The 57671-nt window shown below is 41.3% G+C and carries 52 protein-coding genes, 1 tRNA gene and 1 other RNA gene (2 of these 54 cut by a window edge); 29 read left to right on the forward strand and 25 right to left on the reverse strand.

The features are described from left to right. Window positions 1-439, reverse strand: the 5' end (the start) of a protein-coding gene (locus HUS62_RS06780) for a methyl-accepting chemotaxis protein (RefSeq protein ID WP_175078965.1). The gene continues 1475 nt to the left of window position 1, outside the view; only the first 439 of its 1914 coding nucleotides appear in the window; it begins with the start codon at window positions 437-439; the stop codon falls past the left edge of the window. 143 nt (window positions 440-582) lie between these two features. Next, entirely contained in the window at window positions 583-2055 is a 1473-nt protein-coding gene (gene ilvC / locus HUS62_RS06785) for a ketol-acid reductoisomerase (RefSeq protein ID WP_062564305.1), read from the reverse strand. Between the two features lie 146 nt (window positions 2056-2201). Between ilvC and ilvY the strand changes: the two genes are divergently transcribed. The 6 genes from ilvY to HUS62_RS06815 all read left to right on the forward strand — a co-directional run bounded on the left by ilvY (window position 2202) and on the right by HUS62_RS06815 (window position 7710). Further along, a complete protein-coding gene (gene ilvY, locus HUS62_RS06790) occupies window positions 2202-3104 on the forward strand; it encodes an HTH-type transcriptional activator IlvY (protein ID WP_175078966.1) in 903 nt (300 codons plus the stop codon). A gap of 206 nt (window positions 3105-3310) precedes the next feature. Continuing rightward, window positions 3311-4360: a GGDEF domain-containing protein gene (locus HUS62_RS06795; protein ID WP_175078967.1), complete on the forward strand. Its 1050-nt coding sequence runs from the start codon at window positions 3311-3313 to the stop codon at window positions 4358-4360. 167 nt (window positions 4361-4527) lie between these two features. Then, the gene (locus HUS62_RS06800; RefSeq protein ID WP_175079019.1) at window positions 4528-5361 is read left to right on the forward strand and encodes a MipA/OmpV family protein; all 834 of its coding nucleotides are present in this window, start codon (window positions 4528-4530) and stop codon (window positions 5359-5361) included. A gap of 1 nt (window position 5362) precedes the next feature. Continuing rightward, on the forward strand, window positions 5363-5749 hold the full coding sequence (locus HUS62_RS06805; protein WP_054561875.1) for a DUF3019 domain-containing protein: 387 nt from the start codon (window positions 5363-5365) through the stop codon (window positions 5747-5749). 14 nt (window positions 5750-5763) lie between these two features. Then, window positions 5764-6456 carry a response regulator gene (locus HUS62_RS06810; protein WP_054562019.1) on the forward strand — a complete coding sequence of 231 codons (693 nt, stop codon included), beginning with the start codon at window positions 5764-5766 and terminating at the stop codon, window positions 6454-6456. Between the two features lie 6 nt (window positions 6457-6462). Continuing rightward, on the forward strand, window positions 6463-7710 hold the full coding sequence (locus HUS62_RS06815; RefSeq protein WP_175078968.1) for an ATP-binding protein: 1248 nt from the start codon (window positions 6463-6465) through the stop codon (window positions 7708-7710). A 112-nt stretch (window positions 7711-7822) separates the two neighbouring features. Here HUS62_RS06815 and HUS62_RS06820 read toward each other — a convergent pair whose 3' ends face one another. From HUS62_RS06820 to HUS62_RS06830, 3 genes are all read right to left on the reverse strand, one after another. Beyond that, on the reverse strand, window positions 7823-8038 hold the full coding sequence (locus HUS62_RS06820; RefSeq protein WP_062564309.1) for a DUF3820 family protein: 216 nt from the start codon (window positions 8036-8038) through the stop codon (window positions 7823-7825). Between the two features lie 137 nt (window positions 8039-8175). Then, window positions 8176-8457, reverse strand: coding sequence for a hypothetical protein (locus tag HUS62_RS06825; protein ID WP_175078969.1), 282 nt, complete (start codon window positions 8455-8457; stop codon window positions 8176-8178). A 286-nt stretch (window positions 8458-8743) separates the two neighbouring features. Further along, window positions 8744-10315, reverse strand: a complete 1572-nt coding sequence (locus HUS62_RS06830) for a cation:proton antiporter family protein (protein WP_175078970.1) — start codon at window positions 10313-10315, stop codon at window positions 8744-8746. 221 nt (window positions 10316-10536) lie between these two features. Here HUS62_RS06830 and HUS62_RS06835 point away from each other — a divergent pair, with 221 nt between their 5' ends. Together HUS62_RS06835 and HUS62_RS06840 are read left to right on the forward strand one after the other, a co-directional pair. Further along, the gene (locus HUS62_RS06835; protein ID WP_054561870.1) at window positions 10537-11280 is read left to right on the forward strand and encodes a sporulation protein; all 744 of its coding nucleotides are present in this window, start codon (window positions 10537-10539) and stop codon (window positions 11278-11280) included. A 69-nt stretch (window positions 11281-11349) separates the two neighbouring features. Continuing rightward, on the forward strand, window positions 11350-11787 hold the full coding sequence (locus HUS62_RS06840; protein ID WP_175078971.1) for a GNAT family N-acetyltransferase: 438 nt from the start codon (window positions 11350-11352) through the stop codon (window positions 11785-11787). A 31-nt stretch (window positions 11788-11818) separates the two neighbouring features. On the opposite strand, the gene HUS62_RS06845 is transcribed toward HUS62_RS06840, so the two are convergent. From HUS62_RS06845 to HUS62_RS06870, 6 genes are all read right to left on the reverse strand, one after another. Then, window positions 11819-13171 carry a sodium-dependent transporter gene (locus HUS62_RS06845; RefSeq protein WP_063529127.1) on the reverse strand — a complete coding sequence of 451 codons (1353 nt, stop codon included), beginning with the start codon at window positions 13169-13171 and terminating at the stop codon, window positions 11819-11821. Between the two features lie 173 nt (window positions 13172-13344). Next, window positions 13345-14634, reverse strand: a complete 1290-nt coding sequence (locus HUS62_RS06850) for an ATP-binding protein (RefSeq protein ID WP_175078972.1) — start codon at window positions 14632-14634, stop codon at window positions 13345-13347. A gap of 12 nt (window positions 14635-14646) precedes the next feature. Next, window positions 14647-15354, reverse strand: a complete 708-nt coding sequence (locus HUS62_RS06855; RefSeq protein ID WP_175078973.1) for a response regulator transcription factor — start codon at window positions 15352-15354, stop codon at window positions 14647-14649. 13 nt (window positions 15355-15367) lie between these two features. After that, complete coding sequence (locus HUS62_RS06860) at window positions 15368-15769, reverse strand: DUF3019 domain-containing protein (protein ID WP_175078974.1); 402 nt, start codon at window positions 15767-15769, stop codon at window positions 15368-15370. Continuing rightward, window positions 15759-16598 carry a MipA/OmpV family protein gene (locus HUS62_RS06865; RefSeq protein ID WP_175078975.1) on the reverse strand — a complete coding sequence of 280 codons (840 nt, stop codon included), beginning with the start codon at window positions 16596-16598 and terminating at the stop codon, window positions 15759-15761. Before HUS62_RS06865 ends, HUS62_RS06860 begins: the two co-directional genes overlap by 11 nt. A 166-nt stretch (window positions 16599-16764) precedes the next feature. Then, window positions 16765-17571 (reverse strand): hypothetical protein, encoded by an 807-nt coding sequence (locus HUS62_RS06870; protein ID WP_175078976.1) that lies wholly within the window; start codon window positions 17569-17571, stop codon window positions 16765-16767. Window positions 17572-17686: 115 nt separating this feature from the next. Between HUS62_RS06870 and HUS62_RS06875 the strand changes: the two genes are divergently transcribed. Further along, window positions 17687-18835, forward strand: coding sequence for a serine hydrolase (locus HUS62_RS06875; RefSeq protein ID WP_175078977.1), 1149 nt, complete (start codon window positions 17687-17689; stop codon window positions 18833-18835). 105 nt (window positions 18836-18940) lie between these two features. Here the strand turns inward: HUS62_RS06875 and yhbY are convergent, their stop codons facing one another. Further along, window positions 18941-19237, reverse strand: coding sequence for a ribosome assembly RNA-binding protein YhbY (yhbY, locus tag HUS62_RS06880; RefSeq protein WP_062564320.1), 297 nt, complete (start codon window positions 19235-19237; stop codon window positions 18941-18943). A gap of 89 nt (window positions 19238-19326) precedes the next feature. Between yhbY and rlmE the strand changes: the two genes are divergently transcribed. From rlmE to HUS62_RS06920, 8 genes are all read left to right on the forward strand, one after another. Then, window positions 19327-19956 (forward strand): 23S rRNA (uridine(2552)-2'-O)-methyltransferase RlmE, encoded by a 630-nt coding sequence (rlmE, locus tag HUS62_RS06885; RefSeq protein WP_054551703.1) that lies wholly within the window; start codon window positions 19327-19329, stop codon window positions 19954-19956. 66 nt (window positions 19957-20022) lie between these two features. Further along, the gene (ftsH, locus tag HUS62_RS06890; RefSeq protein ID WP_055196998.1) at window positions 20023-21960 is read left to right on the forward strand and encodes an ATP-dependent zinc metalloprotease FtsH; all 1938 of its coding nucleotides are present in this window, start codon (window positions 20023-20025) and stop codon (window positions 21958-21960) included. A gap of 106 nt (window positions 21961-22066) precedes the next feature. Next, the gene (folP, locus tag HUS62_RS06895; protein ID WP_175078978.1) at window positions 22067-22915 is read left to right on the forward strand and encodes a dihydropteroate synthase; all 849 of its coding nucleotides are present in this window, start codon (window positions 22067-22069) and stop codon (window positions 22913-22915) included. Continuing rightward, a complete protein-coding gene (gene glmM, locus HUS62_RS06900) occupies window positions 22908-24263 on the forward strand; it encodes a phosphoglucosamine mutase (protein ID WP_055196995.1) in 1356 nt (451 codons plus the stop codon). Before folP ends, glmM begins: the two co-directional genes overlap by 8 nt. 69 nt (window positions 24264-24332) lie before the next feature. Beyond that, entirely contained in the window at window positions 24333-25082 is a 750-nt protein-coding gene (gene tpiA, locus HUS62_RS06905) for a triose-phosphate isomerase (RefSeq protein ID WP_175078979.1), read from the forward strand. Between the two features lies 1 nt (window position 25083). After that, window positions 25084-25431, forward strand: coding sequence for a preprotein translocase subunit SecG (secG, locus tag HUS62_RS06910; RefSeq protein WP_054551698.1), 348 nt, complete (start codon window positions 25084-25086; stop codon window positions 25429-25431). A 76-nt stretch (window positions 25432-25507) separates the two neighbouring features. Then, window positions 25508-25592: transfer RNA gene (locus HUS62_RS06915), tRNA-Leu, on the forward strand. A 200-nt stretch (window positions 25593-25792) separates the two neighbouring features. Beyond that, on the forward strand, window positions 25793-26737 hold the full coding sequence (locus HUS62_RS06920) for a general glycosylation pathway protein (RefSeq protein WP_175078980.1): 945 nt from the start codon (window positions 25793-25795) through the stop codon (window positions 26735-26737). 42 nt (window positions 26738-26779) lie between these two features. Here HUS62_RS06920 and HUS62_RS06925 read toward each other — a convergent pair whose 3' ends face one another. From HUS62_RS06925 to HUS62_RS06935, 3 genes are all read right to left on the reverse strand, one after another. Next, window positions 26780-26932 carry a hypothetical protein gene (locus HUS62_RS06925; protein WP_167350228.1) on the reverse strand — a complete coding sequence of 51 codons (153 nt, stop codon included), beginning with the start codon at window positions 26930-26932 and terminating at the stop codon, window positions 26780-26782. Further along, window positions 26932-27774, reverse strand: a complete 843-nt coding sequence (locus HUS62_RS06930) for a VOC family protein (protein ID WP_258536730.1) — start codon at window positions 27772-27774, stop codon at window positions 26932-26934. Before HUS62_RS06930 ends, HUS62_RS06925 begins: the two co-directional genes overlap by 1 nt. A 211-nt stretch (window positions 27775-27985) precedes the next feature. Beyond that, window positions 27986-28579 carry a LuxR C-terminal-related transcriptional regulator gene (locus HUS62_RS06935; RefSeq protein WP_175078981.1) on the reverse strand — a complete coding sequence of 198 codons (594 nt, stop codon included), beginning with the start codon at window positions 28577-28579 and terminating at the stop codon, window positions 27986-27988. Between the two features lie 525 nt (window positions 28580-29104). Here HUS62_RS06935 and HUS62_RS06940 point away from each other — a divergent pair. Then, a complete protein-coding gene (locus tag HUS62_RS06940; RefSeq protein WP_175078982.1) occupies window positions 29105-31327 on the forward strand; it encodes a TonB-dependent receptor in 2223 nt (740 codons plus the stop codon). A gap of 41 nt (window positions 31328-31368) precedes the next feature. On the opposite strand, the gene HUS62_RS06945 is transcribed toward HUS62_RS06940, so the two are convergent. Further along, the gene (locus HUS62_RS06945; RefSeq protein ID WP_175078983.1) at window positions 31369-31737 is read right to left on the reverse strand and encodes a hypothetical protein; all 369 of its coding nucleotides are present in this window, start codon (window positions 31735-31737) and stop codon (window positions 31369-31371) included. A gap of 49 nt (window positions 31738-31786) precedes the next feature. On the opposite strand from HUS62_RS06945, the gene HUS62_RS06950 reads away from it, so the two are divergent. Together HUS62_RS06950 and ggt are read left to right on the forward strand one after the other, a co-directional pair. Next, on the forward strand, window positions 31787-32332 hold the full coding sequence (locus tag HUS62_RS06950) for a GNAT family N-acetyltransferase (protein WP_175078984.1): 546 nt from the start codon (window positions 31787-31789) through the stop codon (window positions 32330-32332). Window positions 32333-32408: 76 nt separating this feature from the next. Further along, entirely contained in the window at window positions 32409-34067 is a 1659-nt protein-coding gene (gene ggt / locus HUS62_RS06955) for a gamma-glutamyltransferase (protein WP_175078985.1), read from the forward strand. Window positions 34068-34125: 58 nt separating this feature from the next. On the opposite strand, the gene HUS62_RS06960 is transcribed toward ggt, so the two are convergent. After that, complete coding sequence (locus tag HUS62_RS06960; RefSeq protein ID WP_082710851.1) at window positions 34126-35328, reverse strand: aromatic amino acid transport family protein; 1203 nt, start codon at window positions 35326-35328, stop codon at window positions 34126-34128. A gap of 406 nt (window positions 35329-35734) precedes the next feature. Between HUS62_RS06960 and HUS62_RS06965 the strand changes: the two genes are divergently transcribed. Continuing rightward, a complete protein-coding gene (locus tag HUS62_RS06965; protein WP_175078986.1) occupies window positions 35735-36640 on the forward strand; it encodes a DMT family transporter in 906 nt (301 codons plus the stop codon). A gap of 21 nt (window positions 36641-36661) precedes the next feature. Here the strand turns inward: HUS62_RS06965 and HUS62_RS06970 are convergent, their stop codons facing one another. After that, window positions 36662-37540 carry an OmpA family protein gene (locus HUS62_RS06970; RefSeq protein ID WP_054561850.1) on the reverse strand — a complete coding sequence of 293 codons (879 nt, stop codon included), beginning with the start codon at window positions 37538-37540 and terminating at the stop codon, window positions 36662-36664. 216 nt (window positions 37541-37756) lie between these two features. Between HUS62_RS06970 and rnt the strand changes: the two genes are divergently transcribed. Continuing rightward, the gene (rnt, locus tag HUS62_RS06975; RefSeq protein ID WP_175078987.1) at window positions 37757-38437 is read left to right on the forward strand and encodes a ribonuclease T; all 681 of its coding nucleotides are present in this window, start codon (window positions 37757-37759) and stop codon (window positions 38435-38437) included. Here rnt and HUS62_RS06980 read toward each other — a convergent pair. Next, the gene (locus HUS62_RS06980) at window positions 38421-40046 is read right to left on the reverse strand and encodes a FapA family protein (protein WP_175078988.1); all 1626 of its coding nucleotides are present in this window, start codon (window positions 40044-40046) and stop codon (window positions 38421-38423) included. The two genes, rnt and HUS62_RS06980, sit on opposite strands and share 17 nt — an antisense overlap. 277 nt (window positions 40047-40323) lie before the next feature. Between HUS62_RS06980 and ssrA the strand changes: the two genes are divergently transcribed. Next, window positions 40324-40682: a transfer-messenger RNA gene (gene ssrA, locus HUS62_RS06985) on the forward strand. Between the two features lie 86 nt (window positions 40683-40768). Here the strand turns inward: ssrA and HUS62_RS06990 are convergent. Beyond that, entirely contained in the window at window positions 40769-41485 is a 717-nt protein-coding gene (locus tag HUS62_RS06990) for an enoyl-CoA hydratase/isomerase family protein (RefSeq protein ID WP_175078989.1), read from the reverse strand. 205 nt (window positions 41486-41690) lie between these two features. Here HUS62_RS06990 and HUS62_RS06995 point away from each other — a divergent pair, with 205 nt between their 5' ends. Next, window positions 41691-42464 carry a sulfite exporter TauE/SafE family protein gene (locus HUS62_RS06995; RefSeq protein ID WP_055020932.1) on the forward strand — a complete coding sequence of 258 codons (774 nt, stop codon included), beginning with the start codon at window positions 41691-41693 and terminating at the stop codon, window positions 42462-42464. Here the strand turns inward: HUS62_RS06995 and HUS62_RS07000 are convergent. The 3 genes from HUS62_RS07000 to HUS62_RS07010 all read right to left on the reverse strand — a co-directional run bounded on the left by HUS62_RS07000 (window position 42454) and on the right by HUS62_RS07010 (window position 45495). Then, window positions 42454-43932, reverse strand: a complete 1479-nt coding sequence (locus HUS62_RS07000; protein ID WP_054561842.1) for a methyl-accepting chemotaxis protein — start codon at window positions 43930-43932, stop codon at window positions 42454-42456. The genes HUS62_RS06995 and HUS62_RS07000 overlap by 11 nt on opposite strands. 7 nt (window positions 43933-43939) lie before the next feature. After that, the gene (locus tag HUS62_RS07005) at window positions 43940-44776 is read right to left on the reverse strand and encodes an ABC transporter substrate-binding protein (RefSeq protein ID WP_175078990.1); all 837 of its coding nucleotides are present in this window, start codon (window positions 44774-44776) and stop codon (window positions 43940-43942) included. 83 nt (window positions 44777-44859) lie between these two features. Beyond that, a complete protein-coding gene (locus HUS62_RS07010; protein ID WP_175078991.1) occupies window positions 44860-45495 on the reverse strand; it encodes an SDR family oxidoreductase in 636 nt (211 codons plus the stop codon). Between the two features lie 142 nt (window positions 45496-45637). On the opposite strand from HUS62_RS07010, the gene HUS62_RS07015 reads away from it, so the two are divergent. Beyond that, a complete protein-coding gene (locus tag HUS62_RS07015) occupies window positions 45638-47095 on the forward strand; it encodes an OmpA family protein (protein ID WP_282658455.1) in 1458 nt (485 codons plus the stop codon). Window positions 47096-47121: 26 nt separating this feature from the next. Here HUS62_RS07015 and mnmC read toward each other — a convergent pair whose 3' ends face one another. After that, entirely contained in the window at window positions 47122-49170 is a 2049-nt protein-coding gene (gene mnmC, locus HUS62_RS07020) for a bifunctional tRNA (5-methylaminomethyl-2-thiouridine)(34)-methyltransferase MnmD/FAD-dependent 5-carboxymethylaminomethyl-2-thiouridine(34) oxidoreductase MnmC (RefSeq protein WP_175078993.1), read from the reverse strand. A gap of 179 nt (window positions 49171-49349) precedes the next feature. On the opposite strand from mnmC, the gene fabB reads away from it, so the two are divergent. The 4 genes from fabB (at window position 49350) to HUS62_RS07040 (ending at window position 57006) form a co-directional block, all read left to right on the forward strand. Continuing rightward, the gene (fabB, locus tag HUS62_RS07025) at window positions 49350-50564 is read left to right on the forward strand and encodes a beta-ketoacyl-ACP synthase I (protein WP_175078994.1); all 1215 of its coding nucleotides are present in this window, start codon (window positions 49350-49352) and stop codon (window positions 50562-50564) included. Window positions 50565-50696: 132 nt separating this feature from the next. Beyond that, complete coding sequence (locus HUS62_RS07030; RefSeq protein ID WP_175078995.1) at window positions 50697-51818, forward strand: 4-phosphoerythronate dehydrogenase; 1122 nt, start codon at window positions 50697-50699, stop codon at window positions 51816-51818. Window positions 51819-51850: 32 nt separating this feature from the next. Next, a complete protein-coding gene (locus HUS62_RS07035; protein ID WP_175078996.1) occupies window positions 51851-52867 on the forward strand; it encodes an aspartate-semialdehyde dehydrogenase in 1017 nt (338 codons plus the stop codon). Window positions 52868-53187: 320 nt separating this feature from the next. Next, entirely contained in the window at window positions 53188-57006 is a 3819-nt protein-coding gene (locus tag HUS62_RS07040) for a FimV/HubP family polar landmark protein (protein ID WP_175078997.1), read from the forward strand. Between the two features lie 69 nt (window positions 57007-57075). On the opposite strand, the gene HUS62_RS07045 is transcribed toward HUS62_RS07040, so the two are convergent. Continuing rightward, window positions 57076-57671 carry the end of a M28 family metallopeptidase gene (locus HUS62_RS07045; protein ID WP_175078998.1) on the reverse strand. The gene runs 1030 nt beyond the window's last position, so 596 of the gene's 1626 nt are visible here — the last part of the coding sequence; the start codon falls outside the window, past its right edge; it ends in the stop codon at window positions 57076-57078.

Below are 57671 nucleotides of genomic sequence, written 5' to 3' on the forward strand. Positions count from 1 at the left end.
AAGGTTGTGCGGTGTTTGTAAACGCAAAAAACCAACCATCTTGTTCTTTAGTTAAAACGCGCAAGAAGCCGTCTTGGTTCCAATATTGTGCGGTCTCACGATTAGCCCACGAAGCTGTTGCTAAATCGTATTGCTTAACAAGGCGGTTAAGTTCTTTTAGTAGTGTTTTATCATCAGTATTGCCTGAACGCGCCCACTCTAATACAAATTCGTTACTAGAGAGTTGCTCAGCTGCACTGATCATTTGATTTATATCGTGAGTAATATAGTTATCAATAGCTTGAAGTTTGCTAGGTAGCTCAGATTCAATCATTCGTTGTTCGATGATTTGTTTTGCACTGTATATCGCTGTTGCGCCGATTAACGCAGCAACAATGAGGGCAATTGAACTGCCAAGCAGTGTAATTTTTTTAGTAATGGTGAGTTGATTTAACGCCATGAAAGTGTCTTAGTTTACAACATTTAAGTCAGTAAATTTAGCATACACATTACAGATGACGAATCAATGTAGGGACAAAAAAAAGCCCAAAGCATATAAGCAATTGGGCTTGGTTTCTAACAAGCGAAACTTACTTTCCAGGGTTAAACAATTTTCTTCATTGCTGACATGTAACCACGTAGCTTGCTACCAATGATTTCAACCGGGTGCTCGCGTAGTGCTTTATTCACGGCAATCAAGGTTTGGTTATCAACTTGGTTGCTAGCACTATCAAGTCCTTTACCAATCACATCAGTGTCGATGTCTTTCATAAAGTCTTGTAGAAGCGGTAAACACGCGTGGTTGTATAAGTAACAGCCATACTCTGCAGTATCTGAAATAGTTCGGTTCATTTCGAAAAGCTTCTTACGAGCAATGGTGTTTGCGATAAGCGGCGTTTCGTGTAGTGATTCATAGTAAGCAGATTCAGCGATGATACCTGCGGCAGTCATGGTTTCGAAAGCAAGCTCAACACCTGCTTTAACCATTGCAACCATTAAAATACCTTGGTCGAAGAATGCTTGCTCGCTGATCTCTTGGTCGGTATTTTGTTGCTTTTCGAATGCAGTTTCGGCAGTTTCTGCGCGCCATGCTAGTAATTTTGCGTCATCTTCAGCCCAGTCAGCCATCATACCACGAGAGAATTCGCCGCTGATGATATCGTCCATATGCTTGTTATAAAGCGGGCGCATAATTGTTTTAAGTTCTTCACTTAATTCAAATGCTTTCACTTTTGCTGGGTTTGATAAGCGGTCAAGCATGTTAGTCACACCACCATACTTAAGTGCTTCAGTGATCACTTCCCAACCGTATTGGATTAGCTTTGACGCGTAGCTTGCATCAATGCCTTTTTCCACCATTTTATCGAAGCAAAGTAGTGAACCTGTTTGCAACATGCCACATAGTATCGTTTGCTCACCCATTAAGTCTGATTTAACTTCTGCAATGAATGATGATTTTAGTACACCCGCACGATGACCACCGGTACCTGCTGCATATGCTTTAGCTTGCGCTAAACCATGGCCTTGAGGGTCGTTTTCTGGGTGAACCGCAATTAATGTTGGTACACCAAAGCCACGTTTGTACTCTTCACGTACTTCTGAACCAGGGCACTTAGGTGCAACCATGATTACTGTTAAGTCTTCACGGATTTGCATGCCTTCTTCAACAATGTTGAAGCCGTGTGAATAAGCAAGTGTTGCACCTTGTTTCATTAGCGGCATGATGGCAGTTACAACAGCCGTATGTTGTTTATCAGGCGTTAGGTTTAATACAACATCTGCTGTTGGAATAAGTTCTTCATAAGTACCTACAGTAAAACCATTTTCAGATGCGTTTAAGAAAGATTGACGACGCTCAGCAATCGCTGATTCACGAAGTGTATAAGAAACATCTAAACCTGAATCACGTAAATTTAAACCTTGGTTAAGGCCTTGTGCGCCACAACCGACAATAACGAGTTTTTTCCCTTTTAAAGCGTCTACACCATCAGCAAACTCTGCTGGGTCCATAAATTCACACTGCGCTAATTGCGCTAACTGCTCTCTTAAAGGAAGAGTATTAAAATAATTCGCCATTGTTAGTGTCCTATAAATACAATTTTGTTAGAAAATCAAAGAACCGACGTGGTGTTCTTTGTATGTATTAACACTATGCAATTTTTCACCTTGCGTAAAATGATATATTTGAATTAAAGTATTTCATAAAATGAAATGGTGGCGATATGGATCACAAACATCTTAATTACTTTTTGGCGTTAGCTAAGACGCTGCACTTTGCCAGAGCCAGTGAGCTTTGCCATATCAGTGCGCCAACTTTGAGCCGCAACATCAAGCAACTTGAAGAAGAAGTTGGGGTAGTGCTGTTTAATCGGGATAATCGCACTGTCAAATTAACCCGCGAAGGTGAGTCATTTATTGAGTACGCTAATGCAACGCTTGCTAACTGGCACCGTTTTAAGGCTAACGTACAAGAGCCGCAACAGCATGTTTATGGCAATGTCAGTATTTATTGCTCAGTAACCGCCTCTTATAGCTTTTTACACCAAATACTTGAGCAACTGCGAATGCAACATCCATATATTGAAATTACCCTCAATACAGGTGATCCCGCTCTTGCAATTAATCGTGTTTTAGACGGCCATGAAGATATGGCAATTGCTGCAAAACCTATGAAGTTACCGGGGCAAATAGCCTTTACCAGCGTTGGTTACTCACCATTAGTATTGATAGCACCAAAAATAGCATGCCCGATCAGCGAAAAGCTATCTGCTAATGAACAAATTGATTGGTCAGATTTAGAATTTATTGTTGCTGAGCAGGGTTTATCTAGGCAGCGACTTGAGCAGTGGTGGCGTAAAAAAAATATCCATGGCCGAATTTATGCGCAGGTTGCTGGCCACGAAGCCATGGTTTCTATGGTGAGCTTAGGTTTAGGCATTGCCATGGTGCCCAAAATTGTACTGGATAACAGCCCACTTAAAGATAAAGTACAAATAGTGAGTGATGCGGAGCAGACTATTGCAGGATTTGAAATTGGTCTAGCTGTTTTAAATAAAGAGCGACATGATCCGGCACTTAACGCAATTTGGAGTATTGCTCAATCACTTACTCAGCAAGCAATCTAGCTTAAGAGCTAATCACTAACACTTTATTGCTAACTATATTATGTTGATACAAATGGCTTAATTTAAATTAATTATTTAGTATTGGTTTTTGTAAAAAATATTCGTGGTTTTTGCTGGTTTTACGTTTGTAAAATCCTTTTTCATTGATTTTTTTAATGGGGTTGATACCGTATTTTAAAATAATAAAACTTTCATGGCCTAGCCTCATGATACTTTCAGCGCAAGCCGAACACTCTTTAAGCTACTCGAGCCATTGTTTGAAGCTCGCAATTCCTTTAATGGTAAAATACAAAATGCCAATTACACCGCTTAATTATGCGCTTTGGTATTGCTATGTTAGCGAAAAGAATCAAGACTTAAACAAAGAGCTTGATAGTATTATTAAAAAATACAATACCTGCAGTCATGAGCAGGCAAAGCACCTTTTCAACAAGTACTTATCTCGGGACGACTTGGCACTATTTTATCAGCTATCTGGCGGCTTTAATGATGTTGTTGGTAAAGTGCATCAAGATATCAATGAAGCACTTAGTTACTCAGCTGAATTCAACCAAGCTTTGCAAGAATGCCGTGACACACTAACTAGTGCAGATATAAGTCAGGAAAGGGGCTTTGATGATGTACTTGATTGTGTCGAGCGCTTAAGTGATGAGTCGGCAGCTTTGCAAAGTCGTGCACAAGATTTTCAAAATCAGCTTGCGCTGGCTTACTCAGAAATTACAGAATTAAAACAAGAGCTTGTCAGGTCTAGAAGTAAAGCCGAAAAAGACCCGCTTACAGGGCTTTATAACCGCGGTAAGTTTGATGAAGATATCACGCGGTTTTGTCAAACCAATGACTTAGCTGAAGTAACTGTTCTTACTATGGTTGATATCGATCACTTTAAACAATTTAACGACACTTTTGGTCATCAAAAAGGAGACCAAGTTTTGCGTGCAGTTTCAGCAAAACTACTTAAACATGTATCTAGTGTTGGTCAGGCCTATCGTTATGGTGGTGAAGAGTTTTGTTTCACCGCACAGTTTGCAAGTATAAGTGACATGACTAATTTTACTCAGCAGCTGCGTCATGCTGTCGCTAAATTACAGATTAAAGAGCCTAAATCTAATAAGGTGTTAAGCCAAGTCACTGCTAGCTTTGGTATTGCTATAAAAGCTAAAAATAGTAATCCAGAACAACTCATAGCAAAAGCCGATAAAGCACTCTATTTAGCCAAAGAGCATGGCCGAAATCGTATCGAAATCGTCGAAGAGTAACAAACTTAACCGATATATGTATCAAATTTGTGAATAGTTGTAACCTTGCAACGACAGTTTGTTCACATCTTGATATTATGCTCTTATTGCAAAACCCCTTTGGTCGTAAAATAACAATGAAATCTCAAACGATCAGGATGTGCGCAGCGGTTTATGTCTTGATAGGCATGCTAGTAAGTCAAGCAAGCGCCGATGACTCAACGCGCACTGAACGTGAAAGCCGTGTGGCAAATCAACAGATCGATACCCAGCAGTGGCACCTAAGTATTAATACGGGAGCTGGGGTGATCACGAACCCACTTCATGGTGGTAATAACTTACCATTAATTGTGCTGCCTGAAATCGCTTTTTATGGTGAAAAATGGTTCTTTGATAATGGCCGTTTAGGTTATTCATTCCAAGAAAGCGATACTCATGTTGTTAATTTCGTAACCGAGTTCAACCCTGAGACTCGTTTCTTTATAGATTTTCACCCTAGCAATGTTTTCGCACTGCAAACATCGAATAGCTTTATTGTTGAATCGACCACCAGTAATGAACTGGCAGAAAAGTCAGTATCTACGAACGATATTAAAAAAAGACGATGGGCATTAGATGCTGGCTTAAGCTATCACTATATTCATAATAATCATGTTATTTCTTTACAGGCACTAGCCGATGTTTCGGGCGTTTATAAAGGCCTTCGTAGTGCTTTACAATGGCAATCACATCACCGAATAGGAAACCTATCTGTCGCACCTAGCCTTGGGGTTTGGTACAAATCAGCCAGACTAAATGATTATTTTTATGGTTTATCGGCTAAAGAGTCCTCATATGGGGAAATAGATGTTGGCAGTAGTTGGCAACCTTATGCTAAAATCGACGCCCGTTGGCCCCTGAGTGAGGCTAACTCTCTTCGTTTTCATTTAGCATATTATGACTACTCAGCCGTGGATGACAGTCCGCTTTTTGAACACACGTACTCGATGACTGCATTTATAGGATTCAATCATATTTTTTAATATGAAGTATTTTGTTTTTAGTCTGTGTGTGTTTGTTGCTGTTATTTGGGTTACCCCAAGCCATGCGCAAGCGACTCAGTTTGATATCACGCCAAAAGTGTGTGTTGTATTACAACAGCACGAATTTTGTGATCTTGAGTTAAAAATCAGCTGGCAAACACAGCTGCCTCAAGATCTGTGTTTGTTTCAAAATAACCAACAAATTCAATGCTGGAACGACAGCAAAAAAGGGCTTTACAGCCATAAAGCGCGGGTTCAGGTTGAAACAATATACTCCTTAGTCAATCCGCACACGGGGAGCAAAATTGCGACCGCAAAAGTCGAAGTGCAAAGCACCGAAGCAAAAACAACGAGGCGTAGATTACGCTCACCGTGGAGCTTTTTTTAATTCAGGAGCAACCAATGGCAAAGATTTTACTTGTTGAAGATGATCTCGGCTTACAGCAGTTAACACGTGATTACCTTCAACATAATGGGTTGGATGTTGCGGTCCTTGAACGCGGCGACGAAGTATTTGAATACCTTGAAAACAACCCAGTTGATTTAATGATTTTAGATGTCATGTTACCGGGTAAAGATGGCTTTAGCGTTTGCCGTCAGGTACGTGATAAATTTAGCTTACCTATCTTAATGCTGACAGCTAAAGGTGAGGACTTTGACCAAGTGATTGGCCTTGAGCTTGGCGCAGATGATTATGTAATTAAGCCTGCAGAACCTCGTGTATTGTTAGCACGTATCAATGCATTGTTACGTCGCGGTCAAGCTACAAACAAAGCGCCAGAAGAGCTTAGCTTTGGCGATTTAACCATTGATAAAACTAGCCGCATTGTTACACTTAAAGGCAGTGAAATTACACTGACTTCTCATGAATTTGAGCTGCTTTGGTTGCTTGCGTCAAATGCTGGTGAAGTGTTAAGTCGTGAGCATGTTCATCAACACATGATTGGTCGTCAATATGATGGTTTAGACCGAACCGTTGACGTACGTGTATCGCGTATCCGTAAGAAATTAGGTGATAACAGTGATAAACCATACCGAATTAAAACAGTTTGGGGACAGGGTTACCTTTTTGTATCTGACGCATGGGATATGTAATTTTTAATGGGGAAACTATTTGCTAGCTTATATCTTTATATAATAGTTTCTCTGTTTCTAGTTAGTGGGGTCATAGAGCAGTTATGGCCCTACGAAGAAACCCAACAACAAATAGCCCTTGACCAAGAATTTGGTAAATCTCTGTGGTTATTAAGCCAAACTGAAAATGGTTTAGCGACACTCCAGCAAGAATTCGAAAGCGAGATAATTAATCTCACCGACCTTGCTTTACCAAGTGACCTAAAAACGCAGTTGCAAACTGAGCACTACCTATATTTGTTTAACCAAGAGCAAAAAGTCGTTTGGTACATAGCCCTCAATAACACTCAGCTTTTGCAAGTAGGCCCACTTTCTATTGAGAACCCCAACTTTAGCTCCGTTTGGCCTTACTTTTTATTATTGACCGTAATTGGCTTGCCAATTGGACTTTGGAGCCTGTTACTTTGGCGTGACTTTAATAAATTGACGCTCGCCTGTGAAGCTGTAGGAGGATCGCAAGACTTTGAGCTTCACGATGCTTCAAAATCATTTTTTCTGCCGATTACTGATACCCTAAACGCGATGCAAGAGCGTATTCAGTATCTACTGGCTGCGCAGCAAGAACTAACTTCTTCCGTTTCTCATGAGTTTAGAACGCCCCTTGCGCGTTTAAAGTTTGCTGTTGCCATGCTCGAAGAGCAAATCGAGAATGAAAAATCCTACACTTACATTGATAACATGCAGGCTGATATTACAGAGCTTGAAGCACTGGTGTCAGAAATGCTTGAATACGCACGACTTGATTCACACCAACCAAGCTTAAAGCCCCGTTCCTGTGACCTAACAGCGCTTATCAATAGTGTGGTGAATAAACTCGAGTTTGCTACAGATATAGAGGTAGCATTGACTGCACCCAAGCAGCTTTACTACGAGTGTGACGAGCATTTTATGGCGCGTTGTATTCAAAACCTATTGGGCAATGCACAAAAATACGCAAACCATAAAATTCATGTAAGTGTTGAAGAATTAGGGGATTCAATACAAATAAGTGTTGAAGACGACGGCCCAGGGATCGCTAAATCTGAGTGGCAAAGTATTTTTAAGCCATTTACTCGTTTAGATAAAAGTCGTGACAAGAAAACTGGCGGCTTTGGGTTAGGGCTTGCCATTGTTGCTAAAATTGTTAGTTGGCATCAAGGGCAGTCTGAGGTGTGTGACTCACCATTAGGTGGAGCTAAATTTACTATTCATTTGTTTAAAAGTAACTCGCTTTAAATTGCAGACATAAAAAAAGCGCCTGGGGCGCTTTTTAAATATTAAAACCAAAAATAAACAAGTAGCAAAGTAATAGACCGCACTTAATTATAAAAGTTCGAAAAAAGTTTAATTATTTTTCATCTAATAATGGCATTAGCATTTTTTCAAGGCCATTGAGCTTCACTTCATACATCATTGCTAGCTGTGCACCTAACTGGGAATCAGGAAATCCTTGCTGTTTAAACCACACTAAATAAGGTTCTGGCAGCAACAATAAAGGGCGGCCAGCATACTTTCCAAATGGCATTTTAGTATTTATGGCGCGTTTGAGTTGAGCTGTATCCATCTTTATCTCAAAGAAATTTTAAAGTTAGATGATACGGTAAAAAGAGGAGAGAAAATAGGCTGTGACGGGCAAGAAACAGCCTATTTAGTGAGGGATGTAGGCCCTCAGAATAACAACCACTAATTAATTACGGCGTATTAGTGAAGCTGGTGACGACGCTTTTTCGTGAAGCCAAGTTTATTTAGCTTAACGACAATAGCTGGGTCGTCGATTCGTTCTGGTGTCTCACCGTCACGAAGAAAATGATCGCTTGGTACTTGATATACATCGAGCATCTTGTTGAATAGCACTGTTCTGATATCCATTGCAGTCACGCCATTATTTTGTAACTCATCAAGTTGCTGCTGAATATCTGAAAGTTTCCCAGCACGTGCATCATCCGTGTTTGCTAAAAATTCGTTGGTAAACTTATTTTTCATTTAAACAACCTCAATCCATCTAACAGTGCTGAATTAAAAAACAGCGGTACTACACCACACTGTTAAACTTTTTTGTGCTAAAAATAGATACTTAGCTAAGCACCTTGAAATTAATTCTACTCTTTTTTTTAGCCTGATTGCTAATCTGGATGTAAAGCTTTGTAAATAAGTTTGACCCAATAGAGGGACTGATTTGGTTTGTTGTGAAAACTAGTTAGCCAACTAACTGAATACAGTGAAAATAATTCTCAGTACCATGAAAAGGTACCGAGAATTATTTTTTACATTAAGAGAAAAGTTTTTGTTTTACATGCTCTGCGAAGCCGCTACCAGCTTCTAAATAGAAGTTATAAGTAGAGTCGACCCCCATATCTTCTAGTTCTTTTTGCTGATCTGGGTAGTTTGCAATGGCTGTAACTTGACCTTCATAACCAGAAGCACGCAGTTGCTCTAAGGCAAAAATATTTTGCATGTGTTTTGGCATTGCAAGCATCACCATACCTACATGTGAGTGGTTTACCCGCTGCCAAAAGTCAGGGTCAGTGGCATCAGCAAGTAACACTCTGCGGCCACGTTTAATATGCTTATCAACAACATCCGGCTTAATATCGATACCAGCGACAAGGTTAGGGTGAGTTTGGCTGATTGTTTCATAGGCACCTGTACCAATTCGACCCATACCAAAGATCACGATTTTAGTGTCATTTAGATTAACTGGCAGCTCTTCTGCAAGACGGCTGTCGCTTTCAAATTTTAGTAGCCAATGTTCTATTTTTACATACACTTCATTCGAGCGTTTATTTAATGGTGATGCGAGTATAAAGGTGATTGACACAGCGATAGCCATGACGGCTAGCCATTCAGATGTGATCATATTGCTGGTGGCCGCAACGGCGCAGACAATTAAACCAAATTCACTGTAATTAGCTAAGCTAAACGCGCTTAATAGTGAAGTACGAGCACGTAATTTGAAGGCGTTTGTTAGCACATAATAAAGTGCAACTTTTACAGGCAAAACTAAAATAATGATGAGTGCAACAATCACGGCATGGCTGGTCAGCTCTGCATTCAAACCAATATTTAAGAAAAAACCAACCAGCAACACGTCTTTTAAATTAAGGAGTGACTTTGATAATTCACCGGCTTTTTTATGCGATGCGAACATCATACCGATAATCAACGCACCTAAATCACCTTTAAGGCCTGCAAATTCGAAGGCCTGATAGCCAATAATTAGCGCAAAGAAAAAACCAAACAGGGGTAATAACTCACCATGCTTTGAGCGGTTTAATACCCAAAACATCACAGGGCGTAAAATAGGTAAACCCAATAATAATGCCAAAGCCCAAATGTTAGGTGCTTTACCTGTGCTGATGGCTAAGAAGACAACGGCAAAGATATCTTGCATAACCAAAATACCAATGGCGATTTTACCATGGAGGCTAGCCATTTCACCGCGTTCTTCAAGCACTTTTACAGCAAAAACGGTGCTTGAGAAGCTAAAAGCAAAGCCGACTAACAATGCACTTTGCCAAGTAAGCTCGTTAAATAAAGGCAGTGCAAGGGCACCTAGCAACAACATAAAACCACTAAATAGCGTACTGCTTAAAACAATATGCATTGAGGCGGGCGCCCAAACTTGTGGTTTTATTAAGTTTGATACTTTGAGCTTAAGACCAATGCTAAACAATAACAAAGTAACACCCAAGCTTGCCAACGTATTCAGCAGCTCGGTTGTCTTATATCCATATATGTTGAGTGCAAAACCCGCTAATAAAAAGCCGATAAGAGGTGGCAGCTTTAACTGATAAACAGCAAAGCCACAAACGAACGCGGTAGCAAAGTAGATTAGTTCCATAGTTTTTCTTTTGACTTCATTTGTTAGAAGTGTAGCGAAATATTTGTAGTAGGAAAACAATATCAGACAGTAAGAGTTCAAAAAATAAGCACTTATACATGATTTATTGATTAATCCGCCAAAAGCATCATTTTTTCGCTGACATTAGCTTTTAATTGTGGTTAAGATGCATTAACAAAGGAATTTAAGCCATAGGTTAGAAGCTGGCTTAAGGAGAAAAGATGTTTAAGAAAATCCTTGCATCAGTAGGTATTGGTGCAGCAAAAGTTGACACTGTACTTGAGACAGAGCATTTACAACCGGGTCAAAAATTTAATGCCGTTATTGTTATTAAAGGCGGCGATGTTGATCAAGACATATCGGGTTTAGACTTAGCACTGATGACACGTGTTAAAGTCGAAGGTGAAGATGGTGAGTATTTTACAAACCATGTAATTGAAAAGTGGCGAATTACAGATATCGGCACGATTGCAGCAGGTGCTGAAAAACATATTCCATTTGAAGCGCGACTGCATTCAGAAACACCGATCACTGAAATTAATGCTGGTTATAACCAATCACATGTGTGGCTTGAAACAGGCTTGGATATTGATTTAGCACTTGATCCAACTGATCGTGATGCACTTCATATTTATCCTAACGATGCTGTAAGCACGTTGATGGAAGCGATGGATAGACTTGGCTTTAGCTTAGTAAAAGCGGATGTTGAAAAAGGCTTCTTAAGAGCACCTACATTTCAATCACATTCGGGATGCTATCAAGAGCTAGAGTATCGACCAAACAGCCGAAGCCTATTTGGTCTACAAGAGATAGAGTTGTCGTTTGTTCCTGAAGCGCACAAAACTCATGTACTCATTGAACTTGATCGTGCCTTTAGAGGGGATGGTTATGTCGATTTAACCATTGAGCATGATCATGTAAATCTGTCGCAGCTGTGTGATCAGCTAGAGCGATTATTTGCTTAAAGATTAACGACTGAATAGCGAGTTAAAACCCAGCTACGGCTGGGTTTTTTGTCTTCAAAAAGGAGAGTTATGTTTTCTGTTAAAAGTTATAGTGAACTCAGTAAAGATGAATTATTTGCCATTTTACGGGCGCGGGTTGATGTATTTGTGGTAGAACAAACTTGTCCTTACCCAGAAATTGACGAAGTGGATAACAATGAACTGACCCAGCACGTGTTCTTGTTTAAAGATCAACAAGTGGCAGCCTATGCACGATGCTATAAAAAGAATGAGCAATTTAGCGCATTTGGTCGTGTGCTGGTAGCAGAGCAATTTCGTGGTGAAGGACTCGCAACCAAGCTGGTGCAAACTGCGATAGACACATGTAAAAAGCATTGGCCTGACAAAGCGATTATGATTGGTGCTCAGTGTTATTTAACAGGGTTTTATCAGCAATTTGGTTTTGAAAATGTGGGCGATGATTACCTAGAAGATGGCATTCCACATCAAGATATGTGTTTGAAGTAGCCTAAATGGCCACTTCAAACATAAACATTTGTTAGCTTAACAGAGAGTTAGCAAATACGAGCGAAATGGCTAGTGGGCAAATAAACTTGATATACCATGGCCATACTTTCCAGAAGAAGCTATTGGCAGCTTCAGGGCATCCTTGTTGAATTTCTTTTAGCAGTGACGCGCGATGCCAAATCCAACCAACAAAAATACAACACATTAAGCCTAGAATCGGTTGACCAATCTTAGTGGTTAAGGTGATCACAAAGCCAAACAAGGTGCCTAGGTTAAAGACAATTGTAAAACTAATGAGCGCAATAATACCGCCAATGATCCATGTAGCTTGCACACGCTTTAACGCAAAGCGTTCAACAGCATAGGAAACAGGTGCTTCTAGCATCGAAATCGATGAGGTTAACGCTGCAATACTCATTAACGCAAAAAATGCAAAGCCAACAAAAATACCCACATTACCCATGCTAGTGAATAGTGCCGGCAGCACTTGGAATACTAAGGTATCTTCTGAAAGTAGTGCGCCTTCAGCAGAGAAAATTTGTACGCCTTGAGCTTGAGCAACATACATAGCTGGAATAATGAGTAAACCCGCTACAAAGGCAATGAACACATCGATTAAAGTCACATAAGCGCCTAACGATACTAGGTTTTCTTTTTTGCTAATGTATGAGCCGTAGATGATCATTACGCTGGTACCAAGCGACAATGAGAAAAATGCTTGTCCTAGTGCATTCACTAATAACTCAGGGTTTAAAATCGATGAAAAGTCTGGCACTAAATACGCCTTTAGACCTTCCATTGCGCCATCTTGCGTCATTACATAGATGATTAGCATAAACAAAATCCCTAACAGGGCAGGCATTAAGCGCTTAGACCATTTTTCTATGCCGTTTTCTACGCCCTTAGAGATAATAGAGACGGTTAAAATAATAAATGCGGCAGTGAATAGAAGGTTTCTTGATAGTGACTGCTCACTAAGCCAAGTACCAGCTTGCTCTTGACCGGCTAATTGTGCAACAGGTTCAAGGGTCGCACTCAGCATCCAGCCAGCCACAATCGCATAGAAGCTTAAAATTAGACCCGCACAAATAATACCGCCAAAACCCACCATGAAGGCGAACTTCTTTTGCCATGCTTGATTCGTTACTTTTCGAAGTGAAGTGACGGCATTAGCTTGACCATGACGACCAATTACTAACTCAGCCATTAAAGCAGGATAAGCAAGACAAAATGCTAACACTAAATAAGCCACTAAAAACGCGGCACCGCCATTACTTGCAGTTTGTGTTGGGAAACCCCAAATATTTCCTAAGCCAACAGCAGAGCCTGCTGCAGCCATAATAAATCCAAAGCGGGAGCTGAACTCCCCACGTGATGCGCTCATATTATTGTTACTTCTCTATTTGTGACGGCGCTGACAATCTACTCGAATTAACACTAAATAAAAAGGGTTAATCATCCGCATTTTGGTTGTTCTTCGTTATGTGCGAGCTGTCAGCGTAGAATTCGTGCAATTGCGCATTACAATACGAAACAATTAACACAAATGAAACATGTTTATTGGCTTTTATTTTGGATTGTTAAGCTAAAACACGCGCCACCTAGTTGCTTACTTTTTGATACTTCGACCGTGCCATGATGCCAATCAACCACTTTCGCAACGATAGCAAGGCCAAGCCCGTAGCTTTCTCCATCCCGGTTACGATGTGTTTGTTCTTGGAAAAATGGACTAAATACTTTTTGCCAGTTTTGTTCGCTGACACCCGGACCGTCATCTTCAATTTTTATGGTAACGGATTCACTGGTACTCGTAGCACTGAGTAAAATTTCTGATTCAGCAAAGTCGCAAGCATTACTTAATAAGTTAACAATGGCCCGAGCTAACCAGTGTAAATCAGCACAAATATCATCGCCTTCAACGTGGTGATTAATACGCAAGCCTTGTTGTTCAAGCTTAGGTTCAATCTGATGGATTAAAGTCAGAATATAGATTTCTAGATCAGAATGATTAAAGGTCAGCTGATTCGCTTTTTGCTCAAGGGTTGCAAATGCCAAGTAACTTTTTAGCATTGACTCCATTTGATCTAAGTCGTTTTCCATTCGTGCAAGATACTCAAGGCGCTTTTCGTCATTGCTACAATCCTGTGCTGCCTCTAGACCAAATCGTAAGCAGGCGATAGGTGTGCGAATATCGTGAGATAAACTTGATGCCATTAACTTATTTTCATCAAGAAGTTTTTCAATTTGACTCGCCATACGGTTGAATGTCAGCTCAACATCTTTGATATAGGTAAAGTGAGATAAGTGAATACGGCTTTTTAAATCACCTTTAGCAAAGCGTTGTGCCGCTTCGTTTAATACCGTTAAACGCTTGGCCAGTGGCGCAATGATAAAGCCCATAAATACGCATAACCCAGCGTAGAACAACAAGGTGAGTAATACATCGTTGCCTTGCTCGTGTGTTAAGTCTTTATCTAAACGCATTTTTAAGTGGTGCGTGCCTAAAGCGGCTTCACTATAAAGCAAATAGTAGCCTTGTTGATCTTCGAGGATAAGGCCGCTAGGTTGGGTCATTTGTGCTAACAATGAATGAGGTAGCGCGAGCGACTGTGTAGGGCGATACTCTAGTTGCACAGCAAAGTTTTGGTTAATTTCTGTAATTGCTTGCTCACGATCTTTAGCATCATGCTTAGCGAGTTGCTTTGCAAAGCCTTTAATCATTTGTGTTTCGCTAGAAAACACATCTTGAGGTGCTTGGGTTTGTTGGCTAAAAGCATCAATTAGCCAACCCAACACGATGATTGAAAGCAGGGCACTGCCAAGGAGTGAGATATAGAACTTTTTCACAGGCGCGAGTCGTTATTGCCAAGCAGTGGCAACAAGTAAATAGCCTTTGCCCCAGATAGTTTTAATTTTTTCAGGGTGCTGAGGGTCATCATTAAATTTTTTACGTAATGATGAAATCAGCACATCCACACTTCTGTCTAAGCCATCATATTCGCGCCCTTTCGTTGCCTTAAATACCGCATCACGTGAAACTACTTGGCCTGCATTACTTGCTAAATAATGCAGTAGTAGGTACTCAGCGCTTGAGATATGAACCTCATCATTATTAAAGTAAACGGTACGTGACTCAGTATTGATTGATAACTTACCCACATTAATAAGCTCAGAGCTTGTGCTTGATTCTTGTGTATCTGATTTAGAGCGAAGTGCTGCTTTTATACGTGCTAATAAAGCGCGAGGGCGAACGGGTTTCATCATGTAATCACTGGCACCAACTTCAAGGCCAATCACTTCATCCATTTCATCATCACGTGCGGTGAGCATAATAATCGGGGCGTGATAAAACTGTCTTAAATCACGGCACACACTAATACCGTCTTGACCCGGAAGCATAATATCTAACAAAACTAAGTCAGGGGTTGTTTTACGTACCTGCTCAACGACTTGGTCGCCACGTTGGCATATGGTTGTTTGGTAGCCTTGTTCAATTAAATATTCCGCAACCCAATTGGCGAGAGAAATATCATCTTCTACTAATAAGATAGTTCCGTAATGTTCCATTATTTACTCCTGCTTAGAACAGCCGCCAACGACGTTTCTTCTGACGATTTTGATAGACCCACTGTAATTGTATTTCAGTGCTTGCGACAACCTTACCGTTATCACTGCTTATAAGTTCAAAACCTATGGTTTGTGCTGAATCAAATTGGTATCTAAATAAGCCTTTTTGTTGCATCAACCAGCACTGAATAATGTGCTTGCTTTGTGCGTTACGTAAGCAGTAATTGCCAACTTGCTCTTGATGCCATGTTAAATCAACTTCTGCGAAGCAATTTCTACCTTCACGCAGCGCTACGCAAGTGTCGGGCAGGGCAACTAACGCATTTTCAATATCTTTCTTACCTGCAGACTGTTGCTCAGCGAGTAATGGCCCCGACAGTAATAAGGTAAAGCACAAGTAATACTTAGAAAACATAACGCACGCCTACCTTGGCTTTATGCTGATACTCTTGAGAAATTATAGGGCTTTGGTGAATATCGTTTGAAAACCAAGTCGATAACCAACCAGTTAGAAACACCCAATGCCTGTTAATTGGGTATTCTGCATGCAATTCAAAAATAAGGCTGTAAGAGGTATCTGGGTTATATACAGGGCGATTTTCTAGCGCTTCAGCTTCTGAAATGCCAAAGTAGTAATTTGTAAAATCTTCTGAGTAGGCACTTAAGCCAACGCCAGAGCGAAATTCCCAATTTCGCCAAGGGATGATCTGGCTAAAAAACGAATTCATTACCCAGCCATTATGTGCACCTGAAATATCATGCAGGTATTCAAATGAAATTTGCGAGTTTTCAAAGCGACGTGATAGGCGAAGACCTACATCAAAGTCGTAGTCGCGTGTTCTGATCCCTTCAAGCTCTTTAATTACTTCGTTACCATAAATATTTAAGCCTGTTTCATCAAAGCCAGATTGAATGTTGGTGCCGACAATATCTAAGCCCCATTCAAATTTATCGATAACACTGTAACCTAGGGTTAAACCGCCGCTAAGTTGGCTTTGGTCGTAATCGAGGTAAAAGCTGTTGTAAGAAACGGCGAGGTGTACGTCTGGCTCTATGCCATCATTATAAGAGTCCATGCCTACAAGGTAAGAATCTTCAATGTAGTAACCTAAACCAATGCCCCAGTCCCATGCAAAGCCTTGGCTTGGCTCTAAAGTATTGTCTGCATAATAGCGGTTACTTGCTTGGCTTGTGCTACTAAGCAAGGTTAAACATATCAATAATAGGGCACTGTAAGCTCGCAATGTTGCTTCCTTGTCTGTGAGAAAGGGTAATAGCTTATAGTATATTGTTAAGGAGTTCCTGTAATCTGTAAAAAAATGTAGTAACAGAAATTGGAAGTGTAAGAAAGTGTTGCAAATTCAAGGAGGGAAGCTGTTTGCCTATGGGCAGACAAACAGCAAAAGTTAGTTACTGAACTTTTATTTTATCGATTAAAATGCTGCTCAGGTAGTACTGCATCATAGGTGTAAGTGCACTAATTTCTGTACGGTTACACGGTCCTTGTTCCTTTTTAAATTCGTTCATTCGCGTGATAGTTTGATAAGCAGGAATCGTTACTTCTTGGTTAACTCGTGCCATACGTGCCTCTTCAGAGTTTTGTTCATGTACAAAAGTCGCTACTTCAAGTTCATTCTTTATTAGCTGCTGTTGTTCAAAGCTGTAGATCAGAGGCTCACGGTGAAAGCTTGCGCTGTCAATTGATGACTTTGCAAACCACACAACATCACCGGTTTTTCTATGAGTTAAGCGCATGCTTACTTGACCTAAGATCGTTGCACATTGCTGAACTGGAAACTGTTTTGCTACTTCATCAAATAAAGGCAGAGGCTTTTCTGGTATTACCAATTGATATTCTGTGTCTTCTATAAGCTCAAGATCAAGCTGATGAATAGATAGGGTATAATCTGCTTTAGTGCCATCTTCTACAACCTTTAATTGTTTGGCTGCAAGTGCTTCTCTAAGCTGACCATAAAGGGTATCAGTCACACTGGTTTTGTCGGCAACTATCACCACAGTTTGGTTTTTACTCACTGCATGTGCAGGCAACTGTACTGACTTCACTTTAGGAGCTGCATGCTCTGTTTGGTACTCAACTTGAAAACGTTGGCTTTGTAAGCTTGGTTTCTTTGGCATCGAAAGTAATGGTGCAGGTTCAGGTTTAAGGGCACAACCAGCTGAAATTAAAGTAAAAAACAAAACTACAAGTAAGCGCATGAAAAATAGTCTACCCATAAAAAATTAAGATTAAGCGTATTGTACGTTAGTCGAGGCAAAAGTTCATGATATTATGTTATAAGAAACTTCCTAAACAGACTTAAAAAAATAAATAATGAAGTACAGCTTATCTTTAATCCCTTTTCTTTTTTCTTTTTTACTGCTTTTTGTTAGCGGAGAAGCTGCTTCGAGTGATAAGCAATGGCAAACTTTCGTTGCTGATTATAATAAACACCTTACCCGAAAATTAAAAAGTAAAGGGATACCAGGTGGTTCATTGGCGATTGTAAATATTGGTCATGATGATTTTATTAATGGTATTGGTCGAACAAAAATAGAAAAAGGTCGTAAAGTCGATAAACATACCCGCTTTCGATTGGCATCAGTCTCTAAAACCTTTGCGGGCTCATTAACTGCTAAACTTGCAGCGCAAGGGGAGTTTAATATTGATGACCCAATAAGTAAGTTTATTCCTGCTTTTTCTAATACTGCTTACAAAGATGACTTAAAAATTTATCACATCCTTAGTCATTCTAGTGGCCTAGTACCTAATGCATACGATAACCTAATTGAGTCTCGTATGAGTTATCCAGACATTGTCGAGCGGCTATTGACTGTTGAGCCTATCTGTAAACCAAGCGAGTGTTACGGCTATCAAAATGTGATGTTTAGTTTGATTGACTCAGTGATTTATCAATCAACACAGATGGACTACTCACATTGGATTTCAGAATATATATTTGCGCCATTAAAAATGGTGGATGCCAGTGTTGGTTTTGAGGGAATGGTTAAAGACAATAACTATGCTCACCCTCATGTACGCGGTAGAAAGCGTTGGTATACATCAAGGTTGAAGAAGAACTATTATAAAGTGCCTGCGGCTGCAGGTGTGAACGCCAGCGCAAATGACATGGCTATTTGGTTGAATGCACAGTTAGGACAATACCCAGACGTATTACCACTAGACGCGTTGATCAAACAAACGCGTCCTTATACACATACAAAAAAAGAAACGCGTCGCCGAGTTTGGCGAAGTCATGTTAAAGACGCATACTATGGATTGGGCTGGCGTGTTTACAACTATGATGATGAAGTACTTTATTACCACAGTGGTTGGGTACAAGGTTATCGCAGCGATATTGTGGTGTTCCCACATTTAAATATAGGGTTCAGCTTAGTTCTAAATGCTGAAACAGGGTTAATTAATGAGCTAACCACCGAGTTTATTAATCGGGTACTTAAATACACACGAGAACAAAAATAGCTTAAGAAAAAAGTTTAGTTACAAATTAATGCAAAATTATTTTTGTCTACAAAAAAGCCAGCATATTTGCTGGCTTTTTCTGATTCGAAATTTCACAAGGCAGGATTAACCGCGTGGTAATTGAATCTTTTTCTCTTCGCTTTGGCGATACAATACAATTGTATGGCCAATTGTTTGTAGTTTTGTTGCGCCTGTCTCGCGAACAATTGCATCAAAAATCAATGCTTTAGTTTCACGTTCATCTGTAGGAACTTTAACTTTGATTAGTTCATGAATTTCTAGAGCGCTTTCAATTTCAACTAAAACGCCTTCTGTTAATCCGTTTGCACCAAGTAATACAACAGGTTTTAAACTGTGCGCTTGGCCTTTTAAAAACTGCTTTTGTTTGTTCGATAATTTCATCATGTTACAAATTTTGCTGAATATGGCTTGAATTAAGGGTATTCTAACGCCATCTAAAGAATATTACTAATTAGTTACGTATTAATTTTATGGCAAATAAAAAACATTCAGCCAGTTCTAAGCGTTGGCTGAAAGAACATTTCGACGATCCTTATGTTCACGAAGCGCAAAAGAAAGGTTGGCGTTCTCGTGCGGTATTCAAATTAGACGAAATTCAAAACAAAGATAAATTAATCAAACCATCGATGACGGTGGTTGACTTAGGTGCTGCGCCAGGTAGTTGGTCGCAATATCTAGCAGAAAAAGTAGGTGATAAAGGCCAAGTAATTGCTTGTGATATCTTGCCTATGGACTCGCTTGCAGGTGTTGACTTCTTACAAGGCGACTTTCGTGAAGAAGCGGTGCTTGATGCGCTTTTAACGCGTATTGATGGAAAAAATGTTGATGTAGTTTTTTCTGATATGGCACCTAATATGAGTGGCAATACATCTGTTGACCAAGCTGGTAGTATGTACTTAGTTGAGTTGGCATTAGATATGTGTCACCAAGTTTTAAAGAAAAATGGCGCATTTTGTGTCAAAGTCTTCCAAGGCGAAGGATTTGATCAATACTTGCAGGAAGTACGTAATAGCTTTAAAGCGGTTAAAATTAGAAAGCCCGATGCATCACGCGCCCGTTCTCGGGAAGTTTATATAGTGGCGACAGGCTACAAACTGTAGTACAGTTGTGCTGCGTTAAGTTGAATTTAAATTAATTGGATACAAGAGGTTAACTCCTTGAGCGATATGGCGAAAAATCTAATACTCTGGCTGGTCATTGCAGTAGTGCTAATGTCAGTGTTTCAGAGCTTTAATGGTGGTGATCAGGCAGATCGCCAAACAAGTTACACTCAATTTGTTAGCGACGCTCGTAGTGGCGCTATCCAAGAGGTCTCAATTGAAAGCACCACAGGTACGATTACTGGTACTAAAACAAATGGTGAGCGCTTTCAAACCATCATGCCAATGTATGATAAAGACATCTTGAATGATCTTTTAAAAAGCAACGTTAATGTAAAAGGCGTTAAGCCAGAAGAGCAGTCATTCCTCGCCAGCATTTTAATCTCTTGGTTCCCGATGTTACTGCTTATTGGTGTATGGATTTTCTTCATGCGTCAAATGCAAGGTGGTGGCGGTAAAGGCGCGATGTCTTTCGGTAAGAGTAAAGCGCGCCTGATGAGTGAAGACCAAGTTAAAACTACGTTTGCTGATGTCGCTGGTTGTGACGAAGCGAAAGAAGATGTAACTGAGCTGGTTGACTTCTTACGTGACCCATCAAAATTCCAAAAGCTAGGTGGTAGCATCCCGAAAGGCGTGTTGATGGTTGGCCCTCCAGGTACGGGTAAAACGTTACTTGCTAAAGCAGTAGCTGGTGAAGCTAAAGTGCCATTTTTCACAATTTCAGGTTCTGATTTCGTTGAAATGTTTGTAGGTGTTGGTGCATCACGTGTACGTGACATGTTTGAGCAAGCGAAAAAAGCAGCACCTTGTATCATCTTTATAGATGAAATCGATGCAGTAGGCCGTAAACGTGGCGCTGGCATGGGTGGTGGTCACGATGAGCGTGAGCAAACACTAAACCAAATGCTTGTTGAAATGGACGGCTTTGAAGGTAACGAAGGTATTATCGTTATCGCTGCAACGAACCGCCCAGATGTATTAGACCCAGCGTTATTACGTCCTGGTCGCTTTGACCGCCAAGTTGTTGTTGGTCTTCCTGATATTCGTGGCCGTGAACAAATCCTTAAAGTTCACATGCGTAAAGTGCCACTAGGCGACAACGTAGAAGCCGCAGTTATTGCACGTGGTACGCCAGGTTTCTCTGGTGCTGACCTTGCAAACTTAGTTAACGAAGCCGCGTTATATGCAGCTCGTGGTAACAAACGCGTAGTAAGCATGGCAGAGTTTGACGCTGCAAAAGATAAAATCATGATGGGTGCAGAGCGCAAGACCATGGTGATGAGTGAGCAGGAAAAAGAAATGACTGCTTACCATGAAGCGGGTCACGCGATTGTTGGTCGCATGGTACCTGAACATGATCCAGTTTATAAAGTGTCTATCATTCCTCGTGGACGTGCGTTAGGTGTTACTATGTACTTGCCTGAGCAAGACCGTGTGAGCCACTCAAAAGAGCTTTTAGAGTCAATGATCTCTAGTCTTTACGGTGGTCGTATTGCTGAAGCGCTGATCTACGGTGAAGATAAAGTGACAACTGGTGCAAGTAACGATATTGAACGTGCAACAGATATTGCTCGTAAAATGGTTACTCAATGGGGTCTTAGTGAAAAACTAGGTCCATTACTTTACGCTGAAGATCAAAACGAAATGTACATGGGTGGCGGCGGTAGTCGCTCTATGAGCATGTCTGATGAAACAGCGAAAGTGATCGACACAGAAGTTCGTTTATTCTCAGATCGTAACTATCAACGTGCAGAGCAAATCCTAAAAGATAACATTGATATCTTACATGCGATGAAAGATGCACTAATGAAGTACGAGACGATTGATGCGGGTCAAATTGATGACTTAATGGCTCGTCAGCCTGTACGTGAGCCGCGTGATGTTCATGACCGTCGCTCAGATGATAAAAAGCCTAGTGCGAAGGCTGAGCCTGTTGTTAATGAGACAAAAGCGGATGATTCAGTAAAAAAGGATGAAACAAGCCTTGATGACAAACCTGAATAGTCGTTAAAATATAAAAAGCAAAAGCCCCGGATGCCGGGGCTTTTTTGTAGCATAAAATTGGCTCACTATCGTTGTTGAGCAAATGCATGGAAGTTTGAAGGTAAAAATGACCGCTCTTAAATTACCCCGAGGTCGTATTTTACACCTCGACTCCCCAGTGGTGATGGGGATTCTAAATGTCACTCCTGATTCATTTTCTGATGGTGGAAGTTATTGCCAGCTAGACAGCGCTGTCAAACAAGCTCATACGTTATTAAATCAAGGTGCAAAAATAATTGATATAGGTGGTGAGTCAACTCGCCCAGGGGCACCTGATGTATCTCTTGAAGATGAACTTGAACGCGTTATTCCTTTAGTTAAAGCGCTTAGAGCAAGCAGTGATTGTATTATTTCCATTGATACCAGCAAAAGTGAAGTAATGCGCCAAGCAATAATTGCAGGGGCTGACATAATCAATGATGTCAGAGCATTACAGGAGCCTGGGGCGGTAGAGGTGTTGGCACAATACCCAGAGGTAGCAATTTGCTTAATGCATATGCAAGGTCAGCCTCGCACTATGCAAAGTAACCCACATTATGATGATTTATTTGCTGATATTAACGAATTCTTTGCAGAGCGTTTAGCCGCGTGTGAGCAAGCGGGCATTCAGCAACAACGTATTATTTTAGACCCAGGTTTTGGCTTTGGTAAAACACTGGCTCATAATTACGAAATCTTAAATAAGTTTGATGTATTTAACCAATTCAAGTTACCGGTTCTTGCGGGGTTATCTCGTAAATCAATGATCGGTAATTTATTAAATAGAGACACACATGAACGCTTAGCGGGAAGCCTTGGCGGCGCGCTGATTGCAGCACAAAATGGTGCTAAAATCATTCGCGTTCATGACGTACAAGAAACAGTTGATGTGCTTAACGTTTGGCAAGCATGTACTAAAGGAATTACAAATGAGTAAAACAAGAAAATATTTTGGCACGGACGGTGTACGAGGCATGGTTGGTGAGTACCCAATCACTCCAGAATTTGCGCTAAAGCTTGGATGGGCTGCAGGTCGTGTTTTATCAAAAATTGGCACTAAAAAGGTTATTATTGGTAAAGATACCCGCATTTCTGGCTATATGCTTGAAACATCACTTGAGGCAGGTTTGATTGCTGCTGGTATTGATGTAGTTTTGTTAGGGCCAATGCCAACACCAGCAGTTGCATATCTTACGCAAACTTTCCGTGCTGAAGCGGGTATTGTAATTAGTGCATCTCATAATCCTTACCATGATAACGGTATTAAATTCTTTTCAAGCAGGGGCTTAAAGCTACCTGATGAAGTTGAGCTTGAAATCGAAGCTATGATGGATGAGCCAATGACCTGCGTTGCCTCTGACAAGCTTGGTAAAGCGCGTCGTTTAGAAACAGCTGATGGTCGCTACATTGAGTTTTGTAAAAGCCAATTCCCACAAGGCTTATCGCTAGAAGGTCTAAAAATTGTACTCGATTGCGCAAATGGTGCTACATACCATATTGCACCGTCAGTAATGCGTGAGTTAGGTGCTGAGGTTATCTGTCACGCCTGCGAGCCAAACGGGGTAAATATCAACCTTGAGTGTGGTGCAACCCATGTTGAAACGCTTAAACGCAAAGTATTAGAGCATAATGCTGATGTTGGTATTGCCTACGATGGTGATGGTGACCGAGTAATGATGGTTGACCACAATGGTCGTGTATTTGATGGTGATGACATTGTCTATATTATTGCTTGCCAAGCTGCAAATGACGATATTTTAGGTGGTGGTGTCGTTGGCACTGTTATGTCAAACATGGGTCTAGAAAATGCCTTAAAAGCGCGCGGTATTGGTTTCGCTCGCAGTAAAGTAGGCGATCGTTACGTGATGGAACTACTGCAAGAAAATGGCTGGAAAATCGGCGGTGAAAGTTCAGGTCACGTATTAAATCTTGATTTAATCAGCACGGGTGATGGCATTATCTCAAGCTTGCAAGTGTTAGCAGCAATGGTTGCACAGAATAAAACGTTGCAAGACTTAGGGGCTGGTTTTACAAAATACCCAATGAAAATGATCAATGTTCGTTACCCTCAAGGTACCGATCCGACGCAAGATCAAGCTGTAGTTGACATGGTAGCTCATGTTGAAGAGCAATTAGGCGATACAGGCCGAGTATTACTTCGAAAATCAGGTACAGAGCCTGTCGTTCGAGTAATGGTTGAAGCTGAGCAGGAAAAAGTTGTGCTTGATAGTGCTCGCAAAATAGCTGAAGTTGTCGAAACTGTGAGCAAACAAACCCAAGCATAACAATAACCTCTTGTAACTTTGGGCGAGTCGAGTTAGTATCTTGCCCGCTTTCTAATGTGGAGTGGAATAATGGCAACACGTAAGCCGATGGTCGCAGGTAATTGGAAAATGAACGGCTCTTTAGAGCTTGTTAAACAGTTATCAACTGCTATCAAAAATGTTCAATCGGATGAACTGCATATAGTGGTGTTTCCACCATTCCCATTGTTGAGTTCTTTGCAGCAACAAAACGTCACGTTTGGTTCGCAAACAGTCTCTGAAAACCAAGCTGGTGCTTTTACTGGTGAAGTAGATGCTCAGTTAGTAAAAGACTTAGGGGCAACTTACACCTTGGTTGGTCACTCTGAACGTCGTAGCATTTACGGTGAGTCAGATGACGTTGTTGCAGATAAGTTTGCGCGAGCGCAGCAAGTTGGCTTAACTCCTATCCTATGTGTGGGTGAAAGCGAGCAGCAACGTGAAGCAAACGAAACTGAATTAGTGGTTGCAGCTCAAATTGATGCTGTAATTAGCAAATTAGGTGTAGCAGCACTGAAGAATTCTGTGGTAGCATACGAGCCCGTTTGGGCCATTGGCACAGGTAAGACTGCCTCTCCTGAGCAAGCGCAAGCCGTGCACAAGTTTATCCGCGAGAAGATTGCTTCTTCAGATAGCGACGTAGCACAGCAATTAACCATCTTATATGGTGGTAGCGTGAATGAAAAAAATAGCGAATTATTATTTGCACAACCAGATATAGACGGCGGCCTTATTGGTGGCGCGAGTCTTAAAGCAGATTCATTTACTGCTATCTGTGAAAGTGCAAAAGGGACCGTATAAGATGTACGAAATTTTATTAGTAGTTTATTTAATTGTTGCTTTAGCATTAGTTGGTATGGTTTTAATCCAACAAGGTAAAGGCGCAGATATGGGTTCATCATTTGGTGCTGGCGCTTCTGGTACCGTATTTGGCTCATCAGGTGCTGGTAACTTCATGACTAAAACAACAACAATCTTAGCGACGATTTTCTTCGTACTAAGTATTGTTCTAGGTAACCTTACTGCAGGTCAAATCAAAAAGACTGATGAGTGGGAAAACCTAGAAGCTGCGCCAGCTGTTGAAACTGTAACGCCAGCACAATCTGATGTGCCTGCGACAGAAGATAAAACGTCTGACGTACCTAACTAATTAGCTTTGCTAATTATCGTTAAGCAGTTTTCACTCCTCAAGTAAACGTTAAGCTTAACAACATACAGAATTGTATGCGGATGTGGTGGAATTGGTAGACACGCCATCTTGAGGGGGTGGTGGCTTCGGCCGTGGGGGTTCAAGTCCCCCCATCCGCACCAAAATTAAAAAGCTGTAACTCACTGAGTTACAGCTTTTTTCGTTTTAGTGCTTAATAAAACAAAATGCGCACCTTTATAGTGCTTTTATTCTAATGGTATTCCCCTGCCCGAGATTAACTTATTGATTATTAAGTAAAATAAAACTTGGAGCCTTCCTTGCTTAACTAGAGTGGGTATCTCTACTACTTTGAGGAAGCAAGATGGCAAGAATGAGTTATTTAAGTGCTATAGAACGCTATGAAGAGCAACAACAGCTTATTCATGAACTGCTTCTTTCTATACTTGCCAGTGTTCAGGCATCGTTGACTAACAAGCAAGCGTATCAACAGCTTGTCAATCAATACCCATTTCTAGAATTACAATATTGTTTGAATGAGCAAGGCATTCAGCAAGGTGATAATGTTTGTTTTAAGCGTCAGTACAAAAAGAAACTAGGTAATGTTGGAGCTGGGCAAGATTTAAGCGCTCGACCTTATTTTTTAGTCGCCTCTGCTGCGCCTGTTCCGCACTTTACTTCGCCATATATTTCGACTGCGACTAAACACCTTTGTATCTCAGTGATCAAAACAATCCCTTCAGGCAACGATGAACAGCAGTTTTTGGTTATCGATGTGTGTTTAACAGAGCTGATTGAATTTATTATGGGAGACACCAAGCGAGCCAGAATGACTCCTTACTTTAAGGTAGGTTATGGCCTGATTGTAGCTTGCTTATTCTGTTTGGTATTTTACCTGTTATATAAAGTGTTTGCCGGTATGGTGGACTTAGTCATAAGCGAAGATACCCAGTCAGACCCGCTTAAGCCTTTTACCATTATTATCTTTGTTACTTTAGCGTTGGCCATTTTTGATTTAGGCAAAACAATTCTAGAAGAAGAAATCCTCATGCATAAGGATATTTTTCGCCACAGCTCAACAAGACGTACGATCACACGTTTTATCTCAACAATTTTGATTGCTGTATCGATAGAAGCTTTACTAACCATGTTTAAAGCAGCACTCGGGCAAACTGAGTATGTTATACCTGCTGTATTGATGATGTTTGCTGTGGTAGGTCTGTTGATTGCACTGGCAATTTACGTTTACCTAGGCGCCAAGGCTGAAGATGTATTGACCCAGGTGCAACGCTTAAAAGTAAAACATTAATGAATAGGGCGCTTTGTTTAAAACGCAGCGCCCTGAAATTGATTAAAGTGTACCGCCAATACCAATACTAGGGTTAACGTACACAGGGCCTACTTTAAACGGCGCATTAATATCTAGGCTTGCATATGGGGTGCAGGCATTTAAAGCTAACATTGCAGCCGCAAGAGCTGCTAAGCGAATCATTTTTTTATTCATTACATTTGCTCCTGAATTACAATACCAGCGCCTGCTGGATCACGAATAATGGCGACGCTGCCACTTCGTACTTTGTCATTTGGTGCCATTAGAACTATGCCGCCTGCGGCGGTTACTTTTAATAGGGTCGCGTCAACATCGGCTACTTTAATGTAATTCACCCATGTGTTACCTATCTCGGCATCTGGTTTTTTTACAAAGCCAATCGCAGGTGTGCCATTTAGGGCTAAGTAGCTGTAATTGCCATTTTTAAGCGGTTTACTTTGTGCTGAATAATTACCAAGTGATTGGTAAAAGGCTTTGCTCTGCTCTGGGTTATCACTCCATACTTCTTGCCAAATCCAGCCGTTATCAGTTTGCTGAGTTTCAGGGTCACCATTTACGGTATTGATCAGTGAAAAAACAGCCCCTTGGGGGTCTTCTAATACAGCAATAGTGCCACGGCCTTTAATTTCGGTACTGCTTACTAAGACTTTACCTCCGGCTGCGATCGTTTTTTCACTAACGGCAGCGATGTCTTTACTACTGATAAGGCTCAGCCAATGGCTGGCATTTTGTTTATTATCAAGCTCTGCCATACCAGCAATTAATTTTCCATCTAATGATGCCAGCGTATAGCTGTCGTTAACGGCTTCGAATTGCCAACCAAATACACTGCCATAAAATGTTTGAGATTGTGCCAAATTGGGTGTAATCAAATCATGCCACACAACGTGACCTGAGTTTTTTGTTCCTGAATCACTGATTGCAGGTAATTCACTTGAGGTAAGCTGGCAACCTGTCAATGAGACCGCTGTGACTGCCATTAAAATTGCAGCGCGTAAGGGGGTGAGTAATTTCAAAGTTTGCTCCTTGCAAAATGGGGTCAAGTAAAAGCATAGACCATTATTTGTTTGTTATTCAATCAAAAACGATTTTCCCAAAAGGCAAAGAGTTAAATAATTATTTTGCAAAAATACTTAAAGCTTTGAGCAATGCTGTATAGAGCAAGTTATAGGCGCTAGGATGGAAACAGAGTCATAAGGTATTACCTAGGTACAATTCACTTGCAATTTAGCCCGCAAGTTTATTGAGTTTGTCTATATTTCTTTCGCACCACTGCAAGGCTTTTTGTTTGTTTTTAACATTAATTTTTTGGTAAATCTTGTGCAAGTGAACACGCACAGTCGCTTCGCTAATAAATAAAGCATCGGCGATTTGAGGGCATGTTGCGCCAGAAGAAAGCAAGTGCAGTACTTTAGATTCTTTAAACGTTAAGTTATTTGATTGAATCTGATTCTTTTGCTCAGTTTCGAGCATCACTCTCATCCATTTATCGCTCACTGTTCTTGGAAACCAGAGAGCTCCTTTTTTAATTTCTTGTAGTCCTTGTTCAAAAATATCTGTCTTGGTGTTTTTAAAAAATAACCCTTTTAGTTTCGGCCAGTCTTTTAATGGCAGCACATCCGCTCTATCAGGCATATTAAAAATTACCAAATGATGAAAGCCTTGGATCTTCATAAATTCGCTTATTAATTCACGGTTGGTTAAAGTGTCTAAAGAGTCGTAATTGAGCAACAATGTTCTCTCATCATTCGCAATACAGTAAGGAAGAGTCGAAGCAGAAGACACAAAATCAGCCGCGTTTTTATTAAAAAGAAAATCCATATTCACGCCAAAAACTATCGGTAAATGATAACAAGTAAATTGCGTTGCTGATTATTACGTGTAAAAAATGAAATTCCAACAGAGGAAAATCTTGCGCACATTTTTGTTTAGTTAGTTTTTGCTAACTTGGCTGCACTTTATTAAATATTACCTGAGCTAGGTACTCTTTTGAAGCTGAGAAATTTCTGAAATTTATTTCTACTTGATTGAAAAGCAATAAAAATAACGTTCATTTTCGTTCATTTTAATTGTGTTACCCAGAAAGTTTACTGCGATAATACAAAACTAAACATTTATTTTTATTTACTTTTTTGTAAAGAATCTAGTGGTTTATAATTCTAAAATATGGAGGTAATGTGGTTTATTTATACAGTTTTTAATAAAAATTAAAATAATTATACATATTCTCACAAAACTGACATATAATACCCCTCCAGAGGAAAGATGCTTATAGCTAAGCGTCTTTTTTTATGCCTGAAATTTACGGGTAAAAATACACACACACGGTATCCTTTGGAGTTTTAATTGAAATTACGTCACCTCTCACAGTTAACTGTAGCCATTGTTGCTGCATTATCTACTTCAGCTTTTGCTGAGCAAGAAAAAACCACTGCTAAACAAGATGCTTTTGAAAAAATCGAAGTAACAGCGCGTAAGCGTACAGAAAGCATTTTTGAGTCGCCAACCGCAGTGACATCAATCGGTGAAAACCTGATTGATAAAGCGAACATGAGCAACCTAGAAGACATTGGTAAATACGTACCTAACCTAAATATCACGCGTTATGGTGTAGGTAATGCGGCCCATGCATCTGTATTTATTCGTGGTATTGGTTTACAAGACCACGTGATCACAACTGATCCGGGTGTAGGTGTTTACTTAGACGGTGTTTACCTTGGTCGCCAAATGGGCTCTAACTTATCATTACCAAATGTTGAGCGTGTAGAGGTATTACGTGGTCCACAAGGTACTTTGTACGGTCGTAACACATTAGGTGGTGCAGTAAATATTATTACTAAGCAACCTGGTGATGAAGGCATTGTGACTACAAATGCAAAAGTAGGTAGCCGTGGTCGTTTAGCTGGTGACGTTTACTTTAATAACAGCCTTACAGACACTGTAAGCATGTCGGCAAGCGTGTCTTATAAGCAACGCGATGGTGTAGGTGAAGCAATTAACCTTGCTAACCCAGAAAAAGAAATTGGTGAAGAGCAAGAGTTAAGTGGTCGTATGGCGCTTAAATGGCAAGCAAACAGCGACTTATCTTTTGTGTTCTCAATTGATGGTGTTGATAACGAATCAGGCCAATCACCATACACAATTGAACTAACGGCGCCACTTGATCCGAATGACCCATTCAATGGTGATTTCCCATTACTTACTGAAGACATGTTACCAAGCGATCCTGATGACTTAGCAACGACGGTAGCGGGTATTGAGTCGACGGCTTATTCAGGCTGGGGTACTTCATTAACAGCTGACTGGGATATCAATAATGCGTATACAGCTAAGTTCATCACCAGCTACCGTAGCTCAGAATACGAAGGGGGTCTTGATGATGACGCTGTTGCCCTTAACTTATCTGAATTCCCAGAAGAAGGCGGTGCAGATCAATATTCATTCGAAACCCAGTTAAACGGTAGCTTCGATAACATGGACTTTGTGTCTGGCTTATACTTCTTTAATGAAGATGGCTTCACAAGCTCTGGCCCGTTTGTATTTAGCCCATTCAACACACCTGATGGCCTTTTGAATGATGGTACTACAGCGTCTTTTGGTGATTTTGGTTACTTTGATATCAACCAAGAGACTAACTCATACGCAGCTTATATCAATGCAAGCTATGACCTAAGCGATGATTTAACTGTGGGCGGTGGTCTACGTTATTCAAAAGATAAAAAAGAAGCCGATGCCTTATTCCCAACGTTTGCGACACGTAAATACGTAAGTGCTGATTTTGATGCGGTAACATGGGATTTAAATGCGTCGTACCAGCTTAGCAATAACATGAACGTGTATGGCCAAATCCAAAAAGGTTATCAAACAGGTGGTTTCCCACCGCGTCCATTTGGTGGCCCAGATCAATTTGTTTCTTTCGATGAAACAAAAGCAATTAACTACGAGCTAGGCCTTAAAGGTCAGGTACATGAAGATGTATCTATGATGCTTGCGGTGTTTGTCACTGATTATACCGACCTGGCATTACCATTCTCAGATCCAACTGCAGGTGGCGGTTTCGTTACTATCGTAGAAAATGCGGGTGAGTCTAAAGCACAAGGTATCGAGCTTGAGACAACAATCGCATTTACTGATGACTTTACGCTACGTAGCGCAATTGGTTACCTAGATTCAGAAATCACAGAAGTAGATGACGGTGTATTAGGTATTGGTAAAGGTGACTCACCAGCACTAACACCACGTTGGACTGTGATGGTCGCACCTTCTTATTTCATTGATTTAAGTAACGGTGGCACAGTGGCAGTAAACGCTAACTACTCATACCGCAGCGATATGCAAGGTCAATCAGTTTACAACCAAAGTGAACATATTGACTCGCGTGAAATAGTGGGTTTCAACATCTCTTACTTAAACCCGAACGGTGACTTTGAAGTGACTCTTTACGGTGAGAACGTGTTAAACGAAGTATACGATGTGGGTCGTTTACAACAATCTGGTTTTGTTGGCGTAATGCGCAGCAATGACCGTAGTGAATTTGGCTTAAAATTCAAAAAAGAATTTGAGCTTTAATCACTAACAAAAAAGGGCAAGTAAATACTTGCCCTTTCTTTTTAATTATTTTTCTCTTGTTCGCGTTTTTCGCGCGCTTCTCTTAATTCTTCAGCCAGTTCTTTTGCTTTTTGTTTGGTTTTTTCAGAAAGCTCACCAGCTGCTTCTTTACTCTCAATCCATGCATCTAAGGCAATTTCTTTACCGTCGTCATACATGCTCAAGCCCATCTTTTTACTTTCTTCGAGTAACTCTTGCAGTGAGTCGTCGTTAAACTCGTTGGTGGCGTCTTTTACGTCGCTCCAAGCATCATTTAGGGCTTGCTTTACTTCCTCTTTTGCTTCGTTGGCATCTTTCTTGGCTTGCTCTGCGTCATCACAACCCGTTAAGGCAATACAGCCTAATAAAACTAAGCTTGCTAATTTGTTCATATTTTTCTCTAATAGTTAATCAACTATAAAGCAGTATAAGCAATAAAAAATGAATATAGCTAGAACAGCACGATTAAGTTTTCGGTTAATGGATGAAAATGATGCCGAGCTACTTTATGAGCTCGATAACGACCCTGAGGTAATGAAACATCTCACTCGCGGCAAAGTATCCACTATGCAGACCATTAAAGAGGTGTTTATTCCACGCTTGAATGCCTATAAAAATGAGCAAAAAGGCTGGGGGCTTTGGCAAGTAAATATCATAGAGAGCAATACCTTTATCGGTTGGGTATTAGTCAGGCCCATGGGCTTTTTTGAACAGCCTGATTTTAGTGATTTAGAAATTGGCTGGCGCTTTAAAAAAATGAGCTGGGGCAAAGGCTTTGCGTCTGAGGCTGCACTTGCCATTGCTAAAGCCGTAAGCGAGCCAGAAGAAGTAAAGTCGCTCAGTGCCACAGCACTTAAAGATAACCTAGGCTCAATAAAGGTGATGGAAAAACTAGGCCTTAAGTTTGTAAAAAACTATACCCATAAAGATGAGCAAGGTGAATTACCTGCAGTACTTTATTCATGTCCTAAAGAGCAGCTTAGCTAAGTTAACCGTAACTAATTGACCTTATCGGTTTGACATGTCTAAATGGTCAAAATAACATCAAGAAAAAGGAAGTACCATGGCAAATTTAGTCAAATACGCGGCACATCTGTTGATCGTTACCGCGATATTCTTTCATCCGTCAAGCTTTGCAAAACAAGCGGCTGTCGCGATGCCAGATAGTTACAGCAGTGATACGGCGCGCGCTATTTTAGAGCAAGGCGGTAACGCCGTTGATGCGGCAATTGCGGCACAGTTTGTATTAGCGGTTACTTTACCTGAAGCCGGTAACATTGGTGGTGGCGGGTTTATGCTGATCCAAAAAGATGGTAAAGGTGATTTTATTGATTACCGCGAAACAGCCCCAGCTGCAGCTCATCGCGATATGTACCTTGATGATAAAGGCGATGTCATTGATAACATGTCTGTGTACGGTATTCACGCAAGTGGTGTTCCGGGCAGTGTTGCTGGAATGTGGCTTGCCCATCAAAAGCACGGCAGCTTAGAGTGGAAGACTCTGCTAGAGCCTGCAGTTAAATTAGCCGAGCAGGGCTTTATTGTGCACCCTAAGCTAGCAGCGAGTATCGAGCGTTATATTGCGCGAATGGCCAAAAAGTCGGTAAACATTAACTTTGCTGATTACTTTGCCGATGCCAAAGAAAATAAGGTATTTAAGCAGCCGGAACTTGCCGCCACACTAAAACGTATTCGTGATCAAGGTAAAGCAGGTTTCTACGAAGGTGAGACAGCGAAGATCATTGCGACGTTTATGAAGCAACACGGCGGTATTATTACTGAGCAAGACTTAAAAGCTTATCAAGCTAAATCGCGTACACCGATTAAAGGTAATTGGCGCGGTTACGAAGTGCTCACATCGCCACCGCCAAGTTCAGGTGGTATTGCTATTTTGCAGTGGCTAAAAATGTACGACTTGGCAAAGCCAGAAGGAAAGCTTGAGCACAACTCGACCACCTATGTTCATATTTTGGCTGAAGTAGGTAAACGCGTATTTGCCGACAGAGCAGAATATTTAGGCGACCCAGATTTTTATGAGGTGCCAAAAACAGCTCTACTTGCAGATGATTATCTTAGCAATCGTGCAAGTACAATTCGCCCAGATGCTATTTCAACTACCGAGAACATCAAACCAGGTTTACACGAAAGTGAGCAAACAACGCATTTTTCTATTCTAGATAAGTGGGGCAATGCTGTTGCGAATACCACGACCACCAACTTAAGTTTTGGTAGCGGCGTGGTTGTATCTGGCGCAGGATTTATTTTGAATGATGAAATGGATGACTTTAGTGCCAAGCCCGGTGTGATGAATGTATTTGGTGCAATTGGTGGTAAAGCTAACGAAATTCAACCCCATAAACGCATGTTGAGCTCAATGACACCGACCATTCTACTTCAGGATAACAAAGTTAAAATGGTAACTGGCTCTCCGGGTGGTACCACGATTATTAGCTCTGTGTATGAGTCAATTTTAAATGCGGTTGAATTTGATATGACAGCAGAGCAAGTGGTAGACAGCCCACGCTTTCATCACCAGTTATGGCCTAAAAATGTGATTAGATACCACACTGGTCTTGAACCAAAGGTTGTTAAAGCGCTTGAGAAAATGGGTTATACACTCGATGAACGCCATTTTGGTGATATGCATGTGATCATCAATAAAGACGGTAAATTAGATGCAGCTTCTGAAGCATCTGGCCGTGGTAAGGCGATGGTGTTTTAATTACACCTTAAGCCAGACACAAAAAAAGCACCCGAGGGTGCTTTTTTTGATGAGCTGTTTAACCAATCGCTGGAATAAGCCCCGCCATTTGTAAACCTTGAGCACTAATAATAAGTACACCAAACAGGGCGGCCAGTGCTAAGCCAATATTACCGCCTTTAACTTGGTAACCCGCATCAGGTTTGCTGCTTCGTTGCTTATAGACCATAGCAACCGGTAAAAACACCGCTAAAATAACCAGCGCAATGGCGGCGTAGCCAAGTGCCATAATAAACCCTTGTGGATAGAATAGCGCAAAGCCTAGCGGTGGAATAAAGGTGATCAAGGCTGTTTTGATACGATCTTTACTGCCATCACCTTTTTTAAATGCATCAGCAAAAAAGTCGAATAAACCTAAACTCACCCCTAAGAAAGACGTGGCCAACGCTAAATCAGCAAAAATGTTTACTGCTGTGGCAACATGTGGGCTGTGAGCAATGCTAGCGACACTGCTTACAAAACCGGGTAACCCTTGGCTTTGTAGTAAGTCGCTTTGACTCATCATGCCTTGGCTAAGTAATTGCCAAAAAATGTAAATTACTAAAGGCAATGCGGCACCTGCCACCATTACTTTACGAAGTGTTTTGATATCTAAACCCACGTATTTCACAATCGACGGAATAGAGCCATGAAAACCAAACGAGGTAAACACCACCGGGATTGCAGATAAAATCAGACCTTGTTCAATAGGCATTTCAAGTAAGTGTTGGCCATGAACATAAGGTGTCAGCATATAAAATAAGCTGGCTAATACACATACTTTAATAGTGAACAGTACGCGGTTAAGTTTATCGACTTTGCTGGTACCGAGTGTCACCACAGTACCAATCACAACGGCCAGAATAACTGAACCAACTTGCGGCGCTAAAGAAAGCGATAAACCATTGTTGAGCTTTTCTTGTAATTGCGCGCCGCCACCTGCGATATACGCAGCACATAATGCGTAAAACAAAAACATTACTGAAAAGTTAGCGACCCATTGCCCACGTTTACCCAACCATGATTTAGCTAACGTATTGAGGGTTGCATCTCTGTCGGCATATTGATGCAGCTCTAGCATTAGCAATGCTGTGTAGGTCATTAAAACCCAAGTTAAAAAAATTAGTGATAACGCTGTTGTGAAACCAAGCCCTGCGGAGGCGATAGGCAATGCCAGCATCCCTGCACCTATGGTGGTGCCAGCAACAATTAACATGCTACCTATTGTTTTATTTTTAAGCACTTTTTGCCCCTTAAACTTCGTGAGAGGCAAGCAAGATATAACTTGTTTAACAAAACTTAAATAGTTTTGTTATAAATCAAAGAAATTAAATGTAACTTATGATTTACATGTGCAAACAGGCTGTTGAAATCAGCAAAAATCTTTTTGCCAAATAGCATGAGTATACGTGTTGACAAAATCACCATTTAGGCGGATTCTTAAGCTTCTTCAACTTACTTTATTAAATACCATGATGCAGCTAAACCAACGACCAACAAACAATTGTATGCGCCTGACTTCGTCAGTCGTGTGGTCTGTTATGTGCTGCGGTTAATTAAGTAAGTTTTACTAACCGCGTTCTAAGCGGTTGGTTATTTCCCGTTTAAATTCTCTTCCGCTTTTTTCGCCTTTTTAAAGGAATAAGCTTGTGCCTGTTAAAGCCTCATATTTTTTAATGGTGGTGATTTGGTCAACAACACCACTGGGTATTGTTTGGAGTAGTGAAACGGTAGCACCAACCCTGGCTGTGTTTTTACGCATGCTGGTGGGGCTGGTGTTGGCTTCGTTTGTCGTTGCTGTTGCCAATATCCGAGTGCCCTGGCATCGCCGTGCTTTATTCCTTTATGGCTATTCAAGCATAGGTATTTTTGGCGGCATGTTATTAAGTTACATGGCCGCTAAAACAGTGCCTTCTGGGTTAATATCATTAATGTTTGGCCTTGCACCAATTTTATCGGGCTTACTTGCGCAAAAAATCTTGAACGAGCCTAAGTTTAGCGCCATTAAGCTTGGCGCACTTGGCTGTGCCTTAATTGGTTTATTTTTAGTAAGCCAACGCCATATTCAAGGGGGAGTAGAGCAGCTTAGTGGCCTGTTATATGTATTTATGGCAGTGTGCTTTTTTAGTTTGAGCGGTGTGATGATCAAACGGGTAAGAATTGCTATTCATCCAATGGCTACCACATTTGGCGCGTTGGTTTTTGTAACACCACTGTTTTTTATTACTTGGTTGCTGGTAGATGGCCAACTTAATAGCCAGATGTGGAGTGCAAAATCACTGTACTCAATTGTTTACTTAGGCGTGTTTGGCTCACTAATTGGTGCGCTGGCGTATTTTCATGTATTGCAGAAGTTGAACGCAAGCACGGTCGCATTAACAACCTTGATCACACCAAGTTTTGCAATCGCGATTGGTGGTTTACTTAATAATGAGCCTATTGACCAAGCACTGATTGTTGGTGCGACCATCATTATGATTAGCCTCGCATTTTTTCAATTTGGCGATAAGTGGTTAAAGCGCTTTAAGCGCGTGAAGTCGGTAGAAATGAGTTAAAGCTAGTAGCCGCTTCAGCGGCTACATTTTTGCAATTTGAATGACTAAACGACGGTTTTTGTTTCTGTCTAAAATGTTGTCGTTGCTAGCAACATGGCGCTTTTCACCGTAACCATCGGTATCTACTTTGCTTTCATCGACCCCTAAGCTAACAATGTAATCCTTAATCGCTTTAGCGCGTTTTTTTGATAATTCGAGGTTGTTCCAGCGACCACCGTAGCTGTCGGTGTAAGAAGATATTGAAATAGATTCGATGTTGGTGTCGTACTTTAAGTATTCGCCAATTTTATCTAAGCGTTTTTGTGATGATTTAGTCAGCTTGCTGGTATTAGGCTCATAGTTCATCACTGTGAACGAAATATCTTCAAAGCTGTAAGGCAGCATTGCGTCTCGGCACTGTAAAAACGCCCAATAAGCTTGCTTAAAGTTGACACTCGATAAACCAACGGCAATTTTATCGGCACTGTTTTGCCAGTCTTGGTAATAAAATGTCGGTTGGTAACCTTTTTCAAGTTCGGTGAGCATTTCCCAAGCAGTTTTGTTGCCAAGCTCGCCGTCAAACTTACGTAATAGCTTCATATTTGCTAAGTCGCGAGCGGGCATACCAGCACGCCAACTAGGTGGTACGGCTTTTAGACCAGCAATACTGTAGTTGTCTGGGCGTACGACCATATCAAGGTTAAAGTTTACGTCTTTATTTTTACTGGCAGTGGTGCTGAAAATTGCTTCACCATAGTAAGGAACTTCATGATTTAATTGGCATTCTAAGCGAGATGTTTTAACCATTTGCCAGTTCGACATATCAGCATTAGCGGTATACTCACGCATGGCTGCATGCGCATTTATACTTGCAACTGAGGTTAATAGGCCTAGGCTTAAAGGAAGTAATGAAAGCTTCATCACGGTAATTCTCCAACAAATCATCAATGCCAAATAATTGGCAATTTTTGTGTTTAATTGCTTCAGCATACTAAACACAGGGCTAGCTGATTAATATAAAGCAAGTAATGTGCCTAAAAACTCAGTAAGAATCTGCGATTTCACACTATTTACTCTAGCAGAGTAGCCGTGGTTTTTGACATAATAGCCAGCTTACACTGGCAAACCAAGAAGACTATGGAAAATACTGAACAAACTCTTTTCGCAAAACGCTTTCGTGGCTTTTTTCCTGTTGTGATTGATGTTGAAACCGCAGGTTTTAATAAAGAAACCGATGCGTTATTAGAAATTGCTGCATCTGTACTGAAAATGGATGACGACGGCGTGTTAAGTATTGATCATACTGTGCATTTTCATGTTGAGCCATTTGAAGGCGCGAATATTGAACAAGCGGCCATTGAGTTTAATGGTATTGATCCTTTTTCTGCGCTGCGTGGTGCGGTGCCTGAAGAAGAAGCGATTAAAGAAATCTGTAAAGTTGTGCGCAAGGCACAAAAAGCAGCGGGTTGTCAGCGTTCAGTGGTAGTAGCACATAATGCAGCGTTTGATCACGGCTTTTTAAATGCCGCCATTGAGCGTTGTAAAATTAAGCGCACGCCATTTCATCCATTTGTTAGTTTTGATACCACATCATTGGCAGGTCTTGCACTTGGGCAAACAGTATTAGCTAAAGCATGTAGGGCGGCAGGTATTGAGTTTGATAATAAACAAGCTCACTCAGCACTTTATGATACCGAACGCACAGCAGAACTGTTTTGTTTAATCGTTAATCGCTGGCAACAACTCGGCGGTTGGCCATTGCCTGAAACTGAAGCAAGTGAAGAAGAACCAGACTCAGCCGCTAAAACGACTGAGTGATCTTACCTTCAAAAAAACGCACCATGTTAGGAGGGTAAATACGTGAAAACTGTTTACTCTCTTGCGCTATCTTAAGCTCCACCCCTGGATGCATTAATTCATTCACTTTTAAGCGGCTTGTTGCTAATAAGCGCGCAATCTTAATTTTCACTAAGTGTTTCTTTTTCTTTGTGTTGGCTGTTTTAATTTTGATCTGCTGCTCACTGGCAGTGATCTTTTTAATATAATGCGCCCGTTGAGCTGGGTCGGGTATTTTATTGGCCTTTTTGCGTGCTTGCTGTAGAGCTGCTGCTTTTGTCGCTAACAACTTTTCAAAGTCATTAATTTGTTGCTGCTTCTGGCGTAAATCATGCCAATACTGAGCAATGAAAACCCGTGTTTTAGTGCCTGATGGCGCACCAAGCTCGCCGGTTTCTATTCGCATCGCATCTAAAATATTGCCACCAATAATTTTGCCTCGCGGGTTATTGGCTTTGCCAACTCGAATAAGGCGGCGAGCACTTAAATCACAATGCAAAGCCTGGCGTTCAATGAATAAATCTTGCTCTGTTTTTATATGACAGTACTGAGCATAACCCACTGAGATAGTGCGCGAAGCCGTGATGTTGCAGGTAAAGTTTTCAACGTTTTCACGCTTTCTGCCAACAGCCCCAAGCATCACGGTGACTTCACTTTTACTTTCAATTGTGGCTGATTCAACAAAGCCTAATACCGTCACATCACCCGTGGCTTTGACGCGCATACCATCTTTTACATCACCGCTGATAATGACACTACCATCAAATTCGACATGGCCCGTACTTACATCAACATGATGAAAGCACAATACGTCATCCACGCGCATACCGCGGGGTAGGGCAACAGGCACGCCCTTAGCATCGGCAATCAACATATCGCTATTGTTTGGATCGATACGTGTTCCTTCGAATGGCTCAAGAGGTAAGTCTTTACCAGGTTTTGCAGGCATTACATCACCAAACACAGTAAAGCCATCTTCACCGGGTGTTGCAGGAACTCGCTGCATTAATGGTGTACCCGGCTTAACGGTAATAATGGCACCTAAATTACGCATGTCGACTTTACCGCCAGAGGTCGCTTGCGGGCTAAGAACGCGGTCTTGTGCGGTGGAGCATAAGCGCACGAATTTAGCATCAGTGCCTTCTTTGGGCATTCTGCCATGGGCAACAATTGCGGTGTAATGTGCGCCGGGTGGTTGCTTAAATTGTTGGCCTAAAAAGGTATCAAGGGCACGTAAACTAATGCCTTTAATCACTCCCGCCTCTGCAAGCACCTCTTGCGCCATATCCATGCTGACAATTTTACCGCCACGGGCAGTTGTTAAGCTTGCTTCAACCACCATGTTTTTAGCATCGACTTTTACTTCAAGGTGAGCATCAACGGCTTTAGCAACCACTAAAGATTGGTTTTGATATTGGCTGCTAGGTATAAACAACTTGCCTATATTGGCATCAATATATTCGTAGCTGGCATAAGGAGACTGCTCAAGTAATTCAATTAATTGAGAACTCGTAGTAGGAAAACCCGCATCTCGAGGATGCTCACACAAAGTGACATAGCCGCTTTGTTCATCGAATGAAAACATCGACATCTGAAAAGCCCTGTAAAAAACTGCCTGTTATTATAGTTATGTGTTGTTACAGGTTTTTTTGAAGAAGGGTAACAACGTTTCCTATTTCAGCACAACTTTTGTACTATGTTAAGAATTTGTATGATTAAAATGTGAAAATATGTATAAAAACTGATTTTTCCTGCCTGAAAATTCAGCATTCAAAGGCACTTAGCAAAAATTTCCCGATTAATGCCTTGAGTCTGAATAGGCTACTCAGTTATACTGCACGAACACTCTGAATGAGATACCAAATTCAGGGGCTGATTAGGATTCGACGGAATTCAAGACGCCCGAGGTGCATGTCGAGGTGCGGTTGGCCTCGTAAAAAAGCCGCAATTTAAAGTAATCGCAAACGACGATAACTACGCTCTAGCGGCATAATAGCCCGCTAGCACTTCTCCGGTGTATGTCTGTGGACCCGGTTCTGAAGTGTCACCCTACACGGACTCGCTACGGAAACCCTGGCCGGGGTTGAAGGGCTAAAACTAAGCGGCCTCGCCTTTGCAGATCGTGTTCGTCCGAGCTGTATAAGGTTAACTAAAAGACGATACTAAGCATGTAGTACCAAAGGTCGAGGCTTTTCGGACGGGGGTTCAAATCCCCCCAGCTCCACCAAATATGAAAAAGGCTGCTCTCAGAGCGGCCTTTTTTATTGCCAAAACTTTTTCTAAAACTCCCCGAAATAAGTCCAGAATCTATAATCAAACAACCAACTGAACGGCATCAATAATCGGTTTGTTTTCAATATCGATGGTGTCGATGATGTGTTTGTGTAGGCGCTTTTTATGCTCGGCGAAAATCGCGCGTTTTTTATCGAATTGGCTGGCAAATTCGAGGGCGGTATTAAATAAAGCTTCGTTGTTTGGGCAGGCTTGTTCAATAACATGATCCGTAGCAAGTTCGCCTGCGGTAACGCGACGGCCAGTTAGCATCATTTCGTTAAAACGATAGTCTGGAATGGCTTTTTTAATGAAAGCGAGCATGCCCGGTAAAAACGGGATTGATAAGTCCACTTCGGGGAAGCAGAAGAAACCACGATCGCTTTGCATAAACCTAAAATCACAAGCGCACGATAAAATGGCGCCATTACCAAAAGCGTGGCCATTAATTGCTGCAATTACTGGCATTGGGAAGAGTAATAGGCGTTTAAATACCGCATCCATCGAGTGCATAAAGCCACTTACTTCAGCAAATTTTTGTGCTTTTAATGCAGGCATAAGCCAATCGGTATCTATGCCCAAGCTCCATGACTTTTCGCTGCTTGAAGTGATCACCAGTGCTTTGTGTTCAGGGTTATGTTCGATTTCGTCAAGGCAATTTAAAAAAGCCTCTGCAAAAGCAGGGTTATGGCGATTTTCAGCTGTTGTCATAGTTAAGATAGCAACAGATCCTTGTGTACTTACATTCATCAGTGTCATGCTGTGCCTTCAATTTTATTGTGTTGTGGGCATAGTTATAACCCATAGGTTTAACAAAAGAAACCATAAGTCTGACCAGTTGTGAATTTAGGGGCACTTCTCTTTTGGTTGATATGGTCTTTTAGTCGAAACTAATTTCCAATATGTCGCTAATAGTGGTGAGTCATGGTAGCGTTAGCTCAAACACACTATTTTAAGCGTAACAATGGATTTGATCAGTTGGCAGTTTTTGGGTGGAGATTTATTAAGTCCGATCAGCACAATCATGCTCATTGTGGTTGCGGGCTTTACTTCAATGATTTCAGCGGCTTTTGGTGCGGGTGGCGGCTTAATGCTGCTGGTGATCATGGCATCTATGCTTCCTATGAGTGTGGTTATTCCTGTCCATGGGTTAGTGCAGTTAGGCTCTAACGCAAACCGCTTTTTGTTCACGTTTAAACATATTGATGGTGCTATGTTTGTGTACTTCTCTTTAGGGGGAGTCATCGGAGCATTGGTTGCCTCAACGATTGTCACATCAATTCCCCTTGAATTAATGAAAATAGTGGTCGCTGCCTTTGTGCTCTATTTACTGTGGGGTGTGACGCCAAAGCTCAGAGAAACCTCAAAGTTATGGCGTGTTCTCGCTGGGCTTTGGACCACGTTTATCTCGATGTTTGTGGGGGCAAGCGGGCCTTTGGTTGGCAGCTGCTTATATGTGAATAATTATAATAAGCTTAAATTTACCGCCACATTTTCAAGCTGCATGACAGTACAACATACCTTAAAAGCGATTTTATATGGGGCTGTGGGCTTTGCATTTTGGCAGTGGTTGCCGCTGGTTATGCTCATGATATTGAGCGGTGCTTTAGGCACTTGGCTTGGCCTTAAGTTACTGCACCGCATTTCGTCAGATAAATTTAAAAAGATTTTTCGTTTAGTGTTAACGGTGCTTTCCCTGCAACTTGCGTGGCAGGGAATTATGGCTTTTAGTATTTGAACAAACCCAATTTAGCAACGATGCCGCGTTCTAATTCATTGAGTTGGCCTATGGTGTTATCGAGGTGCTGAGCTTCTTGCGATAGGCTCTTAGCGCCTTGGTTAATAAGCTGCATGGTATTTAAGATATCAGCGGTCACACTGGTTTGCTCTTCAGAACTTGCTGCAACGCTCTCGTTCATTTGATTAATGGTATTGATTTGTTTAGCAATATCTTTAAACACTGCTTGGCTTTTTTGATTCGCTTGGCTCACTTTATCACTGAGTGATTTACTTTGCTCCGTTGCCGTTACGCAGTCAGAGGTATTGTTGTGTAGCGATACAATAATCGACTCAATCTCAGACGTTGAATCATAGGTTTTACTAGCAAGCGCTCTTACTTCATCGGCTACCACAGCAAAGCCACGACCAGATTCACCTGCACGAGCCGCTTCAATAGCAGCATTTAGAGCCAGTAAATTGGTTTGCTCGGCAATACTTTTTATAACATCGAGCACTTGGCTAATTTCATTACTACTGGCGTTTAGTTGTTTAACTACGTTTGATGTGTGGTCGAGCTGTGCAGCTAACTCATCCACCATGTTGCCATTGGCATTCATATTTTGTTCGCCTTGTTGGCACAAGCGGTGTACGTCGGTTGTTTGCTGCGCGGTTTGATTAGCTCCTTGCGCAATCTCTTTGGTTGCTTCACTTAACTGACTAAGCGCATTGGTTGCAGAATCAGTGCGGTTATATTCAAGCTCGGCTTCGTTTTTAGAGCGCACAGATGCTTCGTTTACTGTGCTGGCTATCATTTCAAGCTCACTGGCTGTGCTGCCTAGCTCTGTGATGATTTCTTGTACTTGCGCTATAAAGCGATTGAAACCATCAACCAAATAGCCAATTTCATCATTAGATTGATAGCTAATGCGCTTTGTAAGGTCGCCTTCACCTTTGACAATTTCATCAACAAGGCTATTTACGCTATCGATTGGTTTTATCACTAACAGTCGCACGATATAAATAATCACCGCACCCAAGGCGATAAATGAGACCAGCAAGGTAATAAACATGGTGCGTGTCGACTCAGCAATGGTGCTATGCAGTGCTTTTTGTGAGTAACCAATTTTTATGTGACCAATTAAATTATCTAAATAGTGCAAATCAATAGTTTTGCTAACCGATGCGTTATTGCTTTGTTTAGTGATAGCGGCCAGTGGCTTATTGCGATGATCTGTCACTGAAATGCTATGTACATGTTTGTTTTGCGAAAAGGCTTTAATAATCTGATTGATTAACGGTTCATCATAAGAGAATACAGGTTCGGCTAAAATAACCTGCATTTGCTCATTAAGGGCCGTGATGTCGTCTTGCCATTGTTGTGTTTGACTCGACTTTGCCAGCAGGTAGTTTGCACTGATCACGAAGATCACGCTCAGTAAAAGGCACAAAGACAGTGCCAAGGTCATTTTATATTTTAATGATTTCATTGTGCGCTCATTGAAATGGGTTAAACCACAAAGGGCTATTTTTATTAGGTGTGTTCGACGATAACGTTGGGTTATCTAGCTCAATTACGCGACGCGAGCTTAAGTTGGCTTTTGATAAAACCGTTTGTACTTGGCTGTCTGCCAAAAACATGGCGTTAAATGTGCCATCAGCAATCATCTCGTTTAGCGCATCATTTAGCTGTTTATGCAGCGTGTGGTTGTTTTTGTTGACGAAAAAGTAAAGTGGTGCGGTGTACTTAATGACCAAGTGCGGCTCAACAGTTAGGTTAAGCTCTGAGTGATTGGCAATTTCATCCCAAGGTTCATTCACCCCACGCGGGAAGTAATCAAAGCGCTCGCCTTCAAGCATTGGGAACAAATTAGGGTATTTTAATGTAGTAACAACAGGCAGTTGATTTGCTTTTAATATTTTCGTATCTGGCCAGGTTTTACCTTGCCCAGCGGTAAAACGTTTTAAATCTTGTAAGCTAGTTACCGAGCTAAACAGTTCGCGATTTTGTGCTTTCACAATCGCGACTCGCATGCCAAGTAAGCCACGAAACAAGGGAATATAAACGGCTTGATAATTCTGTTCTAACTGAGTTGATGTCATGCTCCACATCACATCCAGCTGGTTGTTTTTTACATCGTTTAAGATACGTGCATTAGAGATATCTTTATTGGTTTCGTAAGGGTGAATATACTCTAAGCCAGCACGTTCGATGGCGCTGATCAGTAATTTGTGGGGAAGGGAGGTATCGCCACTGTAGCTTTGAACTTTTACCGGTGCGGCAAAACAAGCCGACGTAAAAGCAAAGCAAAAAAGTAAAGCAAAATGACGCATAAAGCACCTTTGTTATTATTATGTAAACAATAAACTAAAGTGCTTTACGCGCTTTCTCAATCTTATTTCTTATGCATACGTATTCAATTGCTTAGTAGGCTGTCGATTGACTTATCACCATTAAACAATTCAAACACTTGCGGTTTTTTCGGTGTATGTTCAGCAAGGTATAGCAGGGTATCTGCCACATCTTCACGGTTGATCACCGCATCTTGGCGTGTTGCAGGGCGTGTGGTGGTTAAAAACCCCTTTGCTGCATCATTTAATAGCGTGCCAGGTCTGACAATGCTGTAATTTAATTCGCTATTGATTAAATATTGGTCAGCCATGTGCTTTGCAACTAAATATGGTTTGATACTGCTTTCAATGTTGTCTGGGGCATCAGCACCGATTGAGCTCACCATTATAAAGTGCTTAACCTTGGCATCTACCGCATAATTAATCGCTTTAACTGCGGCCCACAAATCTATCAGTAAGGTTTTATCAGCACCCGTTGCGCCGCCGGAGCCCGCGCTAAAAATCACGTGTTCAACACCCTCGAAGGCACGACTAAAATCGTTTTCGAGGTCTTGCTCTACAATCGTTAAATTATTACTTTCAAGCGCAGTCAGTTTGCTTTTGTCTCTAACCAGAGCCACTACGTCATGGCCACTTGCCAGCATTTTTTCGGTGGTCATTTTACCTATTTGGCCCGTTGCGCCAATGATTAAGGTCTTCATATCAAACTCCTTCTAATTGCTGTGTAACTAAAGACCTTGGGGTGTGGATTTATTTTTAAAGGGGTACAAGCAAACTTTGAATAAAAAAGTATTATTTGGCATAGTATTGAATCAGGTACAAAATCAATTAAAAGGACTTAAAGTGAAAATATTTATTAAACTTTTGGTGTTAGTAACATTGGTATTTTGCAATGCAGTATCTGCTAATCAATGGCTATCGCCTTATCCAAATAGTGACGTTGAAAAGTCGGTTAAACTCAGTGGCGAACAGACACAATTACTGAGCCAGTTTGATGACAGTAAAAAGTCATCAGAACGATTTAGTTACACAGACTTTATTGGCGATGTAAACCACACATTGTACGAAATAAACAATGTTGCCACTCTCAAAGTATTTGAAAACTATAAACAAGCTTTACTCACCGATGGTTTTAATATTGTTTACTCTTGCCAGCTAGATGCTTGCGGTGACAGCAGTGATTTTGCAGAGGAAGTTGGTTACTTTCAGCTCTATAATTATCATCGTAAGCCATATTATCTGCTTGCCACTAAGGGTGAAAAGCCTGAGTTTGCAGTGTCGTTATTTGTTGGCCAGTACAACAGTAAAACGCGTGTTATGAATAGCTCAATTGCGATTAAAGAGCTTGAAACAGGTCTGATAAAAGCCAATACAGCTGCTTTTGCAAAACAGCAATCAAATCCAGTTACCAAAGCACCTAAAGACGATATTCGAGGCTCAAGCGATCATCCATTACTTAGCCGTTATCCTGGTAGTTTTATTGAAGACTACGAGCAAATTGATTACGAAGAATTTTCACTACCAACAGGAATATTTAACCGTAAAAACAAAGCGCTACCTGCTGAAGATGTGACAGGCGATATCACTCGTATTACTTATGAAATTAGAAAAGTATCAACCCTTAAGGTTTTTCATAACTATGTGTCTGCCTTAACAAAAGAAGGCTTTGAAACGGTATTTAGTTGCGAACGTCAAGCATGTGGTGACGATCGAAAGGCAATACAAGCACTTGGTGATCACTTGTCGGTAAAACAAGTTTATAACTATTATCGCCAGCCGCGCTATCAGTTAATGAAAAGCACCATAGAAAATCAAACAACCTATGTCGCATTTTTTGTTGGGAATTACCAAGGCACTACGCGAGTGCAGCTTGTTATAATTCGAACAGAGCCTTTACAAGGCGATTTAGTTAAAACCAATCCGGACCAAGTGTTAAAGCAGCTAGAGCAAAAAGGTAAAGCAGCCATTTATGGCATTTACTTTGACCATGATAAATCAGACATTAAGCCAGAGTCAGCAGAGTCATTAAAAGTGATTGCGGATGTTTTAAATAAAAATAACAGCTTAAATTTGTACGTTGTTGGTCATACAGATGATAAAGGAAGCCCAGAATATAATTTAGGGCTGTCATCTAAGCGAGCTAAAGCAGTTGTTAAAGCGCTCGTGAGTCAATACGGCATTAAAGAGTCGCGTTTAATTGGTTATGGTGTAGGCCCTTATGCGCCAGCTGCCAATAATAAAAATGATTTGGGTCGTCAGCTAAACAGACGCGTAGAGCTAGTTGAGCGATTAAGTAATTAACAATCAAAAGGGGCTTTTTAGCCCCTTTAAATTTTATTACGAATTAGGTCGCGAACAATAAAGCGGGCGGGGTGAATAGCCTGACTCACACGTTCGCTAAATGGCCTTGGTTCATTGTTTAAACAAGCAATTAAATGTTCAGCACATAAAGGGGCACTGCACAGGCCTCTTGCACCAAAGCCTGTGAGTACATGCAAGCCTTGCTGAGGTTTCGTTAACGTTTGGTACTGATAACGCTTACCTAAGCGTAGATTAGCAAACGCGCTTACATAATCACTTTGTTCAGCCCATTCACCTGCCATAGGTAGATGGTCGATAAAGGTGCACCTTACAGCTGCTTTTGCCGCTGTTATCTCACCTAAGGTCGTTGCAAACTCGCTGTTTGTGTAAAAACTTAATAGTTGTTCGCGATTGGTGTGGTTGTCTTGCTCTTTAACTTCACGGCTTTTTGAGTTTTTTTCAAAAGTCGCGCCCATGCAATGATGGCCCTGATATTCAGGAGTAAAATAGCCCTTATGGCAAAGCACGGTCTTTAGGCGTTTTGACTGCTCGCTTGCTTGCACATGCGAGACTTGGCCGCGCACACCAACAATAGGTAGCGCTTGAGTTTGGCTAAACTGGTCACTGTGTTCACCTGCACAATTAATCACATCGCTAAATGGCCCGAAAGTTTGCTCTTTGCTGTGTAGTAACCAGCCATCAGCGGTTTTTTCGAGCTTTTCAATATGGCAATTAAAGTGACTGTCCATTTTATTATTGGTAGTGGCAGTTAACGAATTTGCCGCATTAAATAGTGCTGTAACCAGGGCTGGTGGATTTACCCAGCCGCCTTTTGCAAAGAATACACCTGAGTAGCCTGTTTCTACACCGGCAATTTCGTCACCTTCTTCGGCGCTTACATTACGCATTAATTCAACTGGCCAAAGTTCTTTATCGGCAAGGTTTTGATGTTTATCAGCTAGGCCTTGTTTAACCGCGTGCTGTAATACACCACACCACTGGTGAGGGTAGTCAAAACCATCATCAAGTAATTGTTGGTACAGACGCATCGCATATAAAAAACTATGGGCGAACATTTCACTGTGTGGTGAATTTTTCGCTTGTAAATGCGGATACACAGCCCCTTGTACATTGTGAGAAGCGCCCATGGCAAGCGCTTCGTCTTGGCAAAAAAGCGTGGCTTTTAGGCCTCTTTTTGCCAGTGAATACAGTACACTGCTACTGGCAATACCACCGCCAATAACAGCCACATTACTCAGTTCACTTTGCTGATGAGTAAAATAGGCAGGCCCTGATTGTTGAGCATTAGGCTCAGTGAGCTCGCCAATCAGCATTTCGCGTTTTTTACCATAGCCTTTTGCTTTACTCATGCTGAAGCCTGCTTCGATTAGCCCTCTTCTTACAAAGCCTGCGGCAGTGAAAGTGGCGAGTGTGGCATTTGCTCTTGAGATAGCACGCATCTTGTTGAACAAACTCTGTTGCCACATATCTGGGTTTTTACTTGGTGCAAAGCCGTCTAAATACCACGCATCAACAACCCCTTCGCTTGGGTAGCTCATGGCGTCAATGCTGTCTTGCACGTCACCAAAGTAAAGGTCGAGTATTAGTTTGCCGCCTGCAAATTCAAGGCGATGACAGCCGGCCAAATTAATTGGGTATTGAGTAATTAGTTGCTCACTATACTTGCTTAAACTAGGCCAGGCTTTGAGTGCTTGAGCAAGGTCATCACGCTTAATAGGAAATTTTTCAAAAGAGATAAAGTGCAAGCGGGTAACACTTTTTTTACCACTATGGTCGGGTTGATTTTGAACTTCTTGCTCTGCATGCTGCCTATCAATGTGAGCAGCAAAGTGCTGCCATGTATTTAAAAAGTTAAGCCCGGTACCAAAGCCTGTTTCAGCAATTGCAAAGTGGTCACGGTCATGATTTTGTAATCGTTGCGGGATATGGTTTTGTTGATAAAACACATAATGTGATTCGGCTAAGCCATCGTCATTAGAGAAATAAACATCGTCAAACTGATCGGCGACAGGGGTACCAAGGTGATTAAAATGAATATGTGCGTTTTTGATCATGGTTTAACTAATTAACTACAAACTTTTTTCATTATTTTACGTGTTTTCTTTGAAATAGTCTGGCGTTATTTATAAGCTAGACATTCAGAGTACATGTGTACGCTAGAAAGCTGACCACTTCGAGAGTAATTTCAGCGTAAAATAGAACACAATTTAGTATAGAGCTAAGGTAATTACCCATGAGAAGAGCCGTTATTACGGGCATCGGTGTTGTTTCAAGCATCGGTAACAACAAAGAAGAAGTATTAGAATCATTAAAACAAGGCCGTAGTGGTATCGCGTTCAACCAAGAGTTTGCTGACTACAACCTACGTAGTAACGTATCTGGCAAAATCGATATTGATGTTAAAGAGTTTGTTGATCGTAAAGCAATGCGCTTTATGGGCGATGCAGCGGCATACGCTTATATCTCTATGGCACAAGCGATTGAAGATGCAGGCCTTAGTGAAGATCAAGTTTCAAACGAGCGCACTGGTTTATTAGTGGGTTCAGGTGGTGGTTCATCTAAGTGGCAAGTTGAAGCCGCTGACATTTTACGTGAAAAAGGCGTAAAACGTGTTGGTCCTTACATGGTACCACGTACTATGGCGAGTACGACTTCGGCGTGTCTTGCAACACCATTCAAAATCAAAGGTGTTAACTACTCGCTAAGTTCAGCTTGTGCAACATCTGCACACTGTATCGGTCATGCGGTTGAGCAAATTCAACTAGGTAAGCAAGACGTCATCTTTGCAGGTGGTGGTGAAGAGCTTCACTGGACACTCGCAATGGAATTCGATGCAATGGGTGCATTGTCTACTAAGTACAATGAAACACCAGAGAAAGCATCACGTACATACGATGCAAACCGTGACGGTTTTGTTATCTCTGGCGGTGGCGGTATCGTTGTTGTTGAAGAACTTGAGCATGCACTTGCTCGTGGCGCGCACATTTATGCAGAAATCACTGGTTACGGTGCAACGTCTGACGGCTACGACATGGTAGCTCCATCAGGTGAAGGCGCTGTACGTTGTATGAAGCAAGCAATGCAAGATCTTGAAGGCGGTATTGATTACTTAAATACTCACGGTACTTCAACACCTGTTGGTGATGTGAAAGAGCTTGGCGCTATTCAAGAAGTATTTGGTGGTAACTCACCAATGATCAGTGCAACCAAAGCGATGACAGGTCACGCTTTAGGTGCAGCAGGCGTTCATGAAGCAATTTTCTCGCTATTAATGCTTGAGCATAACTTTGTTGCTCCATCTATCAACATTGATGAACTAGATGAGCAAGCTGAAGGTCTAAATATTGTAACTGAGCGTAAAGACGTTGAACTAAATACAGTTATGTCTAACAGCTTCGGTTTCGGTGGCACTAACGCCACATTAGTAATGAGCAAATATAAAGGTTAAACCTCTCCAGTATTTGCTTAAAGCCGAGCAATAGCTCGGCTTTTTCATTTGTTATAAAGTCTTAGTTGTTACCTATCCGAATACTGATAAATTCGCTACAATAGCGCCACTTTCTGCCTCTCGGACACACAAATGAAAATTCTTGCAGATCAAAATATGCCATTGGTTGAGCAGTACTTTGCCGATTTTGGTGATGTTGAGCGATTTGATGGCCGTAATCTCCAACCCGAGCAGCTAGTCGGGGTCGATATCTTGTTAACCCGCTCTGTTACCAATGTAGATAAAGCCTTACTCACTCAAGCAGATAAATTAAAATTTGTGGGCACAGCAACCATAGGTGTTGATCATATTGATACCGAGTTACTTGCTGAGCGAAATATCGCATTTAGCAGCGCACCAGGTTGTAATGCCGTGGCGGTTGCTGAATATGTTATTAGCTGTTTGTATGGCTTGAGCCAAGAAAATGCCAGTTCATTACAAGGTAAAACCATCGGCATAGTGGGTGTTGGCAGTATAGGTAGCTGTTTACGTGATAAGCTTAGCCTGCTTGGTATGAATGTATTGTTATGTGATCCACCAAAACATGAAGCCGGTGAGCTTGCAGAGCATATTGAGTTAGACACATTACTAGCCCAAGCCGATATTGTGACTTTTCATGTGCCATTGGTTAAACAAGGTCCGCATAAAACCTTGCACATGCTAGACGAAACACGCTTAAAAGCACTTAAGCCGAGTATGACGATTATCAATGCAAGCCGTGGTGATGTGATTGATAACCTAGCATTGCTAGCATTGTTTGAGCAAGGCGCAAAATTAGATTGTGTGCTTGATGTTTGGGAAAACGAACCCAATATACTGACACCTCTGCTTGATTATGTACGTTATGCCAGTGTGCATATTGCAGGGCATACACTTGAAGGCAAAGCCCGCGGTACACAAATGCTGTATCAGCAAGTATGTGAGCTTGAAGGCATCGCAGCGCTTAAGTCTCTGGGCGATTTTTTGCCAGAACCAATTAGCCACTCTGTCACGCTAGGTGAAACCTTTAACCTGGATGATATAGGTCGCTTAGTGCACTTAATTTATGATGTGCGTCGCGACGATGGCATTTTACGAAGTAAATTAGCAAGCGAAGGCTTTGATAGTTTACGTAAGAATTACCCGCCACGACGAGAGTTTAGTACTTTGTCGGTGGCTGCCAACAGTGCATGTGAAGGCGCATTAGCTGCACTGGGATTTAGAATTAACGAATAAAGCCATTTGCTTTATTCAAAAGAGGAAAACACATGTCGCAAAAATTTAATGTAGCCGTATTAGGTGCCACAGGTTTAGTGGGTCGTCAGATTATCGAAACTTTAGAAGATCGTAAGTTTCCGGTAGACCAATTATTTTTACTCGCAAGCAGCCGTAGTGCTGGTGAAGAAATTCAATTTCGCGGTGAGAGCATTGAAGTAATCGATGTTGAAGAGTTTGATTTTAGCCAAGCTCACATTGGTTTATTTTCAGCAGGCGGCAGTGTCTCTGAAAAATACGCACCGATTGCGGCGGACGCAGGCTGTGTGGTAATTGATAATACCTCACACTTTCGTAATGACTACGATGTGCCACTAATTATTCCTGAAGTGAATGCATCAAGCTTAGCGGATTTCAGAAACCGCAACATCATTGCAAACCCTAACTGCTCAACGATTCAAATGCTGGTGGCATTAAAGCCAATTTATGATACTTATGGCATTGACCGCATTAACGTATCAACTTATCAAGCTGTATCAGGGGCGGGCAAAGAAGCCGTTGATGAACTAGCTAAGCAAACAGCAAACTTAATGAATGCGCGTCCGATGGATAATGCCGTTTTCCCTAAACAAATCGCTTTTAATGTGATCCCACAAATCGACAGCTTTGAAGATAACGGTTATACCCGCGAAGAAATGAAAATGGTCAACGAAACACAAAAAATCTTAGGTGATAACAGTGTTGTGGTTAACCCTACTTGTGTTCGTGTTCCCGTGTTCTTTGGTCACAGTGAAGCGATTAATATTGAAACGCGTATGCCAGTAGATATCGAACATGTGAAGCAGCTATTAAACGATGCACCTGGTGTAGAGTTTATTGAAGACTTAGCCGATTACCCAACAGCAGTATCAGACGCAAGTGGTAACGATACTGTATACGTAGGTCGTTTACGTGCTGATATTTCGCACCCACATGGTTTAAACATGTGGGTTGTTAGCGATAATACGCGCAAAGGTGCGGCAACAAATAGTGTGCAGATTGCTGAAGAGCTAATCGCAAATTATTTATAAATCTGATGATTTAGGCTGAGCTAAATTTAAGAAAAGCGGCAATTTGCCGCTTTTTTTGTGAATTCACTGCCAAATTATTGCCGCATACGCTGTAAAAGCGTATAAACTTAACGATAACAATAAAAAAGCCTCTCAGCCGCTATTATTTAAGCTATTTACTATTAAGGTGTTGCAATAGATATTGCAAGGCAACTAAGTTATAGTTTGCAGCTGGAATAGAGCTTGCAAGAAAACATAATTAAGAATCAATTCTGCAAGAATTACTTGATGTTTAAGCAACCAAGGTTGCTGCGTTAACATTTAAAACATAAAGGATCAGCATGCGCGGTTTAGCAACACTCTTCATATTAGCGTCTGCATTGGTGGTAACACCGACATACTCTGATGAAGGCACCACACTTAAAGGCCCTAAAGGTGTCGATTACGGTGCGCAGGGGCGCTCTATTGGTCCAATTAAACCGACCGATACATTATGGCGTATTGCCGCTAAAATTCGCCCTGACAACTCTGTAAGTATTTATCAGGTCATGCAAGCTCTGTATGACAAAAACCCATCGTCATTTTTAGACCAAAACCTAAATCATATGCGTGATGGCGCATACCTAAAAATTCCAACCATTGCAGAAATGCGTGCGGTCAACCCGACATTAGCAAAAGCCCGCTCTGAACAGGATGATGAGCTGTGGGAAAAAAAGAAAAACGGCACGCTGACTACAGCTGAAATTAATGAATCGCAAAAGAAAGTAACTCAAGCCCGTAAAGTTGATGTAGACGAAGCAAAACAAGAACTTAAGCAAGAAATCAACACCATTAAAACAGAACAGGGCACGCAGCTAGTAGAGTTACAAAAGCAGTTTAAATCGTCGGTTGAAAATGTTGAAGAAATCTTAGCTGAGAACAACAAGCTCAAAAAGCAACTGAGCGGTATTTCTAAAGAGCTTGAAACCGTTCGTGATCAACTTGGCCAAGACAGTGAAATTCAAAAGCAACTGAAAGAGTTGATCACTAAACAAAATGAAATCATAGAGCAGCAAAAAGCAAAAAAGATTGAAGAGGACAGTGGGTTTAGTTTTTCGAGTTTACTGAGCAACCCATTTGTTCTCGGTGCATTAATGTTTATTCCTGCATTACTGATCATTGCAGCCGTTGTGATGTTTTTGAAAAAACGCAACAGCGCCAATGATGATACAGATGCCAGCGATGACGATGAATTTTTACCACAAAGCCCAAGTTATAATGCTGATGATGATTTAGAACCAATTATAGAAACTGATCCGCTAGTTCCTGATCCGGTCGAAGACAATGATGACTTGAGTGTGCGGTTAGATGACGACTTAGACCAAGACATGCTGCCTGATGATGACATCATTTTTGACGACAGCATCGATGATAGTTTTGATGAAGATGACAGTGTTTTAAATCAAGATGAACTAGAAGGTTTATTAACTGATGACATCGAGTTTAATGATGAATCATCAGCTACGGCTGGCGACGATGATGATTTAGATGCATTTTTACAGCAAGATTTCGATCAAACCGATGACGATAGTTTAGGTGATGAAATTGACCTAGATAGTGAGCAGTCTCCAGCAGATTCATCGGGTGATATTTTAAGTGCTGATGACATTGATGACCTATTTGATACTGATGAAGATGACTCGTTAGATAACGCCAATGATGAAATGGCAGCGCTTAGTGAAGAGCTTGCAGAAGATGACGCTGAAGATGATTTTGACATTGATAGCTTAATTGATGAGCAAAACAACACGGATTCTAATCAAGATGTAAACCTAGACGATATTGATGACTTACTCGATGAAAATAATGATGCCTCAACAACTAACGTTGAAGCTGAACTCATCGATGAAGATGATTTCGATATCGACAGCTTAATTGATGAAGCGCAAACAGACGAGCCAGCAGCTGAAACTAATGATTCATTAGAAAACGACCATTTAGATGATGCGCTGGATGTTGATGACATTGACTCGCTATTAGATGAAGTTCAAGAAGAAGCGCCGACCGAAGAACCAAGCGCAGACGATTTAATCGACGAAGACGAGCTTGATGATGATTTAGATGTCGATGACATTGATTCATTATTGGATGAAGCGCAGGAAGAGCCAGAACAAGAACCAGTTGAAGAGCAGCCTGAAGAGCTTGCAGAAGAACTTAGTGCAGACGATTTAATTGATGATGATTTGGATGTCGATGACATTGATTCATTACTCGATGAAGCTCAGACAGAGTCAGAGCCTGAAGAGCTTGTAGAAGAGCCAATTGAAGAACCTAGTGCAGACGACTTAATTGACGAAGATGAGCTTGATGATGATTTAGATGTCGATGACATCGACTCATTATTGGATGAAGCGCAGGAAGAGCCAGAACAAGAACCAGTTGAAGAGCTTACCGAAGATCCTATTACGGATGATTTAAGCGATGAATTTGATACTGATGAAATCGACTCACTACTTGATGAGGTTGATGCAGAGTCAGAAGAACCTGAGTTAACAAATGAAAGTAGCTCAGATATTGATGACAATGCTGAGCAAGACGATGAACTCGATGTAGCAGATATTGACTCACTACTTGATGAAGACACTAGTGATGAGCAGGACTCTGACGTTGATGATGAGCTTGAAGAGCTTATTCAGCAAACAAATGAGCTGAAGCAAGACACTGAAGCGCAGATATCAGATTTAAGTCATGAACAGAGTGACAGTGCAGAGCATGATGAGAACCTACAAGAGTCGCTAGAAGATTTAGCCGATGCCGATCAAGCGGTTGATGACATGAATGTTGAATCGATTGCATCAGAGTTGGTTGATGATACGGATGATAGTGACGAAGTTGATATCGATGAAGCGCTTAATCAAGAGTTTAATGAAGATAGCGATGAGCTATTAGATGAAGATGATAGCCTTGACGAGTTTGATGATCCATCACTGAAAAGTGTCGATGAGTTATTAAATGAAATTGGTGAAGAAGATGACTATGTCGAAGCACCAGACTGGTCAATAGATGAACCAGAGCAAGACATAGAAGAAGTTGAAATTGATTTAGGCGATGATCCGCTAGCAGATGAAGACCTAACTGATGAATTTGATTTAACCGCCGACGAAGAGCCATTACAGCAAGATACCGTGACTCCTAGCCAAGAGTTGGAAGAGTATCCAGAGCTTGAGCTAGATGAAGCCGGTTTTGAATTGGATGAATCTGATGAAGACACTTCTAGTGAGTTAGATGAAGATGCACCATTACAGTTAAGTCAGGCAGAGCAAGACCTTGCTAATTCATTAGCAACGGGTAATGAGCTTGATCAGCTAGACGATGATTTTGATGATGAGATCTTGCTTGATAATGAATTTACAGAAGATGATATTCTTGATCCTGAGGACGACTTATCGGATCAATCACAGAGTGAAGGCACAACAGAGTTAACGAGCGAAGCGCCAATTGACGATGAGGTGGCTGATAGCCAAGACGAATTAGAAGGTTTCCCTGAATTCGAATTGGACGATATTGAACTTGATGATGCCCTAGAAGCTGAGCAAACATTAGCTGATATCGAGTCTAATTTAGCTGACGAGGCTGATTTAAGTGAGCTGTCAGACGATGAAATCGATGATGATTTTATGGCTGACCTTACTCAAACAGACTTTGATGCACTGTTAAATGAACTAGCAGAGCCAGATGAAGCTGATATTGCTGATGCAACTGAGTTCGATGTTGATTTTAATGCACTATTAAATGAAGACTTACAGGGTGAAAGCGAACAGCCAGTTGAACCTGAAGTACAGGCATTAGATGCCGAGGAGCAAACTACTTCAACGGATGAGTTTGTAGATATCGATTCATTACTTGAACAAAGTGACGATGAAGCACTCGACCACGAACCTTATGATGAGGTTGATATGGATGTAGGGCTGAGTGATTTTAATGACTTACTAGCGGGTGATAACCCAACTGATGTTGATGCCGAAAGTGGTGGTTACTCAGCAAAACTGGACTTAGCGCGGGCATATATCGAAATAGACGACTTTGACTCAGCGCTGCAAGCCGTTGAAGATGTTATTGCCAATGGCCCTGAGGAAGTGCAAGAAGAAGCACAATCACTTAAGGCTAAAATTAGCGAGTAATAAGTAAAACTCACCAATAATAAACCGAGCTAACTTCAACTAGCTCGGTTTTTTGTATCTAAGCGAAGGTTATTGCTTGTCTTGTAAGCGACGAGCTTTGAAATCAGACTCGGCTTTCCACTTAGGCCAATCGCCGTTATCAGCAAGTTTGGCAGCAATATCAACGATCAGTTCAATATCTTGCTTAACACCGCCCATAGACCAATCTGCTGAATAGTCGTCAGCTTCTTTATGATATTTGTGCGCGATGTAATCAGGATCTGTATCACCTAAACTCATAAATAGTAAGCTAGGAACGCCTTGCTTAGCTAGAGAGAAGTGATCAGAGCGGAAGAACAAACCATTTTGAGGACGCGGGTCCATTTTTACATGACGACCTTGTGCTTTCGCTGCATCTGCAAGGTAGTCTTCCATTTCAGACATGCCTTTACCGTATTGTAATATGTAGTCAACGCCGTCTAGCACGTTCATACCATCAATATTAAGCAGTGCTACCATTTGTTTAGTTGGTACAATTTCGCCAGTAGCGAATTGCTCTGAGCCAATAAGCCCTGTTTCTTCAGCCGTAAAGTTGGCAAAGATAATCGAGCGTTTAAATGGTTTTTTCTTATGTATTTCAGTAAGAATACGGGCTATTTCAACCGTTGCTGCGCTACCTGAAGCAT

The sequence above is a fragment of the Pseudoalteromonas sp. 0303 genome (assembly GCF_013349995.1).
GTDB lineage: Bacteria > Pseudomonadota > Gammaproteobacteria > Enterobacterales > Alteromonadaceae > Pseudoalteromonas.

Excerpts from the sequence above, each read along its gene's own strand:
- ilvC (WP_062564305.1), bottom strand. The coding sequence starts at position 2,055 with ATGGCGAATTATTTTAATACTCTTCCTTTAAGAGAGCAGTTAGCGCAA.
- ilvY (WP_175078966.1), top strand. The coding sequence starts at position 2,202 with ATGGATCACAAACATCTTAATTACTTTTTGGCGTTAGCTAAGACGCTG.
- HUS62_RS06795 (WP_175078967.1), top strand. The coding sequence starts at position 3,311 with ATGATACTTTCAGCGCAAGCCGAACACTCTTTAAGCTACTCGAGCCAT.
- HUS62_RS06800 (WP_175079019.1), top strand. The coding sequence starts at position 4,528 with ATGCTAGTAAGTCAAGCAAGCGCCGATGACTCAACGCGCACTGAACGT.
- HUS62_RS06805 (WP_054561875.1), top strand. The coding sequence starts at position 5,363 with ATGAAGTATTTTGTTTTTAGTCTGTGTGTGTTTGTTGCTGTTATTTGG.
- HUS62_RS06810 (WP_054562019.1), top strand. The coding sequence starts at position 5,764 with ATGGCAAAGATTTTACTTGTTGAAGATGATCTCGGCTTACAGCAGTTA.
- HUS62_RS06815 (WP_175078968.1), top strand. The coding sequence starts at position 6,463 with ATGGGGAAACTATTTGCTAGCTTATATCTTTATATAATAGTTTCTCTG.
- HUS62_RS06820 (WP_062564309.1), bottom strand. The coding sequence starts at position 8,038 with ATGGATACAGCTCAACTCAAACGCGCCATAAATACTAAAATGCCATTT.
- HUS62_RS06825 (WP_175078969.1), bottom strand. The coding sequence starts at position 8,457 with ATGAAAAATAAGTTTACCAACGAATTTTTAGCAAACACGGATGATGCA.
- HUS62_RS06830 (WP_175078970.1), bottom strand. The coding sequence starts at position 10,315 with ATGGAACTAATCTACTTTGCTACCGCGTTCGTTTGTGGCTTTGCTGTT.
- HUS62_RS06835 (WP_054561870.1), top strand. The coding sequence starts at position 10,537 with ATGTTTAAGAAAATCCTTGCATCAGTAGGTATTGGTGCAGCAAAAGTT.
- HUS62_RS06840 (WP_175078971.1), top strand. The coding sequence starts at position 11,350 with ATGTTTTCTGTTAAAAGTTATAGTGAACTCAGTAAAGATGAATTATTT.
- HUS62_RS06845 (WP_063529127.1), bottom strand. The coding sequence starts at position 13,171 with ATGAGCGCATCACGTGGGGAGTTCAGCTCCCGCTTTGGATTTATTATG.
- HUS62_RS06855 (WP_175078973.1), bottom strand. The coding sequence starts at position 15,354 with ATGGAACATTACGGAACTATCTTATTAGTAGAAGATGATATTTCTCTC.
- HUS62_RS06860 (WP_175078974.1), bottom strand. The coding sequence starts at position 15,769 with ATGTTTTCTAAGTATTACTTGTGCTTTACCTTATTACTGTCGGGGCCA.
- HUS62_RS06870 (WP_175078976.1), bottom strand. The coding sequence starts at position 17,571 with ATGCGCTTACTTGTAGTTTTGTTTTTTACTTTAATTTCAGCTGGTTGT.
- HUS62_RS06875 (WP_175078977.1), top strand. The coding sequence starts at position 17,687 with ATGAAGTACAGCTTATCTTTAATCCCTTTTCTTTTTTCTTTTTTACTG.
- yhbY (WP_062564320.1), bottom strand. The coding sequence starts at position 19,237 with ATGAAATTATCGAACAAACAAAAGCAGTTTTTAAAAGGCCAAGCGCAC.
- rlmE (WP_054551703.1), top strand. The coding sequence starts at position 19,327 with ATGGCAAATAAAAAACATTCAGCCAGTTCTAAGCGTTGGCTGAAAGAA.
- ftsH (WP_055196998.1), top strand. The coding sequence starts at position 20,023 with ATGGCGAAAAATCTAATACTCTGGCTGGTCATTGCAGTAGTGCTAATG.
- folP (WP_175078978.1), top strand. The coding sequence starts at position 22,067 with ATGACCGCTCTTAAATTACCCCGAGGTCGTATTTTACACCTCGACTCC.
- glmM (WP_055196995.1), top strand. The coding sequence starts at position 22,908 with ATGAGTAAAACAAGAAAATATTTTGGCACGGACGGTGTACGAGGCATG.
- tpiA (WP_175078979.1), top strand. The coding sequence starts at position 24,333 with ATGGCAACACGTAAGCCGATGGTCGCAGGTAATTGGAAAATGAACGGC.
- secG (WP_054551698.1), top strand. The coding sequence starts at position 25,084 with ATGTACGAAATTTTATTAGTAGTTTATTTAATTGTTGCTTTAGCATTA.
- HUS62_RS06920 (WP_175078980.1), top strand. The coding sequence starts at position 25,793 with ATGGCAAGAATGAGTTATTTAAGTGCTATAGAACGCTATGAAGAGCAA.
- HUS62_RS06925 (WP_167350228.1), bottom strand. The coding sequence starts at position 26,932 with ATGAATAAAAAAATGATTCGCTTAGCAGCTCTTGCGGCTGCAATGTTA.
- HUS62_RS06935 (WP_175078981.1), bottom strand. The coding sequence starts at position 28,579 with ATGGATTTTCTTTTTAATAAAAACGCGGCTGATTTTGTGTCTTCTGCT.
- HUS62_RS06945 (WP_175078983.1), bottom strand. The coding sequence starts at position 31,737 with ATGAACAAATTAGCAAGCTTAGTTTTATTAGGCTGTATTGCCTTAACG.
- HUS62_RS06950 (WP_175078984.1), top strand. The coding sequence starts at position 31,787 with ATGAATATAGCTAGAACAGCACGATTAAGTTTTCGGTTAATGGATGAA.
- ggt (WP_175078985.1), top strand. The coding sequence starts at position 32,409 with ATGGCAAATTTAGTCAAATACGCGGCACATCTGTTGATCGTTACCGCG.
- HUS62_RS06970 (WP_054561850.1), bottom strand. The coding sequence starts at position 37,540 with ATGAAGCTTTCATTACTTCCTTTAAGCCTAGGCCTATTAACCTCAGTT.
- rnt (WP_175078987.1), top strand. The coding sequence starts at position 37,757 with ATGGAAAATACTGAACAAACTCTTTTCGCAAAACGCTTTCGTGGCTTT.
- HUS62_RS06980 (WP_175078988.1), bottom strand. The coding sequence starts at position 40,046 with ATGTCGATGTTTTCATTCGATGAACAAAGCGGCTATGTCACTTTGTGT.
- HUS62_RS06990 (WP_175078989.1), bottom strand. The coding sequence starts at position 41,485 with ATGACACTGATGAATGTAAGTACACAAGGATCTGTTGCTATCTTAACT.
- HUS62_RS06995 (WP_055020932.1), top strand. The coding sequence starts at position 41,691 with ATGGATTTGATCAGTTGGCAGTTTTTGGGTGGAGATTTATTAAGTCCG.
- HUS62_RS07000 (WP_054561842.1), bottom strand. The coding sequence starts at position 43,932 with ATGAAATCATTAAAATATAAAATGACCTTGGCACTGTCTTTGTGCCTT.
- HUS62_RS07005 (WP_175078990.1), bottom strand. The coding sequence starts at position 44,776 with ATGCGTCATTTTGCTTTACTTTTTTGCTTTGCTTTTACGTCGGCTTGT.
- HUS62_RS07010 (WP_175078991.1), bottom strand. The coding sequence starts at position 45,495 with ATGAAGACCTTAATCATTGGCGCAACGGGCCAAATAGGTAAAATGACC.
- mnmC (WP_175078993.1), bottom strand. The coding sequence starts at position 49,170 with ATGATCAAAAACGCACATATTCATTTTAATCACCTTGGTACCCCTGTC.
- fabB (WP_175078994.1), top strand. The coding sequence starts at position 49,350 with ATGAGAAGAGCCGTTATTACGGGCATCGGTGTTGTTTCAAGCATCGGT.
- HUS62_RS07030 (WP_175078995.1), top strand. The coding sequence starts at position 50,697 with ATGAAAATTCTTGCAGATCAAAATATGCCATTGGTTGAGCAGTACTTT.
- HUS62_RS07035 (WP_175078996.1), top strand. The coding sequence starts at position 51,851 with ATGTCGCAAAAATTTAATGTAGCCGTATTAGGTGCCACAGGTTTAGTG.
- HUS62_RS07040 (WP_175078997.1), top strand. The coding sequence starts at position 53,188 with ATGCGCGGTTTAGCAACACTCTTCATATTAGCGTCTGCATTGGTGGTA.